57 protein-coding genes, 4 pseudogenes and 1 other annotated feature (2 of these 62 cut by a window edge) are annotated in these 57,671 nt (G+C 45.8%); of the genes and pseudogenes, 18 read left to right on the top strand and 43 right to left on the bottom strand.

Features of this window, described 5'->3' with window-relative positions; all coding sequences use genetic code 11:
* A protein-coding gene (gene natA / locus AU387_RS00595; protein WP_059334429.1) for a sodium ABC transporter ATP-binding protein NatA crosses the window boundary here: on the bottom strand, positions 1 to 539 show its 5' portion. It extends 202 nt beyond the left edge of the window; only the first 539 of its 741 coding nucleotides appear in the window; the start codon lies at positions 537 to 539; its stop codon lies beyond the left edge, outside the window.
* Positions 540 to 682: 143 nt separating this feature from the next.
* On the opposite strand from natA, the gene natR reads away from it, so the two are divergent.
* Positions 683 to 1,384, top strand: coding sequence for a two-component system response regulator NatR (gene natR / locus AU387_RS00590; RefSeq protein WP_059334428.1), 702 nt, complete (start codon positions 683 to 685; stop codon positions 1,382 to 1,384).
* 12 nt (positions 1,385 to 1,396) lie between these two features.
* Positions 1,397 to 2,353 carry a two-component system sensor histidine kinase NatK gene (gene natK / locus AU387_RS00585; protein ID WP_059334427.1) on the top strand — a complete coding sequence of 319 codons (957 nt, stop codon included), beginning with the start codon at positions 1,397 to 1,399 and terminating at the stop codon, positions 2,351 to 2,353.
* Between the two features lie 44 nt (positions 2,354 to 2,397).
* On the opposite strand, the gene AU387_RS00580 is transcribed toward natK, so the two are convergent.
* Positions 2,398 to 3,477: a helix-turn-helix domain-containing protein gene (locus tag AU387_RS00580; protein ID WP_044162061.1), complete on the bottom strand. Its 1,080-nt coding sequence runs from the start codon at positions 3,475 to 3,477 to the stop codon at positions 2,398 to 2,400.
* 236 nt (positions 3,478 to 3,713) lie between these two features.
* On the opposite strand from AU387_RS00580, the gene AU387_RS00575 reads away from it, so the two are divergent.
* Entirely contained in the window at positions 3,714 to 4,097 is a 384-nt protein-coding gene (locus AU387_RS00575; protein ID WP_059334631.1) for an RDD family protein, read from the top strand.
* A gap of 37 nt (positions 4,098 to 4,134) precedes the next feature.
* On the opposite strand, the gene estA is transcribed toward AU387_RS00575, so the two are convergent.
* Both estA and AU387_RS00565 read right to left on the bottom strand, forming a co-directional pair.
* Positions 4,135 to 4,773, bottom strand: a complete 639-nt coding sequence (estA, locus tag AU387_RS00570) for a lipase EstA (RefSeq protein WP_044162064.1) — start codon at positions 4,771 to 4,773, stop codon at positions 4,135 to 4,137.
* 170 nt (positions 4,774 to 4,943) lie between these two features.
* On the bottom strand, positions 4,944 to 6,077 hold the full coding sequence (locus tag AU387_RS00565; protein ID WP_044162065.1) for a type II asparaginase: 1,134 nt from the start codon (positions 6,075 to 6,077) through the stop codon (positions 4,944 to 4,946).
* Positions 6,078 to 6,293: 216 nt separating this feature from the next.
* Between AU387_RS00565 and lmrA the strand changes: the two genes are divergently transcribed.
* On the top strand, positions 6,294 to 6,860 hold the full coding sequence (gene lmrA, locus AU387_RS00560; RefSeq protein WP_059292028.1) for a transcriptional regulator LmrA: 567 nt from the start codon (positions 6,294 to 6,296) through the stop codon (positions 6,858 to 6,860).
* A 57-nt stretch (positions 6,861 to 6,917) separates the two neighbouring features.
* Positions 6,918 to 8,360: a lincomycin efflux MFS transporter Lmr(B) gene (lmr(B), locus tag AU387_RS00555; RefSeq protein ID WP_063623076.1), complete on the top strand. Its 1,443-nt coding sequence runs from the start codon at positions 6,918 to 6,920 to the stop codon at positions 8,358 to 8,360.
* Positions 8,361 to 8,475: 115 nt separating this feature from the next.
* On the opposite strand, the gene AU387_RS00550 is transcribed toward lmr(B), so the two are convergent.
* Entirely contained in the window at positions 8,476 to 9,591 is a 1,116-nt protein-coding gene (locus AU387_RS00550) for an aminotransferase class V-fold PLP-dependent enzyme (protein ID WP_059334426.1), read from the bottom strand.
* A gap of 80 nt (positions 9,592 to 9,671) precedes the next feature.
* Here AU387_RS00550 and pcp point away from each other — a divergent pair, with 80 nt between their 5' ends.
* Positions 9,672 to 10,319, top strand: coding sequence for a pyroglutamyl-peptidase I (gene pcp, locus AU387_RS00545; RefSeq protein ID WP_059334425.1), 648 nt, complete (start codon positions 9,672 to 9,674; stop codon positions 10,317 to 10,319).
* On the opposite strand, the gene tatC is transcribed toward pcp, so the two are convergent.
* The 6 genes from tatC to AU387_RS00520 form a co-directional block, all read right to left on the bottom strand.
* Complete coding sequence (tatC, locus tag AU387_RS00540; RefSeq protein WP_024120100.1) at positions 10,316 to 11,041, bottom strand: twin-arginine translocase subunit TatC; 726 nt, start codon at positions 11,039 to 11,041, stop codon at positions 10,316 to 10,318. The genes pcp and tatC overlap by 4 nt on opposite strands.
* Before the next feature lie 61 nt (positions 11,042 to 11,102).
* Positions 11,103 to 11,315 (bottom strand): sec-independent protein translocase protein TatAD, encoded by a 213-nt coding sequence (tatAD, locus tag AU387_RS00535; RefSeq protein WP_010332899.1) that lies wholly within the window; start codon positions 11,313 to 11,315, stop codon positions 11,103 to 11,105.
* 13 nt (positions 11,316 to 11,328) lie between these two features.
* The gene (gene phoD, locus AU387_RS00530) at positions 11,329 to 13,080 is read right to left on the bottom strand and encodes an alkaline phosphatase PhoD (RefSeq protein ID WP_059334424.1); all 1,752 of its coding nucleotides are present in this window, start codon (positions 13,078 to 13,080) and stop codon (positions 11,329 to 11,331) included.
* Between the two features lie 54 nt (positions 13,081 to 13,134).
* The gene (locus AU387_RS21740; protein ID WP_063623077.1) at positions 13,135 to 13,284 is read right to left on the bottom strand and encodes a hypothetical protein; all 150 of its coding nucleotides are present in this window, start codon (positions 13,282 to 13,284) and stop codon (positions 13,135 to 13,137) included.
* Between the two features lie 78 nt (positions 13,285 to 13,362).
* Positions 13,363 to 14,100: a vWA domain-containing protein gene (locus AU387_RS00525; RefSeq protein WP_059334423.1), complete on the bottom strand. Its 738-nt coding sequence runs from the start codon at positions 14,098 to 14,100 to the stop codon at positions 13,363 to 13,365.
* A 96-nt stretch (positions 14,101 to 14,196) separates the two neighbouring features.
* Positions 14,197 to 14,625, bottom strand: a complete 429-nt coding sequence (locus AU387_RS00520) for a cell wall hydrolase (RefSeq protein WP_044162074.1) — start codon at positions 14,623 to 14,625, stop codon at positions 14,197 to 14,199.
* Between the two features lie 345 nt (positions 14,626 to 14,970).
* On the opposite strand from AU387_RS00520, the gene AU387_RS00515 reads away from it, so the two are divergent.
* Both AU387_RS00515 and AU387_RS21845 read left to right on the top strand, forming a co-directional pair.
* Entirely contained in the window at positions 14,971 to 15,357 is a 387-nt protein-coding gene (locus AU387_RS00515) for a YndM family protein (RefSeq protein ID WP_010332895.1), read from the top strand.
* Positions 15,329 to 15,391: pseudogene (locus AU387_RS21845) on the top strand (hypothetical protein); the annotation flags it as partial. The gene AU387_RS00515 and the pseudogene AU387_RS21845, both read left to right, overlap by 29 nt.
* Here the strand turns inward: AU387_RS21845 and AU387_RS00510 are convergent.
* The 17 genes and pseudogenes from AU387_RS00510 to glnK form a co-directional block, all read right to left on the bottom strand.
* Positions 15,392 to 16,086, bottom strand: a pseudogene (locus AU387_RS00510) (ABC transporter permease).
* 18 nt (positions 16,087 to 16,104) lie between these two features.
* The gene (locus tag AU387_RS00505; RefSeq protein ID WP_082687816.1) at positions 16,105 to 16,791 is read right to left on the bottom strand and encodes an ABC transporter permease; all 687 of its coding nucleotides are present in this window, start codon (positions 16,789 to 16,791) and stop codon (positions 16,105 to 16,107) included.
* Between the two features lie 17 nt (positions 16,792 to 16,808).
* Positions 16,809 to 17,732: an ABC transporter ATP-binding protein gene (locus AU387_RS00500; RefSeq protein WP_044162079.1), complete on the bottom strand. Its 924-nt coding sequence runs from the start codon at positions 17,730 to 17,732 to the stop codon at positions 16,809 to 16,811.
* 93 nt (positions 17,733 to 17,825) lie between these two features.
* Entirely contained in the window at positions 17,826 to 18,761 is a 936-nt protein-coding gene (locus AU387_RS00495) for a HAMP domain-containing histidine kinase (protein ID WP_044162082.1), read from the bottom strand.
* 1 nt (position 18,762) lies between these two features.
* Complete coding sequence (locus AU387_RS00490; RefSeq protein ID WP_082687815.1) at positions 18,763 to 19,443, bottom strand: response regulator transcription factor; 681 nt, start codon at positions 19,441 to 19,443, stop codon at positions 18,763 to 18,765.
* Positions 19,444 to 19,541: 98 nt separating this feature from the next.
* Positions 19,542 to 20,480: a DMT family transporter gene (locus AU387_RS00485; protein WP_059334421.1), complete on the bottom strand. Its 939-nt coding sequence runs from the start codon at positions 20,478 to 20,480 to the stop codon at positions 19,542 to 19,544.
* 20 nt (positions 20,481 to 20,500) lie between these two features.
* Entirely contained in the window at positions 20,501 to 20,662 is a 162-nt protein-coding gene (locus AU387_RS00480) for a tryptophan RNA-binding attenuator protein inhibitory protein (RefSeq protein ID WP_024120093.1), read from the bottom strand.
* Between the two features lie 94 nt (positions 20,663 to 20,756).
* Positions 20,757 to 21,006: a binding site (T-box leader), on the bottom strand.
* A gap of 56 nt (positions 21,007 to 21,062) precedes the next feature.
* Positions 21,063 to 21,986 carry a macrolide 2'-phosphotransferase MphK gene (gene mphK / locus AU387_RS00475; protein WP_059334420.1) on the bottom strand — a complete coding sequence of 308 codons (924 nt, stop codon included), beginning with the start codon at positions 21,984 to 21,986 and terminating at the stop codon, positions 21,063 to 21,065.
* Between the two features lie 278 nt (positions 21,987 to 22,264).
* Entirely contained in the window at positions 22,265 to 23,797 is a 1,533-nt protein-coding gene (gene garD, locus AU387_RS00470) for a galactarate dehydratase (RefSeq protein WP_059334419.1), read from the bottom strand.
* A 90-nt stretch (positions 23,798 to 23,887) separates the two neighbouring features.
* Entirely contained in the window at positions 23,888 to 24,589 is a 702-nt protein-coding gene (locus tag AU387_RS00465; protein WP_059334418.1) for a FadR/GntR family transcriptional regulator, read from the bottom strand.
* Between the two features lie 69 nt (positions 24,590 to 24,658).
* Entirely contained in the window at positions 24,659 to 26,026 is a 1,368-nt protein-coding gene (gudD, locus tag AU387_RS00460; RefSeq protein ID WP_059334417.1) for a glucarate dehydratase, read from the bottom strand.
* Between the two features lie 36 nt (positions 26,027 to 26,062).
* Complete coding sequence (gene gudP, locus AU387_RS00455; RefSeq protein WP_044162095.1) at positions 26,063 to 27,430, bottom strand: glucarate transporter GudP; 1,368 nt, start codon at positions 27,428 to 27,430, stop codon at positions 26,063 to 26,065.
* An 86-nt stretch (positions 27,431 to 27,516) separates the two neighbouring features.
* Positions 27,517 to 28,983, bottom strand: coding sequence for an alpha-ketoglutaric semialdehyde dehydrogenase GucD (gucD, locus tag AU387_RS00450; protein WP_059334629.1), 1,467 nt, complete (start codon positions 28,981 to 28,983; stop codon positions 27,517 to 27,519).
* 32 nt (positions 28,984 to 29,015) lie between these two features.
* Positions 29,016 to 29,942, bottom strand: coding sequence for a 5-dehydro-4-deoxyglucarate dehydratase (gene kdgD, locus AU387_RS00445; RefSeq protein ID WP_059334416.1), 927 nt, complete (start codon positions 29,940 to 29,942; stop codon positions 29,016 to 29,018).
* Positions 29,917 to 30,123: a hypothetical protein gene (locus AU387_RS00440; RefSeq protein WP_059334415.1), complete on the bottom strand. Its 207-nt coding sequence runs from the start codon at positions 30,121 to 30,123 to the stop codon at positions 29,917 to 29,919. The genes kdgD and AU387_RS00440 overlap by 26 nt, the downstream gene beginning before the upstream one ends.
* Positions 30,124 to 30,156: 33 nt before the next feature.
* Complete coding sequence (gene glnL / locus AU387_RS00435; protein WP_044162101.1) at positions 30,157 to 31,101, bottom strand: glutamine utilization two-component system response regulator GlnL; 945 nt, start codon at positions 31,099 to 31,101, stop codon at positions 30,157 to 30,159.
* 9 nt (positions 31,102 to 31,110) lie between these two features.
* A complete protein-coding gene (glnK, locus tag AU387_RS00430) occupies positions 31,111 to 32,343 on the bottom strand; it encodes a two-component system sensor histidine kinase GlnK (RefSeq protein ID WP_059334627.1) in 1,233 nt (410 codons plus the stop codon).
* 301 nt (positions 32,344 to 32,644) lie between these two features.
* On the opposite strand from glnK, the gene AU387_RS00425 reads away from it, so the two are divergent.
* The 4 genes from AU387_RS00425 (at position 32,645) to mmuP (ending at position 37,696) form a co-directional block, all read left to right on the top strand.
* Positions 32,645 to 33,628, top strand: a complete 984-nt coding sequence (locus tag AU387_RS00425) for a glutaminase (RefSeq protein ID WP_059334414.1) — start codon at positions 32,645 to 32,647, stop codon at positions 33,626 to 33,628.
* 21 nt (positions 33,629 to 33,649) lie between these two features.
* On the top strand, positions 33,650 to 35,086 hold the full coding sequence (locus tag AU387_RS00420; protein ID WP_044162103.1) for an alanine/glycine:cation symporter family protein: 1,437 nt from the start codon (positions 33,650 to 33,652) through the stop codon (positions 35,084 to 35,086).
* Positions 35,087 to 35,213: 127 nt separating this feature from the next.
* Complete coding sequence (mmuM, locus tag AU387_RS00415; protein WP_059334624.1) at positions 35,214 to 36,161, top strand: homocysteine S-methyltransferase; 948 nt, start codon at positions 35,214 to 35,216, stop codon at positions 36,159 to 36,161.
* Between the two features lie 122 nt (positions 36,162 to 36,283).
* Entirely contained in the window at positions 36,284 to 37,696 is a 1,413-nt protein-coding gene (gene mmuP, locus AU387_RS00410; RefSeq protein WP_059334413.1) for an S-methylmethionine permease, read from the top strand.
* Positions 37,697 to 37,731: 35 nt separating this feature from the next.
* On the opposite strand, the gene AU387_RS00405 is transcribed toward mmuP, so the two are convergent.
* The 3 genes from AU387_RS00405 to gamR form a co-directional block, all read right to left on the bottom strand.
* On the bottom strand, positions 37,732 to 38,799 hold the full coding sequence (locus tag AU387_RS00405) for a branched-chain amino acid aminotransferase (RefSeq protein WP_059334412.1): 1,068 nt from the start codon (positions 38,797 to 38,799) through the stop codon (positions 37,732 to 37,734).
* Between the two features lie 235 nt (positions 38,800 to 39,034).
* Positions 39,035 to 39,310 (bottom strand): DUF1648 domain-containing protein, encoded by a 276-nt coding sequence (locus tag AU387_RS00400; RefSeq protein WP_059334411.1) that lies wholly within the window; start codon positions 39,308 to 39,310, stop codon positions 39,035 to 39,037.
* 61 nt (positions 39,311 to 39,371) lie between these two features.
* Positions 39,372 to 40,079: a transcriptional regulator GamR gene (gamR, locus tag AU387_RS00395; protein ID WP_044162108.1), complete on the bottom strand. Its 708-nt coding sequence runs from the start codon at positions 40,077 to 40,079 to the stop codon at positions 39,372 to 39,374.
* Between the two features lie 217 nt (positions 40,080 to 40,296).
* Between gamR and nagB the strand changes: the two genes are divergently transcribed.
* From nagB to gltP, 3 genes are all read left to right on the top strand, one after another.
* Complete coding sequence (nagB, locus tag AU387_RS00390) at positions 40,297 to 41,046, top strand: glucosamine-6-phosphate deaminase (RefSeq protein WP_059334410.1); 750 nt, start codon at positions 40,297 to 40,299, stop codon at positions 41,044 to 41,046.
* A 21-nt stretch (positions 41,047 to 41,067) separates the two neighbouring features.
* Positions 41,068 to 42,963 carry a glucose-specific PTS transporter subunit IIBC gene (ptsG, locus tag AU387_RS00385; RefSeq protein ID WP_059334409.1) on the top strand — a complete coding sequence of 632 codons (1,896 nt, stop codon included), beginning with the start codon at positions 41,068 to 41,070 and terminating at the stop codon, positions 42,961 to 42,963.
* Positions 42,964 to 43,102: 139 nt separating this feature from the next.
* A complete protein-coding gene (gene gltP, locus AU387_RS00380; protein ID WP_024120072.1) occupies positions 43,103 to 44,347 on the top strand; it encodes a glutamate-aspartate/proton symporter GltP in 1,245 nt (414 codons plus the stop codon).
* Between the two features lie 40 nt (positions 44,348 to 44,387).
* Here gltP and trhO read toward each other — a convergent pair whose 3' ends face one another.
* From trhO to AU387_RS00325, 11 genes and pseudogenes are all read right to left on the bottom strand, one after another.
* On the bottom strand, positions 44,388 to 45,356 hold the full coding sequence (gene trhO / locus AU387_RS00375) for an oxygen-dependent tRNA uridine(34) hydroxylase TrhO (RefSeq protein WP_044162111.1): 969 nt from the start codon (positions 45,354 to 45,356) through the stop codon (positions 44,388 to 44,390).
* A 276-nt stretch (positions 45,357 to 45,632) separates the two neighbouring features.
* Positions 45,633 to 46,951 (bottom strand): annotated as a pseudogene (locus AU387_RS00370) (erythromycin esterase family protein).
* 128 nt (positions 46,952 to 47,079) lie between these two features.
* A complete protein-coding gene (locus AU387_RS00365) occupies positions 47,080 to 47,355 on the bottom strand; it encodes a hypothetical protein (RefSeq protein ID WP_059334408.1) in 276 nt (91 codons plus the stop codon).
* A 57-nt stretch (positions 47,356 to 47,412) separates the two neighbouring features.
* The gene (locus tag AU387_RS00360) at positions 47,413 to 48,204 is read right to left on the bottom strand and encodes a phosphatidylserine decarboxylase (RefSeq protein ID WP_059334407.1); all 792 of its coding nucleotides are present in this window, start codon (positions 48,202 to 48,204) and stop codon (positions 47,413 to 47,415) included.
* The gene (locus AU387_RS00355; protein WP_059334406.1) at positions 48,197 to 48,685 is read right to left on the bottom strand and encodes a DedA family protein; all 489 of its coding nucleotides are present in this window, start codon (positions 48,683 to 48,685) and stop codon (positions 48,197 to 48,199) included. The genes AU387_RS00360 and AU387_RS00355 overlap by 8 nt, the downstream gene beginning before the upstream one ends.
* The gene (pssA, locus tag AU387_RS00350) at positions 48,676 to 49,209 is read right to left on the bottom strand and encodes a CDP-diacylglycerol--serine O-phosphatidyltransferase (RefSeq protein ID WP_044162117.1); all 534 of its coding nucleotides are present in this window, start codon (positions 49,207 to 49,209) and stop codon (positions 48,676 to 48,678) included. Before pssA ends, AU387_RS00355 begins: the two co-directional genes overlap by 10 nt.
* Positions 49,210 to 49,396: 187 nt before the next feature.
* On the bottom strand, positions 49,397 to 50,293 hold the full coding sequence (cesB, locus tag AU387_RS00345) for an enantioselective carboxylesterase CesB (protein ID WP_059334405.1): 897 nt from the start codon (positions 50,291 to 50,293) through the stop codon (positions 49,397 to 49,399).
* A gap of 173 nt (positions 50,294 to 50,466) precedes the next feature.
* Complete coding sequence (locus tag AU387_RS00340; RefSeq protein WP_044162119.1) at positions 50,467 to 50,871, bottom strand: DUF2606 family protein; 405 nt, start codon at positions 50,869 to 50,871, stop codon at positions 50,467 to 50,469.
* Positions 50,834 to 51,772, bottom strand: coding sequence for a trypsin-like serine peptidase (locus tag AU387_RS00335; protein WP_059292057.1), 939 nt, complete (start codon positions 51,770 to 51,772; stop codon positions 50,834 to 50,836). The genes AU387_RS00340 and AU387_RS00335 overlap by 38 nt, the downstream gene beginning before the upstream one ends.
* 149 nt (positions 51,773 to 51,921) lie before the next feature.
* The gene (gene purT / locus AU387_RS00330) at positions 51,922 to 53,076 is read right to left on the bottom strand and encodes a phosphoribosylglycinamide formyltransferase 2 (protein ID WP_059334404.1); all 1,155 of its coding nucleotides are present in this window, start codon (positions 53,074 to 53,076) and stop codon (positions 51,922 to 51,924) included.
* Positions 53,077 to 53,175: 99 nt separating this feature from the next.
* Entirely contained in the window at positions 53,176 to 54,234 is a 1,059-nt protein-coding gene (locus AU387_RS00325; RefSeq protein WP_059334403.1) for an iron-containing alcohol dehydrogenase family protein, read from the bottom strand.
* Positions 54,235 to 54,450: 216 nt separating this feature from the next.
* Between AU387_RS00325 and AU387_RS21840 the strand changes: the two are divergent.
* The 3 genes and pseudogenes from AU387_RS21840 to AU387_RS00315 all read left to right on the top strand — a co-directional run.
* A pseudogene (locus AU387_RS21840) lies at positions 54,451 to 54,635 on the top strand (EamA family transporter); the annotation flags it as partial.
* 59 nt (positions 54,636 to 54,694) lie between these two features.
* The gene (locus AU387_RS00320) at positions 54,695 to 56,881 is read left to right on the top strand and encodes a glycoside hydrolase domain-containing protein (RefSeq protein ID WP_059334402.1); all 2,187 of its coding nucleotides are present in this window, start codon (positions 54,695 to 54,697) and stop codon (positions 56,879 to 56,881) included.
* Positions 56,882 to 56,947: 66 nt separating this feature from the next.
* Positions 56,948 to 57,373 carry a hypothetical protein gene (locus AU387_RS00315; RefSeq protein ID WP_059334401.1) on the top strand — a complete coding sequence of 142 codons (426 nt, stop codon included), beginning with the start codon at positions 56,948 to 56,950 and terminating at the stop codon, positions 57,371 to 57,373.
* A 26-nt stretch (positions 57,374 to 57,399) separates the two neighbouring features.
* On the opposite strand, the gene AU387_RS00310 is transcribed toward AU387_RS00315, so the two are convergent.
* Positions 57,400 to 57,671: the end of an MFS transporter gene (locus tag AU387_RS00310; protein ID WP_063623088.1), read on the bottom strand. The gene runs 982 nt beyond the window's last position; 272 of the gene's 1,254 nt are visible here — the last part of the coding sequence; the start codon falls outside the window, past its right edge; its stop codon occupies positions 57,400 to 57,402.

Raw genomic sequence — 57,671 nt, 5'->3', positions numbered from 1 at the left:
ATAAATTCACGGAAGATATTGCTTGACGTAATATCTAGTCCTGTCGTCGGCTCGTCAAATAAAATGATATCCGGATCGTGAATCAGCGCCCTGGCAATGGCGACTTTCTGCCTCATTCCTTTTGAAAACCCGCCCACTTTCCGGTCCATATAATCACGCATGCCGAACCGTTTTGATAAATCTTCAATTCTCGCTTTGATTTCGTGGCGGTTCAGCCCATACAGCCGGCCAAAGTACTGTAAATTTTCTTTTGCAGTCATCCGGTCATAGAGTCCTGTTTCTCCCCCGAATAAGACGCCGATTCGTTTCTTGACCTCCGCCGGCTGCTTGGCCGTGTCAAAGCCGTCTACTGTGATCGTGCCCTGTGTCGGTTCAAGCAGGGTCGCGATCATTCTCAGCATCGTTGTTTTGCCGGCTCCGTTTTCTCCGAGAATGCCAACGACTTCTCCTTTTTGGATCGTTAAGCTTACATCACGCACAGCTTTGACTACTTTTTTCTTATCTGTAAACCTGCGGCTGCAATCCGTCAGTGTAATCATGTCACAATCTCCCTTTTCGTTATTTCTAGTATTGACTATATACGAAAAGCTGGATTTGTTGGATAAAGTTGTCGCGAAGAGTTCTTTTTATGTCGCGAAATGGGATAAAATAAAGATGATTCTATTTAACTAGGGGAATGATAATGGTAAAAGTCGGACTAGTCGATGATTATCGAGTAGATTTAGAGAAGCTGGAAGCAATCGTGTCCAGAATGCAGGATGTCGAAATTGTCTTTGCAACCGATTCGGCGGAGGAAGCTTACAGCCGGGTGAAGAACGGGGACATTGATCTTCTGCTTGCCGATATTGAGATGCCTCACATGTCAGGCTACGAGCTGGCGGATTTAATCAGATCTCATTCGCTGGATGTGGATGTGATTTTCGTCACCGGCAACAGCGGCTATGCGGTTCACGCATTTGATCTGAACGTCCACGACTATATTATGAAGCCGTACCACGCCAATCGTCTCAGCTCTTCCTTCGAACGTTATTTCAAAAAGAAAACGGAAACGAGCTTGAACGGGCGGATTTTGATTAAACAAAAATCTAAAATGCATGTGCTGCAAAAGAAGGATATCATTTTCGCCGAACGCACAGGACGGTCGACAACGATTGTGACAACATCTGAAGAAGTGCAAACGTATCAAACATTAAACGATATTAAAGGCGATCTGCCGGAGAAGGATTTTCTTCGTTCGCACCGCTCCTTTATTATCAACATTCATTACATTAAGCATTTTTCCGCTTATACGAAGCATTCGTTTACGGTTTCGTTTGAGGGAACATCTAAAAAAGCGATGATTACCAAGCAGCAGCTTGATTATTTTCAAAACTATTATTTTTGAGGAGCGCAGGTTGTGATAACTCTGTTTCAATGTCTTTATTTGTTTTTATTCAGTTTCCTATTTTATCAGTCGGCTGCCATTCTATCGAACAGCACAGCCGTTTCTTGGCTCGCCGCTGCTTTAGGCGCGGCGGCAGCGGTTTTATACATATGGAAAACGAAGCATATGCGGGATCGCTGTCCGCTTCAGCTCTATTCATGCATCGCCGTGATTCACATTCTGTCGGCGGCGTTTTTGCTGATCGCCCCCTCTGGATTGGCGGTGCTGCTTGTGATTGTGATATTCGCAACGTGTGAATGGCTCCGCATCGGGCTGTGCCGCTCGCTGACAAAGCTTTTTAAACAAATCGATCGGCTGACTCAGGCTGAACAGCACGCCAATCGAATGCTGATGGATGTGAGGAGCCGGAATCACGATACAATGAAGCATATCACAGCGCTCAGCTCGGCGCAGTCAGAGCCGGACACACAAACATACATAAAACATTGGGCGGGCCAGTACAGTCAATATGACCGGTTTTTGAAAGGAGAGAGTGCGTACATTGCAGGGGTGCTGTATGACTTTCTGGAAAAAGCAAACGCTTCGAATGTGAACGTTTCACTGCATTTGCATACACCGCTTTCTTCCCTCCCTTTCTCGCCCGCTGATCAGGTCAGCCTGGCCGGCAACATATTAGAAAATGCGCTCGACAGCGCTGCAGAGGCCCCTGAGAAAGCGGAGATCAAGCTGGAGACATCATTGCGAAGCGGGCTTTATGTGCTGATTTGTGAAAATACGACACCCGGCATGGAACCGAAAGTGCTCGATACACTGTATCAGTCATTCGGCTATACGACGAAAAGCGGCACTCATGAAGGAATCGGCACTTATGTGATCCAAAAGCTGGTGAACCAAGCTTTTGGAAAGCTTGATTTCACATATCGCCATCCTGTCTTCCGATTAGAAATCAAAATTCCGTTCCAAAAATAAAAAACCTTGAAAAGCTTGGCTTTTCAAGGTTTTTTTGTTCGTCATTAAGATGTTAATGATTGTGCAAAGCGATCCGCTTCATCTTGAAGCGTGCTTTCAATTTCTTTGTAGCGGCTTGAAATCGTTGATGCGCTTACGCCGTATTTTTTCGCCAGCTTGGCTTGGGAAACGGTTGCGCCGTTAAGAGAGATTGCATTCACATAATATTCAACTGCCGCCGCAAAAGCTTCCGGCTTTCTGATGACAGGTGATTTTTTCTCGCAGAACGATTTCCAAATGTCAATGACTGCCGGAATCAGCTCATTCGGATATTCATCTCCGCTCATGCCTTTTTCGATCGCCGCCGCTGTTTCTTTCTCCATGTCATTTGCCCACTCAACGCTGCTTTCTTGAACAGGCTCCGCTTGCTGCGGCTGTTCATCTTTTTCAGCTAACAGCGCGAAAAGTACGTTGTTGAACTCCTGCTTCATGAAGTCCTCCGGCGTTTTGCCGTTTTTCACTGCAGCATCCGCATATGTCTTCACCTTGCTGATCAGCTCTTCCGTTCTCTTCACTGGGAAAATTGTGAACTGCATGAAGAATTCCGCTTTTTCCGCTTCGTGAATCGGATAGCCGAGAATCAAGCTTCCCACTGGAGGGAGGTCTTGACTTGTGACGTCCATTTCCACGTCGAATTGTTTTTTCGTAATGACATCTTCAAAATGAATAACTGCTTCTTTCATATCCTTCAGCAGCAATAAAGCAGGCGTCATGCTCTTCCAAGATTCAACGATCTCACGTGTTTTCGGGCGGGTGATCGAATCGCCTTTTTTCTGAAGGTACTCTTCAAAGATCGTTTTGCCACCAGCGAGCGGGTGGAAGAAGATTCCCCAGATTCCTAAATTAAATACACTGATGTCCTTTGTCTGCCTGTCCATAGTAGAAAGAAAATCATGCTGGTTGATAAAACCTGAAATGCTTTCTCTATGTACTGTGAAGGCATACTCCACTAAGTCTTCCTGAATTTGTTTTGCTTCTTTTGCCGCTAATTCTGTCGGGAAGTCGACAACTTTATTTCCGCAGCATTTTTTATATTTCTTACCGCTGCCGCATGGGCAAGGGGCATTTCTTTTCACTTTTCCCACAATAAACCCTCCGAATTCTGTTGTAACTTTTCTATTTTAACAAAAATAACTTCTGAGGGCTTGGTTTCGGGCTAAAAAAGAATTTGGTAATGTGACAGCCTGGTTCATTATGTAAATTCACCTATGACTTTTTCATCAACTTTTGTAATGTAAGACTTATAACCTATTCCCACTTTAGGCCCTTCTTTTTTACAATTGTTAGGTGTTTATCTAAAATTTTTAAGGAAGTGTTTATGTTGGAACTAGCTGGTTTTATGCTGCGCGCCTGCGCTCTTGTGCTTGACGTGATCATTGCGGCCGCAGTGATTGCAGCATCCGGATTTATGTTTGGCGACGGGTCCGCTGGCGTCATTGCTGTCGCCATATTGATGCTGCTTGTGTATCCTTTGCTGATGCCGCTGACAAATTGGAAGGGTACGCTGGGCAAAAAAATCATCGGGCTGCAAATCGTGAGAGATGAAACACACGAGAAAATCTCCCTCCCTCAGGCTATTGTCCGTTACATGATAGCGTGGGTCCATGTGTTTTCCCGCCTGATCTATTTAACAGCCGCATTTACGAAGAAAAAACAAACCGTTCATGATATGGCTGCGAAAACAATTGTGCTGAAAGCAGAATAACCTTGAAGAATAGGATTCTTCAAGGTTATGTTTCTCATTAGTTCGTATTTTGTCCGCCGCCGTTCAGCCCTTCTTTAATCAGGCTGTTGACTTGGCTGCTGTACAGAAGGCCGATATGTCCGACACCGTGGATACGAACATTTTTTGCCCCTTCTAAGTTAGACAGATAGTTCATAACAATCATGTCCGCCGAGCTGTAAATGGACGTATATAAAATCTTTTGATTTGGGTCCGTTCCCGGAAGCGCCTTGTTTGAAACAAGACGGTTCGCGCCGCCAAGCGTTACGACGTTTTCAATTTTATTACCGCCGTCCAGTTTTTTTATGTAATAAAGCGTGTTGGCGCCCCCCATGCTGTGAGCGACAATGTCCACTTTTTTCGCACCGGTTTCATCTAATACCTTTTGCACAAAACGTGATAATACTGGGCCGTTGTTTAAGTTATTGCCTGTCTTGTCCCAAAAATCTACAGCATACAGCTTGTCCCGTGACCAGCCTTGTGATGCCAAATAAGTTTTAATACCGGCAAAGTTAAAAGAAGCTCCGCCAATTCCGTGAACCATTACCACCGGATTATGTTCAGCGGCTTTCGCTGACGGCTGCATCGCAAACATGGATGTAACTGACAGCGCAACAATTGTTACAAGTGCAATGATCTTACCTCTTAAAAGTTTCATAGTTTCCTCCTTTTTTTGTAACAAATTCATAAATTATATTACTTTGCCAAAATAATTAAGTAAAGGGTAAATTTTACTTATTTTTAAAGAAATTTTAAGGTTGAGAGAACATTTGAGCTGTTTATGATCCCGAAAATGCAAAAAAAGAAGGCTTTTTCGCCTTCTTCTCTTTAATATTCATTAAAATAGTCTTGGATTTTTTTAGGATCATCTGTTTTGGTGAGCGCGAGCATTAACAATATCCGGGCTTTTTGCGGATTTAAGGAGTTTGATGCCAAAAGGCCGTTTTTCACATAGTCGCCGTTCGGTGTGACGACCCCATTCCCCGTACGGGTTGAGCGAACCACTGTGACGCCTTTTTTGACCGCACTGACTGCTCCTTTTTCGGCTGCGTCAGATAAAGATCCGTTGCCTGATCCTGCGAACACTATGCCTTTTGCTCCGGCTTTCACAGCTGCATCAAACAGATAGCTTCCGTCATTTTGGTAGCCGTACAGAATGTCTACTTGCGGCAGTTTATCAAGGCTGGAAATCGAGAACTCGGTATCCTTTGTATGCTTGCGTGTCATTTCATTATGAAAATAAATGTCATCGGCAATCGTTCCGACGTATCCCATTTCTTCTGATTTAAAGGTGTCTGTTGCGGTTGTGTTGGTTTTTGTAACGTATCGTGCTGCAGCAATGCGGTCATTGAGAACGACGAGCGTCCCTTTCCCTTTTGCGTCAGGTGCGCCCGCCACTTTAACTGCGTTGTACAAGTTGGACGGGCCGTCAGCACTGATGGCTGTAGACGGCCTCATCGAACCGGCAACAACAACCGGTTTATCACTTTTCACAATGAGGTTCAGAAAATAAGCCGTTTCTTCTAATGTATCTGTTCCGTGAGTCACGACAATACCGTCAACATCTTCTGAAGAAAGCAGTTTGTTGACTCGTTTTCCGAGCTTCAGCAATGTTTTATTATCAATGTTTGTGCTTCCGACGTTAACCACTTGCTCGCCGCTGACATTCGCAATGGCCTTCATCTCTGGCACCGCTTCGATCAGAGACTCAACGCCGACGACACCTGCTTTGTATTCAGTTGTAGAGGTTTTTGATTTATCGGCTCCGGCAATCGTACCTCCTGTCGCCAGTATTTTGATATTTGGAAGGTCATTTTTTTTGGAAGCAGAAGCTGAAGAAACTTTTTGTGTCTGCGGTTTTTCTTTTGGGGATTCTTTTGCTTCAGGAGATTGTGAGCATCCGGTAAAAGCAAGCAATAGTGCGGTAAAAAGGGTCAGTAAGAGGAATCGTTGTGTTTTCATGTTTTTCTCTCCTTTTGTATGGTAACGTCTTTACGCTTTTTAATAATTGAATATTTTATTTATTCAGTCAAAATGTGCGTCAGGTTATCTCTCAGTTTTTTATATGCTTACTTTATTTTCTTATACAAGTTTCTTTATCTTGACAATCGATGGGGGAATCAAGATAATAGACCAGTCACTATATTTTATGATCGCAATCAGTAAGGTGGGAATGTTATGAGCTATGGAGATTCTCGTGAGAAAATCCTTTCTGCAGCTACCCGGCTTTTTCAGCTGCAGGGGTATTACGGCACGGGACTGAACCAGATTATTAAAGAAAGCGGTGCACCTAAAGGCTCTCTTTACTACCACTTTCCCGGCGGTAAAGAACAGCTGGCAATTGAAGCCGTGAATGAAATGAAGGAATACATCCGCCAGAAAATCACAGACTGCATGGACGTGAGCACTGATCCCGCAGAAAGCATTCAAGCCTTTTTGAAGGAGCTCTCCTGTCAATTCTCATGCACAGAGGACATCGAAGGCTTGCCCGTCGGCTTGCTTGCGGCAGAGACATCATTAAAAAGCGAGCCTTTGCGAAAAGCCTGTGATGAAGCCTACAAAGCGTGGTCCCTTGTGTTTGAGGAAAAATTGCAGCTGTCGGGTTACAGCGAGAGCCATGCCAAGGAATCAAGCATCGTCATTAACGCGATGATTGAAGGCGGCATTCTTTTATCATTAACGGCAAAAGACAGCACACCGCTTCTTCATATCTCCAGCCGCATTCCCGCTCTGTTGAAGAAATAAAAAAAGAGACATACTACTACAAGCTGAGTGAATACATTCAGATGAACGAGAGGAGAAATAGATTTGGAAACAGCAGCTAAAGCATCTCAGCAATATAAAGTGATGCCCATTATGATATCTTTGCTGACGGCCGGTTTTATCGGCATGTTCAGTGAAACAGCGCTGAATATCGCGTTAACCGATCTTATGAAGGAATTGAACATTACAGCAGCAACCGTTCAATGGTTAACAACAGGCTATTTGCTTGTGCTCGGTATTCTTGTTCCTGTTTCAGGTCTGCTATTGCAGTGGTTTACAACTAGACAGCTTTTTACTGTGTCACTGATTTTTTCAATCATAGGCACCCTGATTGCGGCGCTTGCGCCTAGCTTCTCATTTTTATTAGCGGCGAGAATCGTTCAGGCACTGGGAACGGGACTCTTATTACCGCTCATGTTTAATACGATTTTGGTGATTTTCCCGCCCCATAAACGGGGAGCGGCCATGGGAACAATCGGGCTTGTCATTATGTTTGCGCCGGCAATCGGCCCTACATTTTCCGGGTTGGTTCTTGAGCACCTTAACTGGCACTGGATTTTCTGGATCTCTCTTCCGTTCCTTGTGCTTGCGCTCATTTTCGGTATCCTGTACATGCAAAATGTGTCTGACATCACAAAACCTAAAATTGATGTCCTGTCTATTATTCTGTCGACGATCGGTTTCGGCGGCATTGTGTTTGGATTCAGCAACGCGGGGGAAGGCTCTGGCGGATGGTCCAGCCCGACTGTGATCGTTTCACTTATTGTCGGGGTTATCGCCCTTATTCTATTTTCAATCCGTCAGCTGACGATGAAGCAGCCGATGATGAACCTGCGTGCATTCAGATACCCGATGTTTATTTTGGGCGTCATTATGGTCTTTATTTGCATGATGGTCATCCTGTCATCCATGCTGCTTCTGCCGATGTATCTGCAAGGCGGCTTAGTCTTAACAGCATTTGCCTCAGGACTTATTCTCTTGCCGGGCGGTATTTTAAACGGATTTATGTCACCTGTCACAGGCCGTCTGTTTGATAAATACGGACCGAAATGGCTTGTTATTCCGGGATTTTTGATTGTGACTATTGTTCTGTGGCTCTTCTCAAATCTCACGACAGCTTCAACAGCAGTGCTGATTATCGTGCTGCATACCTGCTTGATGATTGGGATCTCCATGATTATGATGCCTGCTCAGACAAACGGTTTAAACCAGCTTCCGCGTGAGTTTTATCCGGACGGCACTGCCATTATGAACACACTTCAGCAAATGGCGGGCGCGATCGGGACAGCTGTTGCGGTCAGCATCATGGCTGCCGGTCAGCATGACTACATGAGCAGCGTAAAAAATCCAGCCGATCCGGCAGTCATTCCGCAAGCATTGACAGCTGGCGTTCAGCATGCATTTGTCTTTGCGATGATTGTTGCGATTATCGGTTTAATTGCCGCTTTCTTTTTAAAGCGAGTAAAGGTTGATCATCAATAAGAAAACCCCCTGATCTTGAGGTCAGGGGGTTTTTTATACCTATATCGGACAACATACTCAAGCAAGACGCGAGCGGCGCCGAAGGAGGTGAACATCTACTTTTAGGTGATCGCTTTTAACGCGCGGATAAAATCGCAGCCATTTCATCAATCGCATAACGCAGTTCGCCCTTCGTATTATAAAAGTGGGGAGCGAGACGGATGACATTGTCCCGCGGAGCACAAATCACGTTTTTCTTCTTTAGTAACGCCGCCGTTTCCGATGCCCGTTCATCCCGAATGGAAATCATGCCCGGCTGCTGTCCTGATGGCGCCCCCGCAAGCTTCAGACCTTTTTCAGCTGCATATTGAAACGCATCGGCACTCACTGCTTTTATATGATCGCGGATACGGGACATTCCGATATGATTCAGCAGCGATAAAGCCGCAGCCGCTGCATACACGCTAATAAAAGCAGGGGTTCCTGTTTGAAAACGCCTCGCGCCTTCTGCATAAGACGACGCCCCAAACCCGTTTTCCCGCCCGAACCAAGCAGATGCTTTGGGCTTCAGCTCGTTCGCCAGCTCTTTTCTCACATAAAGAAACGCCATGCCCGGTATGCCGAGCATATACTTTCTGGTGCCTGCCGCCAGCATATCTATGCCCCATTCTTTCATATCAATAGGAATATGCCCGGCAGATTGATAAGCATCCACAAAGACCATCGATCCCTTTCTCTTGGCGATGGCAGCGATGGCTTTTATATCCTGAATGCAGCCGTCACGATAATGAACGTGCGGAACACAGGTCAGCACCGTCTCTTCCGTGATATACCTTTCATATTGTTCGAGCGGCAGCTCACTGTCTATTGAAGGGATCACAGATACATTATAATCAGATTGTGCCTGCCAAATATGAGACACCGCCGGGAAATCCATCTCCGTGTATACAACCTGTTTCTTTTTAACAGCAGACAAGGATGATGCCACGGAAATCAGCGCATCAGAAACTGACGGCACAATCGCAATCTCTTCTGGCTCAGCCCCTACCAGCCTCGCAAACTCGTTTCTGGCACTCTCTGTCTTTTCAATCGCTTCATTCCAGTTCGTCCCCCTATGCAGCAAGCTGTCATGATAATCTTGTATCGCCTTTGACACCGGCTCTGCCAACGCGCTCTGTGAGCAGCTGGCAAGCATGATGCGGCTCTGCACGGTTGGGAACAGATGTCGGTACTGCTGCGGCAAATGTTCCATTCTGATTCACTCCTTTTTATTATTTTGATGAAAAATCCAGAAATAAACAATAGAATAATAGAAAAAAGGAGATGGCTTCCATGAGAAAAAAAGTGCTCTTCACAGGTTTTGACCCTTTTGATCAGGAAACTGTCAATCCATCGTGGGAAGCGGTGAAACGGCTGAATGGCTTTGAAACGGATCAGGTGGTCATCGCTTCGGCACAAATTCCGACTGTGTTCAGAACCGCTCTCGACACTTTGCGGCAAGCGATTCATAAACATCAGCCGGACATCGTGATCTGCGTCGGGCAAGCCGGCGGCCGGATGCAGGTGACACCGGAACGGGTCGCGATCAATCTTGCAGACGCGCGTATCCCGGATAATGAAGGAAACCAGCCGATTGATGAGGAGATTTCTCCCGGCGGGCCTGCCGCTTACTGGACAGGGCTTCCGATTAAACGCATCACATCTCAAATGAAGGAAAACGGCATTCCGGCGGCTGTTTCCTTTACGGCCGGCACATTTGTATGCAACTATCTGTTCTACGGGTTAATGGATCACATTCACCGTACGTCTCCGCACATTCACGGCGGGTTTATCCACATTCCGTACATTCCGGAACAAACAATCGACAAAACAGCGCCGAGCCTCAGCCTCGACATGATCGTCAAAGCATTGAGGATCGCCGCTGTTACGGCCGCACAATATGATCAGGATACGAAGTCACCCGGCGGCGCGCTGCACTAAGCGGCGGCCGCTTCACTGGTCAGTCTCTTTTTGTATACAAACGCTGATAGTGTGACGCTCACTTCGAACAGGACAAGCAGCGGAATCATCACGAGAAAATCAGAAATAAAGTCTGGCGGGGTAATCAATATGGACACCACGATCAGCAGAAAATAGGACAGCTTTCTCGCTTTGGCCAGCCGGTATGGATTTAAGATGCCTAACCTTGTCAAAAACATCACCACAAGGGGCATTTCAAACAGAAAACCGAACGGCAGGCTCAAATTCACCATAAACCTGAAATAGCGGTCAGCGGTAAACATCGTTTCAAAATGGCCGGCAGACAAATGTGTCAAAAAGCCGAGAACGATCGGAAACAACACAAAATATCCGAACGAGATGCCGGCCAGAAACAGGGCGAATAATCCCGGTATGTACATCAGTGTCACGTTGCGCTCCGTTTTTGTCAGCGCCGGCGCTACAAAACGCCAAAGCTGATAGGCGGCAACGGGGATGGAGGCGGCAATCGCACAAATGCCGGCAAGCATCATATATACCCAGAGAATTTCACTCGGTCCGAGAACAGCTAATTTCCCGTCAAAATCTCTGATCAGCCAATCATAAATGTCCTCCACAAACAAAAAAGCCGTAATTAAAAACAGAAGAAAAGCCGCAAGTGTGAAGATGATCCGACGGCGAAGCTCTTCTAAATGTCCGATCAGATGAGTTTCTTTTTTATCCATTCAAAAAAGCCCTCCCTTTCATGAGAAAAAGAGGCAGACCATGCGTCTGCCTCATCAGCACTCAGCCTGCGTTTTTGTCCTGCTTGACCGCTGACAGCTCAGCTGATTTTTCTTCTTTTTCATCACCAGACACAAGTGATTTTGTGGCGCTTTTGAATTCCAGCAGAGTCCGACCGGCGGCTCGTCCGATTTCCGGAAGCTTTGAAGGGCCAAAAATAATGAGGGCGATGACAAAGATCAGAATCAAACCTGGTATTCCAATGTTTGAAAACATAATGTTTCACTCCTTAATGCGTAATTTTTGCCCGTTTTTTGATCATTTGTTTTTCATGGGCTTTGTTGTGCTCAAAGAAACGATCCTCTTCGACTTCATTGGATTGTTTCACTCCGCCTTGAACCATTGTCGAGGATACCTTTCTCAATCCGGTTTGGTCTTTTTGATAAACGAATGAAGCCCGTGTGGAAATGGCTGCTCCCGGCTCTGTCACAAATGGCATTACCCGATAATCAGCTTTCCACTGGTGAGGCGTTACTGTACAGCGGACATATCCGCGGTAATCGTTAAAGAACTTGATATGTGGATTTTCCTTTAAAATTTGATCGGTATCCGCCCGCTTATCCGCTCCGTTTCCTCCGGATGTGATGGAAGTGCCGACAAATTCAGCCCCGAAAATTTTTGAGCTTGTTTTATTAAAATCGACATGCAGATTCGATGCCCAGCTTGCGTGTACATCTCCTGTCAGCACGACAACATTGTTTAAATTTTTGCTGTTAATGTAATTGACGACCCGTTCGCGCTGAGCCGGATAACCGTCCCATGAATCCATGCTGTAAATCGGGCTTGAGCTTGTCCCGAAATTCCACTTCGCAAAGAAGATTTGCTGTGCCAGCACATTCCAATATGCTGTCGAGCTGCTCAAATTATTAAAAAGCCATTGCTCCTGTTCTTTTCCTAACAAGGTCCGATTCGGATTGAGCGATTCATCAGAAGGCGGCTTATTGCCGTCGTTATTGGCTTGGTCATCTCTGTACTGACGTGTATCCAGCACATTAAATGATGCCAGATTTCCATACGTAAAGTGGCGGTACAGCTGCATATCCGGGCCATTCGGCAGAGAGGAGATGCGGAGCGGCATATGCTCATAATAAGCCTGATACGCCGCCGCACGGCGCAATACAAACGCGTCAACCGACTGCCCTTTTTCCGGGATTTTATTGGCATAGTTATTTTCAACTTCATGGTCATCCCACGTGACAACCCAAGGAAACGCCGCATGCGCCGCTTTTAAATTAGCGTCTGAACGGTATTGGGCATGGCGGTTTCGATAGTCCTGCAGCGTGATGATTTCCGCGCTGCTATGCGTGCGGACATTGCCTGTTTTTGATACATATTCATTTGGGCCGTATTCATATATGTAATCACCGAGATGGAAGACAAGATCAAGCTTTTCCTTCGCCATATGCTTGTAGGCTGTATAATAGCCATGCTCATATTGCTGGCAGGAAGCGAAGGCAAAGGTCATTTTCGGCACATTGGCACCTGGGGCCGGCAGTGTTTTTGTTTTTCCGACAGGACTTAGCTCATGTCCAGTTTTGAATCGGTAGTAGTACACTTTGTTCGGTTCAAGCCCGTCCGCTTCCACGTGGACAGAATGGGCGAGACTCGGTTTGGCCATTTCTGTGCCCTTTCTCACGATCTTACGGAAATGCTCATCCTTTGCGACTTCCCATTTGACTGGAACCGCCTTGTTCGGCATTCCTCCACCGTTCAGTGGATCTGGCGCCAGACGTGTCCAGAGTACGACACTGTCAGAAAGCGGATCACCTGACGCTACCCCTAATGTAAACGGATAGCTTGAGAATTTAGGCGCAGCATTTACTTCAAAGGCCCCAACCGACTGGGCAATCGTTAATCCAAGAGAAAGTCCTGCAATCTTACCCGCTCCTTGAATAAATTTGCGGCGGTCAAACGTATTGTTTTGAAAGCTTTCCTCTTTCAGTTTCTGTACCCATTCATCAAAACGACTGTCATATGCCATTCCAGATCCCCTCTCTTCTCATTGATCGCTTTCATTATAGGAAACGATTGTTAATTAGCTGTGAAGAAGTGTGAAGGGATTGTAAGCACTGAACATCGGAAACAGGACTTCATTCACAGCCCCTTCGCCGAAACATGCCGACAGCTGGCAAAACGGCGTGTTTTCTGTATATCCTGTCGTTTGCAAGCCGCCCTTTTTACCCATTTTTCTTCACATGATCTTAAAAAAACAAAAACACCGAGCGATTTTGCAGAATCACTCAGTGTTTGGAAAAGCTGTCTGTTATTTAGAAAACAATCTGCTGAAAAAGCCCTTCTTTTCCGGTTTTGCAGCTTCAGGCTCTTGTTCTATTAAAATTCCTTTTTCCTTCACTTCTTGCAGCCAAAATGGAAATTCAGTAAGCAATGCATCATAAAGCTCATCATCAGAGATGCGTTCAATGTCTTCGATATGCAGGAAGTTTGCGTTATCAACAACACGCCCTTCTAGCGTATCCAGTTTATGAAGAAAATCGAAATTGCCGTTTCCGATGCCGACAAACTGCCAAAACACCGGTTTATCAGAGGCAGCTTCAATAATGGGTTTGATGGATTTTTTACACCCTCCATCATTAATAAAAACGATAAAGGCGGGATATGAACTCGGTTCTTCCACAACATATTTATGTAATACATCTTTCATGACCGGCGGCTCATCATTTCTCCCGAATTTATGCAAGAGTTCATTATTCAAAATTTCGCGATCAACATAGCCTGAAAAAGAAAAATCGATTTCAGAGACTGGCTTTAACCGGGAGAATTCATTATCATAAACCCATACATCAAGCAGGCCGTTATCATCAAACTGATCAGCCACAGCCAAAATCCGCTCCACCACTTTTTGAACCGTTCCGTTTTTATACAGCGTTCTCATTGAACCGGTAATATCCAGCACCAGCCCAACACGAGCCGTCACCTTGGTTAACTGTTTTTTCTCCAGTACGATTTTTACGCTCTTCTTTTGCAGGTCAATTGTCGCCATCTTTGTCATCTCCTGTAGTTCTTTTCTACGATTATCTCACAGAAATATTTTCCAATAAAGAAAAAACACCGTTCAAATGCGAACGGCGTCCTGCCCCTAAAAAGTGTTATATACGTTTTCACATGTTTCGGCCGTCGGCTGATAAAAACAATGTGATTTGAATCTGGCCACAAACGGCTGGTTATACCAGGTCGGCGGGCAGTTTCCTTCCGGCTTGAAATACCACAAGCTGAATTTTGCCGGCCAGAACCTCTCCCCGTTTATCGTCCGGCGCGCCAAGGCCCGCTCGCTTTCCCGCGGTCTTTGATAAAAGTATCCATGGGTCACCGCTTCAAACGCATGCGGCTGAAAAATCATCTGCCTGATGGTGCGGAGGCCTTTAAAATCAGAGCAATTGGCCCTCAGCCGATTAATCCCAACATTTCCGACAAGCAGCATCCCCTGCTTTCCTTCACCTTCCGCTTCCGCTCTGAGCAGCCGTGCCATCAAGTTGACATCAGCGCTTGTTGCTCTCACAACCGCCATCACGTCACCTCCCCTTTTTCTCCTTTCATCATATTGCAATACCCAAAGAGTGATGACGGAGGGACAGGAGAAGTTTTAAAATTTATTCTCCCGCTACTGTCACAAACCATAAAGATCGGTAATTGCAGAAGAAAAGTGGACATCTGGCCGTCAAGGAAATCTAATGTAAAATCCCGGATTCCACGAGCATGGCAGCTGCCGCTTCATCCCCCGATCCATAACAGTTCTTCAGCCTTTTTCCTCCTGTAGCCGAAAACGCTTTTAAAGAACACTAAGTAATGTTTAACTTTCCGTATTTGAGGAATCATACATAACAAATCAGATAAAAGAAGGAGGAACCTTATCATGACACATGTGAAAGCGCTCGCGATTAAAGGTATTATGACGATTATTGTTTTGTATTTGGTGCTGGGTCTTGGCTTTGGTTTCACGTTTGGTGATACGCTGCTGATGACGGTTGTGTTAGGGGTCATTTCTTATTTGCTTGGAGACCTTTATGTATTGCCCCGATGGAACAATATGATCGCCACTTTAGCTGATTTCGGTTTGGCATTTCTCGTGATTTGGCTGATGGGCATGCCGCTTTCTATGGGGATGACTGGCGGAGAAATTGCGCTGGCGGCTCTATTTGGAGCAATCGCCATGGCCATCGGTGAATATTGCTTCCATTTCTATATGATGAGCAAAGAAATTGGCAAAAAGCATTATCTTGAAACAAGAACAGATTCATAAACAAAAGGCCGGTGCTGACAGCATCGGCCTTCTATCATAAAGCATCTTCCCGGTCTATGTTTCGGACAGACCAAATCGCTATCAAGATGCCGATCGCACCTAAAGAAAGCGGAATGTAGATAATCGTTGCCAGCGATAACTCGGGGCTTTGCTGGCTGATCAGTATCGTCAATATAACCGATGAAATGATAGCAGCCGGAACAGAGCGTTTCCTCATTCCAAAATATAAAGGAATAAAACTCAAGCAAGCAGCCGAAGCGGCATATATCGCCATACTGCCGACCTCTTGCCCGATAGTCTGGACTGATAACATCGCAGGTGTAAGTTGATAATATTGATTGATTTGCGCAAAGATGAATGCAAGCGCAAGTTCAGACACCATAATGGTGATAAACGTCAGTCCGCCTGTAATCAGCAGCTTGGCAGCAATCAGTTTTTTCCGGCTGATGGGATATGTAAACATGACGGTAATCGTTTTATTTTTGTACTCGCTAATAATCAATTTGGCAATCAGCACACTGGCGAAAACAACAAATACAGATCTTACAAACGTTCCAAGCAAAAATAGCGTGGATGCCGCATCAGTCATCATCTCCGGCTGCGGGAGTTTTTTTCTTCTGATGCGATCAAGCACATAAATCCGAGAATACATAAATTCGCAATAACGGCGCCTCTGTAATACCAGCCTACTTTCATTTTTTTCAATTCAAGTTTCATTAAATTCAACATGTTGTTTCAACTCCGTATTTAAGCATCTTGCCAGTCTGCTTTCCTGACTGCCATGTATGAAAAAAACAAACCGACAGCAGCTAGAGATAATGGAATATATACAATGGAAGAAATGGACAGGCCCGGGCTTGTTGAACTCATCAGCATGACGATCACGACAGATGAAATGATGGTTGCCGAGACAGAGTGCTTACGCATCCCAAAAAAGATGGGAACTAAACTGGTGCCAGCGGCGCCAAAAGCGAAAACCGCGATTTTTATCGAATGCTGAGAAATGACATCGGCGCTCAATTCTCCCGGAATGACATGGTAGATCGAGTTCAGCATATAGAAAGCAGCTGCTACGAACGCATTTGAGACCAAAATGGTGATAAACGTCAGCCCGCCTGAGATGCTAAGCTTAGCAGCGAGCAGTTTTTTCCGGCTGATCGGGTACGTGAACATCACTTGAATCGTTTTGTTTTTATATTCCGATATGACTAATTTGGCGATCAGTACTGCGCCAAAAACGATAAACACCGCTCTGACAAAAGTGCCAATGACAAGAAATGCTTCATCCATGCTTTGGAGCGATTCAGTGCCCTCCGCTTTTTCTGTGTAACTGACCAACCACATAAAGCCAAGGATAATCAGGTTAGCAATGATGACTCCTCTCACATACCATCCCATCTTCATTTTCCTTAATTCGATTCTGATCAAATTCAGCAACGGTCTCGCCTCCTTTACGCACTGATGTGATTGCCGTTGATCAAGCTGATGAAGTAGTCCTCCAGTGACGTATACTTTTTATTTATTGATTCAATGTCTACATCATTTAAAATCAGCGCTTTTGATATGGCACCCTGTGATTGTTGAGCATCATAGATCCGAATGGTTTTATCACTTAAGATTTTAAAGTTGGCAATGTGAAGTTCTTTCTCAAGCACAAAGCAGGCTTTTGTCTGATTCGATGTAACGAGTTCGATGTATTCTGTGTTTTGTCCCCTGACATCTTCCATCGACACCTCTTCCAGCAGCCTGCCGTCACGAATGACGCCGATTGTGTCCGCAATTTGTTCGATCTCACTCAGCATATGGCTGGAGATCAGCAGTGTCATTCCATACTCCTTGCTTAATACTTGAAATAAGTTTCTGATCTTTTTAATGCCGACAGGATCAAGACCGTTTACCGGCTCATCCAATATAAGCAGATCAGGTTTGGTGAGGATGGCGCGCGCTATGCCGAGGCGCTGCTTCATTCCAAGCGAAAATGTTTTGACGGGTTTCTTGTCGATCTGTTTTAAATTCACCATATCGAGTACTTCTTGAATGGCTTTTTTATTGTGATATCCCATGTATGCACAATGCAGCTCTAAATTTTCGATAGCCGTCAGATTCTCATAGAAAATCGGATATTCAATCATGCTGCCGATCCTGCCGAGCACCTCATATGATGTATGGTTGAAGTTGTTTCCGAGGATATTGATTTCACCGCTTGTCGGTTTTACAAGACTTGTCAGCATTTTCATGATGGTTGTTTTCCCCGCTCCGTTTGGGCCGAGAAAGCCGTAAATTTCACCTTTTTTGATATGCATGCTGACATCTGAAACGACTTCTTTGCCTTGAAACGTTTTGGTCAGTCCGTTTGTTTGTACGATGTAAGTCAACGTTGTTGCTCCTTTCCTCTTTTTCCTGTTTTCTATTGTAGCGGCGGGCCCTGTCATTTTTATTTCTTCATTCTTAAGAAATTCTTACGATTGTTAATAGGTCATTCGTTTTAATGTAATCGTAAACGCTGTCCGTTCATACGGCTTGCTTTGAAGAGAGATGGAGCCCCCCATTTTTTCCACAAGCCTTTTCGTGATCGTCAAACCGAGACCGCTCCCTTGGAATGCTTTGTTTCTTGATTCTTCAAGTGTGTACAGCCTCTCAAATACCCGCTGCTGGTCTGTTTCACTGATTCCTTTTCCGCGGTCCCATACGGAGATGGCAATGCTTGTCTCGTCATAAGAAAGTGATAATCCGATAAACTTTCCAACCGCGCCATATTGAATCGCGTTGGATAATAAATTTTGCAGGATACGGTCCAGCGCCTCTTCATTTGCATGCGCGTATACCGGCGTATCCGGAATATCAATCTCCGCGTTAAAACCTTTTGCCTGAACGGCATCATAGTAATGCAGGATATTTCGTTTGCATACTTCGTTGATATGTATTTTTGTGATCGGGATTTGTTTGTCTTCAGATTCCAATTTGGCTAAATCAAAAAAAGAGTGGATCATTTGGATGAGTTCATTTGTTTTTTGGTGCAGTTTCTCAAGCAGTCTTTCCCGCTCGCTGTCCGGCATATCCCGGTCACTTTGGATGGCTTCGATATAACCGAGAATAACCGTCAGAGGTGTTTTGAGATCGTGTGACATATTGGTCAGCATCCGTCTCATGGATTGCTCTGTTTTTGCAAACCGGGCGTTGATATGCTGATGATCCTCAGCGAGCAGATTGATGTTGACGAGCAGGTCCCTGAGCGCACGGTCATCTGTATGAAGTAAAACCTGATCAGCCGATTCGTTGTCAAGCATGGCGCTAAGCTTTTCTGCCGTATACGTCAAATTCCTGTCCCGGTTCTTTTTCATCATATATTGAATGACATTCAGACACGCCAAAGCAATGATAGCAGCAATCGTTAATACTGCCATTCTAAAACTCTCCCCATTTATAGCCGATGCCCCATAATGTTTTGATATATTGAGGAGACGATGGATCATCTTCAATCTTTTCTCTCAGCCGCCTCATATGTACATTAATGATGTTTTGGTCGCCAAAGTACTCCTCATTCCATACGGAACGATAGATTTGTTCTTTCGTAAACACCTTTTTAGGATTTGCTGCAAATAGTGTCAGCAGCTGCCATTCGGTTGACGTCAGCTGAAGCGGTTCGCCGTTTTTCAGAACGGATACATTGTCTATATCGATCGTAAGCTGGTGAACACGAATCACCTGATGTTCAGCCGATTCACTCGACGAATATTGCGTCGCCCTCCGTATCGCTGCTTTGACTCTGGCTGTCAGTTCAATCATCGAAAACGGTTTGGCGATATAATCATCCGCCCCGAATCCCAGCCCCAGTGCTTTATCAACATCTCCGTCTTTTGCTGAAATCATTAAAACAGGAATCTTGCTTTTTTCCCGAATGATTTTTAAAACATCCATTCCATTCAGCTCTGGAAGCATAATATCAAGCAGAATGAGGTCGTACGCCTGCTCTTGAAACCTCCGAATGCCCTCTTCACCGTCGAAAGCATGCACGATTTCAAAGCCTTCTTTTGTTAAATAATGATCCACCATTTCACTGATGGAATAGTCATCCTCCACAAGCAATATGCGCTGCATCCTCTCACCTAACCTTTTTCATAGTCAAAAAAACACACATGTCATTACGCTTATTGTAATTGAAAAACATGTGTGTTTTACAAAATTTATTCTTTTTTTCCTGTTTTCAGCTTTCTATATTCCATGCCCGTTATGACAATAAATACGGCTGCGCATCCAATGGTTTGAGTAAACTGGAGCCGCTCACCGAGAAATAAGGCCCCAAAGAAAATTGTCAGGACAGGTCCTGCCATTGAAATAGTGGCAGCTCGCAGTGCCCCGATTCGTTTTATGCCCTCAAGCATCAGCACAAATGGAATCACAGTGGAGACGACTGCGATGAACACAAACAAACCGTACACAGCAAGCGGATATGCTGTCATTGGCGGATTCATGCCGATCGCCGCCTTGATACCTGTGTAAAGCATCATGGCCGCTCCGGCTGCTGTCATCCCGTAAGCATTGAGTCGGATGCCGCCGATTTGATGGACGAGACGCCCGGAAAGGACAAGATAACCAGCATAAACGGCCGAGGATAACAAAATGAATACAGACCCAATCATATTCGCCTGAAAAAGCTCAGCATTCCAGCCGCCGAGCGCAAAGAAAAAGCCGATCATGAGCATCAGCACTGCGAAAAGGTCTTGGATGGAAACCATTTTCCGGTCACGACACGCGTTGAATCCCATCATAAACACCGGATAGCTCATCAGCAAAATACGCTCAACCATTGCGGATACATGGTTCAGCCCGATAAAATCAAACAAGGGAGACAGAAAAAAACAAAACACTCCCGCGACACACGCCCTCCATAGATCCCCTTTTTTCATACCGTCTGGGATTGGCGGTCGGTATAACAAATAAATCAGCCAAAACAGCGGAACAGCAAACAGCTGCCTGTATAACAATACTGCGTCTGGCTCAGCACCCATTTCATATGCGCATTTAATCCAAATCGACTTAGATGCAAAACAAACCGTTCCGATCAGCAAAAAAACCGTCCCTGCCGATGCCTTGCGAATCTCACTCTGCTCTTCTAATCTCATCTCAGCTCAGCTTTTCTCCTTTACTTGTTCATATGTTTTTGGATAAAATCCAAAAGCGTATTTCCTTGTGCGGTAAGAATGACGCCCTTCCCGCTGCATGCCGGACAAGGTTTGCCTTCTATTTCTCCGGCTCTTTCACAATGCGGACAAGCAACCTCCAGATCATCAGTTGCGATCACCATTTGAATTCCTCCTTTCCCATTGATTAAACATGGACCACCAGCCTTCTTCCATTGGCCGTCACCTCCTTTAAGAAACACAAAAACCCCCGTCCTATCAAAGGACGAGGGTCTCGCGGTACCACCTTTATTAACAGCTAAAAAGCCATTCGCTCATCAGTACAGAAAACGTCAGTTTCGATACTCCTCTCTTGGTAACGGGGAGAGCATCCCGGCATTGCCTACTATCTATTCAGCAAAGCAATTCAGAAGCCCATTCGGCATCAGGGGAGGATCGGTTCACACCTGCCACCGACTCTCTGAACCCCGCTCACTGATGCTTACTTGCTCTTCCTCACAATTGTTAATCCGTTCTTTTGTTTGTAAAATTTATAATACTCTGTTAATTTACAGAAGTCAATTCTTAATCCAATTTAGATTCGCCAAGTGCTTCCAGAGCCATATTTACGTGCTCCTCCTGCTGTGTCTGAAGAGCGAACTTGGCAATTTCCAGCGGATACGCCGCCTGCATCTCTGAGATGTGATCCTGCATTTTTGACCATACACGGCCGCCTGCTTGATCATAGCATTCAAGCAAACGGGCTGTTTCTTTTTCTCCGAAAATCATGTGGTAAAAGACAAAATCCTTGGCTGGATCGGCGACTTTCGCTTCTGTCCAATCCAGGAGGCCTGTGACGTGTTCGTTTTGATCAATAAGGATATGCGGCGGATGGAGATCGCCGTGTATCAGCGCGGAGAAACCGGGCCAGTATGCATCATCATTGATCCACGTTTGCCATCTTTCCCAAAGCTGCTTAGATACGCCAAACTTATTCTTCACATCAGCCATAGATTCAGCTGTCATTTTCCTGAAATCTTCCGGCATCACCACTTCTATTCCGGATTGGCCGGCAGATGTTTGATTCATGCCATGCAATTCTGCCAGTATTTCGGCAAGTGTATGAACAAAATCGTCTGACGGCGGCTGATGATTCATATTCCATACATACTGTTTCTGTTCCAAATCAATCCCAGCAGCAGGCGTTCCGCTAAGCTTCGGGTAAGCGGTCAATTCCGGCGTATGAATTTTCCAATCCGGCACATCAGCTGTGAGGTTCGCGCGGAGAAAGGCAAGCGTTCTGCCTTCTGAAGCTGCTCTTTCAACTACATCGCTTCTCCGCGGTTTTCGCAGCACCCATGGCATACCTGTATCGTCCTCGGCGAATACAACTTGAAAATCCATTCCCGTTTCATTCAATTGAGCGTTATCAGAGTGAACCGTCAAACCTTGATTGCGTGCAAGCGCGACAATCTCAGTGATTAGCTGCCTTTCGTTCGGGTTTGTCATCTCTTTTCCCCTTTCTTATATTCCGCCTGTCGTTAGAGAGAAGGGATGTTTTTAAGGAACAAAAAAAGAGGGCAGCATCGCCACCCTCTTTTCATGACAATATAAGGGTACATACATAGGCAGATTCATCCCGATTCCCCGCATCCAGGCGAGTGTCGTTCACTATTGAATTCGTGTCAATCGGAATCTAATGAATGCCATGTCGGAACCCCTCCGTTCATTGTAGTTGATCTCCATTTTACATCATATTCCAGTTTTGATCTACTATAAAAAATGAATCAAGTCACAGGCGCGGGGTTAAACAAACACAAATCATTATGAAGGCCCCAATGGTCCGCCCATGTTTGTTTCCTGCCGCTCGCTACATCTAAGACCATGCGAAAAATCTCCCAGCCGACTTCTTCGATACTGGCCTCTCCGGTAGCAATTCGCCCGGCATTGATATCGATTAAATCCGCCCAATGCTCTGTTAATGAATGGCGTGTAGATACTTTCAGCACCGGCGCAGCAGCCAATCCATACGGTGTTCCTCTGCCTGTCGTAAAGACCTGCAGATTCATGCCTGCCGCCAGCTGAAGGGTTCCGCACACAAAGTCGCTTGCCGGCGTCGCTGCAAACAGCAAACCCTTTTTCTCCGCCTTCTCCCCAGGCCCGAGTACACCGGAAATGGGGCTTGTGCCTGACTTTGCTACCGATCCTAACGCTTTTTCCACCACATTGGATAAACCGCCTTTTTTATTGCCAGGTGACGGATTGGCGCTTCTGTCTGCTTCCCCCCGCCTCAGATAGCTGTCATACCACTTCATCTCATCGATCAGCGAACGTCCGACCTCTTCGCTGACAGCCCGGGGCGTTAATAAGTGAATCGCATCCCGCACCTCAGTCACTTCAGAAAACAAGACCGTTGCGCCTGCCCGAACCAATAAATCAGCCGCATATCCCACTGCCGGATTCGCCGTCACGCCGGAAAAGGCATCACTGCCGCCGCATTGAAGGCCAATGACCAGATCAGAAACAGGGCAGGTTACACGGACTCTGCTATTGAGTCTGATTAACCGCTCCTCCGCCATTTCCATCATCGATTGAATCATATTCGCAAAGCCTTGATGATCTTGAAGTGAAATGATGTGATCTTTTTTCTCAGGTGCAATCCGTGCCGGGAGGAGCTTTTCACATCCTAATCCGACCACCATCACTTCTCCGCCGAAGTTCGGATGCTTTGCCAGATTTTGAATCGTGCGGATGGGAATCGCAGCGTCTGGGGCATTGATGGCCACGCCGCATCCATATTGATGATGAAGCGGCACGACATCATCGACATTTGGATATTTCGGAAGAAGCTCTTCTTTTATCCGTTTTACCGCATAATCCAGCACGCCGACGACACATTGAACACTTGTGGTGATACCGAGAATATTTTTTGTTCCCGCACTGCCGTCAGCATTTCGATATCCTTCAAACGTATAGCCTTCAAGGGGCGGCAGCGGTTCGGGCACTTTGTTTGCGATAGGGAGGTCATGGAGTTCCGGAGGGGCGGGCATTCTCACCAAAGCTTCCCGCACCCAGCTTCCGCGTTTGATCGGCTGATCTGCAAATCCGATCACTTCTCCATAACGCACGATGGCATCCCCCTGATTCAAATCGGTTAGGGCCACTTTATGGCCTTGAGGAACATCTTCTTCAAGCATCAGCCCGCATGGAAAAACAGTGCCCTTTTTCAGTCCGCCGTCATTTACAATAATCGCCGTGTTATCTTTTACATTCACTTTAATGTAAAGAGGCGCTTGATTCTGTCTGAGGTTCATCACCATAGGAACATCACTCCTCAATATTGTAAACGCTTTCCGATTTGGTTAAAAAAAGCCGCAAATCCCGATTTCAAACTGCGGCTGTCATAACAATTATGTTTCATCTATTCCATTCAAAATTTTGTCACGGACGAATTTCAAATGCTCATACATGTGGTAATGAGCCTGGTAAGGGTCTCTTTTGGCAAGAGCGTCATAGATTTTTTTGTGGTATTCGACCGTTACATCCCTTTCCCTGTACGGAATCTGGCTGTCGATTTTCGCATGTGTGATCAGCAGGGATTGAATCATGCCTTCGACAACGGGATTATTAGCGCTTAATGCAATAACTCGGTGAAATTCTTTATCTGCTTCTCCATAATTGTTGTCAGTGCTGCTGGCGATGTCGTCGATTGTTTTCTGTAAACGCTTAAGCTCATCTTCATTTATCTTTTCCGCGGCAATCGTCACCAGCCCGAGTTCTAACGCCATCCGCGCTTCAATAATGGCCGGAAGATTATCAGTCGCCAAAGCAAGCATAACGGAAAAAGGCTGCATCCCGATTTTGTCATTGAAATATGTGCCGCCGCGGGTTTTTCTCGTGATAACGCCCAGCGTCTCTAGTGAGCTAAGCGCTTCGCGAAGCACCGGTCTGCTGACATGTAAGATATCCATTAGCTCCATTTCTGTCGGCAATTTGTCTCCGGCCTTTAATTGTCCGCTTGACAGTAAATGGACAATCCGTTCAATGACCTGCTTGGCTAATGTTTTCCGATTGACTGTATCCACCTTCAGATCTTCTAAACCTTCGTACACGAACAACTCTCCCTTCAGTTGTTCAATTGTAAGACAAAATATTCATTATGACAATATTTAGAATAAAACTTATCGCACCAGACACGGGCGCTTGCGGTCAAACTCCCAATTGCTGATCAGAAACTGCATAGGGATTGCATCGTTCCGTGCGCCTACATTCATTTTTCGATAGAGATCATGCGCTTTTTCCACTTGTTCCATATCAATTTCGATGCCAAGCCCAGGCTTATCAGGCACCTTCACACAGCCATCAGCAATTTCTAAAGGCTGTTTGGTTAAACGCTGTCCGTCCTGCCAGATCCAATGGGTATCAATCGCCGTGATGCGTCCCGGAGCTGCGGCCGCCACATGGGTAAACATGGCAAGGGAGATGTCAAAATGATTATTGGAGTGCGAGCCCCACGTCAGCCCCCAATCATGGCACATCTGTGCAACCCGCACCGAACCCTGCATCGTCCAGAAATGGGGATCAGCCAGCGGAATATCGACCGCATGAAGCTGAATCGCGTGCCCCATTTCCCGCCAGTCAGTCGCAATCATATTTGTCGCGGTCGGCAGGCCTGTCGCGCGGCGGAACTCAGCCATCACTTCACGTGCGGAATAACCGTTTTCCGCCCCGCACGGATCTTCGGCATAAGCAAGTACATCCTGCTTTCCTCTGCATAATGTAACAGCTTCTTCTAGCGGCCAAGCCCCGTTCGGATCAAGGGTAATTCTCGCCTCAGGAAAACGTTTTGATAACGCGGTGACGGCTTCCATTTCTTCCTCGCCCCGCAATACGCCGCCTTTTAGCTTGAAATCTTGGAAGCCGTAGCGCTCTTGCGCCGCTTCTGCCAGACGTACAACGGCCTCAGGAGTCAGCGCTTCCTCATGGCGGAGGCGGAACCAGTCGCAATCTGACTGCTGATTGCTTTGATACGGCAATGTCGTCCGCTTTCGGTCACCAATGTAAAATAGATAACCGAGCATCTTGACTTCATCCCGCTGCTGTCCTTCTCCAAGCAAAGCCGCAACCGGTTCATTGAGAAATTTGCCGAGCACATCCAACAAAGCGGCTTCCAAGGCTGTGACCACATGCACCGCAGTACGCAAATCAAATGTCTGGATACCGCGGCCTCCCCTATCCTGGTCCGCAAACTGCTTTCTGACTGTTTGCAAAATCGACTGGAACGCGCCGATCGATTTTCCGACAACAAGCGGCTCTGCAAGCTCCAGTGTGCGGCGGATCGCTTCCCCGCCCGGCACCTCGCCGACACCCTGATTCCCGCTGCTGTCCGTTAAGACAACAAGATTTCGGGTAAAAAACGGGCTGTGGGCACCGCTTAAATTCAGCAGCATACTGTCATGCCCCGCGACTGGAATGACTCTCATTTCAACAATTGATGGAATATTCGATCTTTTTTCTTTTTGAACCTGTTCCTGTATTGGTGAACTCATCTGTCATCCTCCTTTGATAAAGCGCTTTCATAAATATTAGACAGGCAGTGATTGATCGGGGTCTTTCTCTTGTTTCTTTAATACGACCCGTTTGATCGGTCCGACCAGCAGCAAATAGCTGAGGACTGCTGCAATCGCATTAGCGCCGACAAAAACGAGCGCGCCATTAAAAGATCCTGTGGCATTCACGATGTAGCCGATCATAATCGGAGTCGTAATCGAGGCGATGTTTCCGAATGTGTTGAACAAACCGCCGCTTAATCCCGCACACTCTTTTGGCGACGTGTCCGACACGACAGCCCAGCCCAAGGCGCCAAATCCTTTTCCGAAGAACGCGAGTGACATGATTACAACGACGAGCCACGCTGAATCTGTATAGTTGCAGATAATCATGCTGCAAGACAGCAGCATGCCGACAATGATCGGTCCTTTTCTCGCAAAGGTGAGAGAACGGCCTTTTTTCAGTAAAAAATCAGATACGATGCCTCCAAGCACGCCGCCCGCAAATCCGCACAGCGCCGGGAGGGAAGCCACAAATCCCGCTTCAAGAATGGACATTCCGCGGGCCTGAACCAAATATACCGGAAACCATGTGAGAAAGAAATAGGTGAGAGTCGTAATGCAGTATTGCGCGATGTACACGCCAATCAGCATGCGGTTGGTTAATAACTGTTTGATATACGGCCATTTTGATTCTTTTTCCTGCTTGCTTTGACTGTCATCCATTGAAATCAGCCCGCCGCCTTCTTCAATGTACGCAAGCTCGGCTTTGTTGACCTTCGGATGTTTTTTCGGTTCATATACCGTTTTTAACCAGATAAAAGCCAGTAGGATTCCCGCGGCCCCCATCACCACGAAGACGGAATGCCAGCCAAAAGAGTGGGTGAGCCAGCCCATTAAAGGAGAAAAAATGACGATTGCGAAGTATTGAGCTGAGTTAAAAAAGGCTGAAGCTGTACCGCGTTCGGAGCTCGGGAACCAGGAAGCAACCACTCTGCCGTTTCCGGGAAATGAAGGCGCCTCAGAAAGCCCGACTAAAAAGCGCAGCGTAAACAGCAGGATAATCGCTGTGCCAGCGGTAAAAAATCCAATCGCCCCTTGCAGCAGCGTAAAAAATGACCAGAAAAAGATGCTTAACGCAATAACCGTTTTTGAGCCAAATCGATCCAGCAGCCAGCCTCCGGGAAGCTGTCCGATGACATAAGCCCAGCCAAATGCAGAAAACACATACCCCATGGCAACCGAATCCAGTCCAAGGTCATGCTGGACGGAATCACCCGTAATCGAAAGCGTTGCGCGATCTGCGTAGTTAATAGACGTCACAAGAAACAGCATAAATACGATGAACCAGCGTACAGAGGTTTTTTTGCCCGCCGGCGAAACATTCGCATGGTCTTTTTTCATAATATCTTCTCCTTTGTCAAAGTAGAGAATCATATGCTGGCTGGTGATAAGGCTTGGAAAGAGACAAACGCCTCTTTCCAGCACCTTTACTGCTTCACAAATACGGTTTTGATCGCCGTGAAGAAGTCCTTCGCGGCCTCACCCTGTTCGCGGGAGTGGGAGCTTGATTGCTTCATGCCGCCAAATGGCGCCTGAAGCTCAACCCCTGCGCTTTCCGCGTTGACCCTGACAAGCCCGGCTTCAATCTCATCAACGAATGAAAGCATACGGCCGATGTTTTGCGTAAAAATAGATGCACTTAATCCGAACTTCACATCATTGGCGATGTCTAAAGCCTCCTCCATCGTGTCCACCTTTAACAGAGCGATGACCGGTCCGAAAATTTCCTCCTGGGCAATCGTCATGTCAGATGTCACGTTGTCAAAAATGGCAGGCTGCACATAATATCCGTTTTGATACTTTCCATCCTCCAGCTTTTCTCCTCCGATCAAAAGAGAAGCGCCTTCCTGCTTGCCTTTTTCAATATACGATAGACAGTTATCAAGCTGATTTTTGCTTGCGATCGGTCCCATCCAAACGTTTTCGTTCAAGCTGTCTCCGATCGTGATCTCCTTTGTGCGCTGCAGCAGTTTTTCTTTAAAGCGGTCGTAAATTCCGCCTTGGACAATGACACGGCTTGTTGCGGTGCACTTCTGGCCCGTTGAACGGAAAGCGCCTGTCACCACAGCTTCAGCTGCCGCTTCAAGATCAGCATCGTCCGCTACGATCACCGGGTTTTTCCCGCCCATTTCAAGCTGATATTTGGCGCCTCTCGCTAAAGCGGCCTGCCCGATGATTTTCCCGACCTGATTCGAACCCGTGAACGTAATGGCATTGACCCCGTCATGTTCGGCAATACCTTGGCCGACAACTGACCCTTGGCCAGTCACCAAATTGATGACTCCCGCCGGAAGTCCCGCTTCTTCAAAACAAGCGATGATCTTCGCACATGTAACGGCAGTTTCTGTTGCGGGTTTGATGACAACAGTATTGCCGTACACCAGTGCCGGCGCCATTTTCCAAATCGGGATCGCTACCGGGAAGTTCCACGGCGAAATCACACCGACGACGCCGAGCGGGACACGGGTGGTAAACATCAGTGCGTCTTTGTCAGTAGACGGGATAACATCGCCTGTTTTGCGCATGCCCTCACCGGCGTAATAGCGAAGAATCGCAATGCCGCGAGCGGTTTCTCCTTTTGCTTCCGGCAGGGTTTTTCCCATTTCACGCGTCGCACATGCGGCGATGTCCTCTAAGCGCTGTTCCATGATATCAGCTGTTTTGTACAGCAATTGGCCCCGTTCTGCACCCGTCAGCTTTCTCCATCCCGTTTTTGCCTCATGAGCGGCGGCGACGGCCCGGTCCACATCATCAGCCGTTGAACTCTGCACATAGCCGACGATGTCGTTCACATCCGCAGGATTTTCCGACTTGATCATATCGCCTGATTGAGCTTTGACCCACTCTCCATTAATAAAATTGAGATATGTGTTTTTTTCCGTGATTACAGACATGCCCATTGCCCCTTTCATGCTTTTTATGTTTGTCAAACCGTCGCGGCCTTCTTCGGGAATCGATCCGCCGCTTGCTTCAAAATGGCTTCCAATTGCTGATAGTGTTCTTTTTCAACCGGTCCGACAGGCGGTCTGGCTGTATTTCTCACATTCATCCCCATAATCTCCATGCCGGCTTTGATCAAGGACACCGCATACCCTTTCCGCTGCTTCCGGATATCGTTGATCGGCAGAATGACATGCTGATAGAGTTCCTTCACCGCATCGTTGTTTCCGTTTTTCAAAGCTTCATAGAACATCCGGGAAATATGCGGAATATAATTCGAAATGGCTGAAGAATAAGAGTGAAAACCGATTGGCAGGTAGGACGGCATCGTCACTTCAGCCATCGGCATTCCGTTAAGCCATCCCAAGCGGTCACCGATTGTATAGGCGAGGTTGATATTCAAATCCATGTTCCCCACCCCGTCTTTCACACCAACAAGCTGTTCAAGCTCCGTCAGCCGTTTGATCTGTTCAAGAGAAAATACGGCGTTGTCGCGCTGATATAAAATGGCATTCAAGTCTGTGCTTTCAATAATCGTTTTGGCGTACTGATACAGCCCCTCCTGTTCGCCATGCACCAAATACGGAGGAAGGATCAAATAGCCGTCAGCGCCTTTTTTCTCCGATATACGCGCCCAATCAAGCGCGGTGCTGAGGTTGCCGCCCACTCCCGTATAGACCGGGACCTTTCCTCCCGCAGCCGAAACTGCGACTTCGACCATGTTTTCGTATTCTTTCTGGCTAAGGGACTGAAATTCCCCTGACCCGCAGGCGATGAAAATCGCTTCCAAGCCTTCTTCGAGCAAAAACTCGATATTTTGAAACAGAGCTTCTTCCTCCAGCTTTCCTTGTGTATTAAAAGGCGCAACCGGAAAACCTAAAATCCCTTCAGGTGCTTTTCTTATATGGCTCATGTACAAAACCTCCTGTCATTTGTGTAAACAGCTCATTTGAAAGCGCTTTAAAATAATGTGGTTGCATATCCTCTCCTTTCAACTTATCTTTTTGTTTAATTGTAAGACAAATAAACAATAAGTCAATAACTTTATTTTCAGACTTTTCATAAAAACGCTGATAGCCTCCGTTTTTCCGCATAAAAAAAACAGCCGCTGCTAGCCGGCTGTTTTTTCACATACTTCTTTCTTTCATCGTTTCGTTCAAAAGCTTTGCTTCCAAAAAAAATACGTGGATAAATTTTTTCATATTCACTCTGGCAGGTGCGAGGGGTTTTGCCTCTTTGGATTGAATTTCTTTCATTTTTTGGCTGACGACCGGAAAATCAAAGAATTTTGATGCGTAGGTTTCGAATTTAGGATTCGAAAAATCAGTTGTGCCCAATGAGGCAAAATGGTCAAGCGAATGAATAATGGCTCTGCGGATTCGCTGTTCCGAGGCTTTCATTTCGCGGTTGATTTCAGTTTGTGATGCCGCAGCTCCAAGCTTTCGTTCCGCTACTTGTGTGAAGATTTGTTTTAAAGAAGGGATATTTTTTTCGTAAGGCTCAGATTGTTCATGCTCAGTTAAATACTGAAGGACCGCCATCATATCATGAGCGCCGCCTTCCCCCATCATGCCGAGCTCGGATAGCAAAAATGTTCCCGCTTCTTTTAAGCTGTTGGCATTTTTATACTGAGACCGTGCTTTCCGTTCGGTTCGGCTGACCAGCCGGCTTAAAGAGTTTTGGATATCTCCGATCGAGTTTTCAAGCTCGATTCGTTCCTTCACCTTTTGCAGAACAGTCACAATTTCAATACGGTTAATTGGTTTATGAATAAAATATTCAATGCCGAGAGAATACGCTTCTCCGACCATTTCTTTAGCTTCCACTTGTGAAATCATAACGATTTTCCCGGAATAAGAGTCCTTGATCCGGCGTATGGTCTCAATTCCGTCCCGCCCGGGCATTAATAAATCGATTAACAAAATATCAATCTGCTTAAATTGCAAAATATGCCCCTCCACTTGGCTTCCGTCTTCCGCTTCACCCGCAGCCTCTCCAAGGTCCTCATCTTCTATGATCTGCCTTAAAATCGACCGCACCGCGCGGTCATCATCAGCGATAAAAAAACGCATATTATCCGTTCATCCTTTCTGAATCAAATGTCTGGCAGGCAGCCCGATGGTAAAGACCACTCCTTGCTGCTGGTTGTGAAACTTGATGTCTCCCTCAAGCTCTGTCACGATTTCCTTGACGTAGGAAAGACCAATTCCGGTTGAGGGCGTGCCAAACTCGTCATACGTTGAGGTAAAGCCCGGATCAAACACAATATCTCCGATTTTCTCCGAAATGCCGGGGCCATTGTCTTCCACCTGAAATTCTATCATACTCTCATCTGGCTTACGGAGCCTCAGGCTGACCGTTCCCTCATCCCCCATCGCCTCCACCGCGTTTGCCGTCAAATTATTAATGATAGAAAGAACAATAAATACATGATAATCGTCATGCTCGCCCTCTATTGAACAATGAAAATTGATCTGTTTGCCCAATGATTCAGCGTACTTTTCATTCATTCGAATGACAAGCCGGAAAAGGTCCGAGGCATTCATATAATCTTTAAAACTTTCATTGGAAATCAGTTTCGAAAGCCCGGCATATATCCTCTGGTTGTCCTTTTTCACTTCATGAATTTCCCCTGCCAGCCTTAGAATCCTGCCTCCGAGCTGATCGTCCTTGCCCTTCACTTCCCGGTAGAGCTGATAGGATTCGTTTGTCACGTGCTCTGTTGTTTTCAGCGTCTTTTTTAAATGCACTGTTTCTTCATATAAATTCGACACAATCATCAGCATGTGCTCATTTTGCCGCCTTGTCTGCTTTTCTCTGGACTGTGTTTCATACAGCTTGAGCACGTTAAAAAAGCTGATGACAATAAATGTATGAGAAATCGCAACAACCGCGATATCCGTTATTTTCTCAGGCGTCACCACCGTATGAAAAAGAAGAAACTGAACGGCCAGCTCGACGCTATCGGAAGCAATTTCAATCATAAATCCATAAAAACCGAGCATTACCGGCCGATCACGATAGCGGTTCGCCCGCAACACATAAAACAGACATGCAAACGTCATGTAAAAGAAAAAACCGGACGCTTGATCATACAGGATTGGAATCAGCCCTGCGTGTCTTCCGTCCCTTAATTCCAATAAAACACGAAATACGAAAACCGATGTTCCAGTCAAAAACCCCGGCAATACAGCGGACACATGCCGCAGCAGCACTAAGAAAAAGAAAAAAGCCGGCGCGCCGAAGCTGATTCGGAACTCTTCATTGAGGGGATAAAATTTCAGTTCGCCTGCAAGCGGCACAGTAACGAGCATGAGCGCCATTATATATGCGTCTTTCTCAAAAAAACGTTCCAGTTTGATTATGATCACATCCTCATTTTTATTTTGAGGAAAGGACAAAAAACCTGCAAATTTCTTTCGACCCAGTATGTAAGCTTTTTATAAAACCAACGGCTTATTTTCAAAAAATTTTTGTCGTATTTTGTATGATTCTGTAGTCTCAATTATACAGTTATGATACCTTTCCGCATTCATGAAAGCGTTTAACGCCTCACCTGTCTTCGATTCTACTCCGCCTCAGTCCCAAATAGCAAAAACAGATAGGAGGAATTTGATGAAAGAACTGATAAAAGAACGCCCGGAAGAGAAGAATCTGGCGTCACAGCTGTATGAATGGGTAGAACATTACCGCCCCTTTGCCGCCAATGGACAAAGCGCAAATTATATCCCCGCGTTAGGAAAAGTCAATGACTCACAGCTCGGCATTTGTATATTGGAGCCTAATGGAGCAATGATACATGCCGGCGATTGGAACGTCCCTTTTACCCTGCAAAGCATTTCAAAAGTCATCAGCTTTATCGCTGCGTGCATGAGCCGCGGCATTCCCTATGTGCTTGACCGCGTCGATGTCGAGCCGACAGGTGACGCCTTTAATTCAATCATCCGTCTTGAAATGCACAAGCCCGGAAAACCGTTTAACCCTATGATTAACGCGGGCGCCATTACAATCGCCTCGCTTCTTCCGGGAGAAACAGCCCGCGATAGGCTGGAGTATCTGTACTCTGTCATTGAAACCTTAATAGGGAAACGTCCCAGAATACATGAGGAAGTTTTCCGGTCTGAATGGGAAACCGCCCACCGCAACAGAGCATTGGCCTACTACTTAAAAGAGACAAACTTTTTAGAAGCCGATGTGGAAGAAACGCTGGAGGTTTACCTGAAGCAATGCGCCATGGAAGGCACGACAGAAGACATTGCATTGATCGGCCTGATCCTTGCTCATGACGGTTATCACCCGATTCACCGCCAGCAGGTGATTCCAAAGGATGTGGCAAAGCTCGCCAAGGCTTTAATGCTGACATGCGGCATGTATAACGCCTCCGGAAAATATGCGGCGTTTGTCGGGGTACCGGCCAAAAGCGGTGTCTCCGGCGGCATCATGGCGCCGGTTCCCCCAAGCGCCAGAAGAGAGCAGCCTTTCCAAAACGGATGCGGCATCGGCATTTACGGGCCTGCCATTGATGAATACGGCAACAGCCTGACTGGCGGCATGCTGCTGAAGCACATCGCACAGGAGTGGGAACTCAGCATTTTTTAAAATAAAAAACGAGGTGATTGTATGCAGCAATTCCTGGAACATATCGTCGGTTTCGCTAATGATTTTTTGTGGTCAAAGCTATTAATTGTATTGCTTCTTTCTTTGGGAATCTATTTTACGTTCAGGCTTAAATTTTTGCAGGTTCGCATGCTGAAGGAAATGGTCAGGGTGTTAAAGGAAGGCGCTGCATCCCGCTCGAAAAACAGCATCTCTCCGTTTCAAGCGTTTTGTATCAGCATGGCAGCCCGTGTCGGCACCGGAAACATTACGGGTATTGCCATTGCTATTGCGCTGGGCGGGCCCGGTGCGATTTTCTGGATGTGGATTATTGCCATTATCGGGTCAGCGTCAAGCTTTGTCGAAAGTACACTGGCTCAAATTTATAAGGTGAAAGATGCAAACGGCTTCCGCGGCGGTCCTGCTTATTATATGGAAAAAGGGCTGAACAAAAGATGGATGGGCGCCTTGTTCGCCGTTTTAATCACGCTGTCGTTCGGTATCGTCTTTAACTCGGTTCAATCAAATACGGTCAGTCTCGCGTTTGAAAACGCGTTCGGCACAAACCGCCTGACACTTGGACTCATTTTAATTGCTGTGTTTGGAACGATTATCTTTGGCGGAGTCAAACGCATCGCAAAACTGGCTGAATATATTGTTGTTGTTTTGGCTGTCCTGTATATTGGAGTCGCTTTTTTCGTGATTCTCACAAACATCACCCAGCTGCCTGCCGTTTTTGCGCTTATTGTCAAAAACGCGTTTGGATTTGACCAGGCGGCCGGCGGCGCTTTGGGAGCAGCTTTAATGCAGGGTGTCAGACGGGGGATTTTTTCAAACGAAGCGGGAATGGGAAGCGCACCGAATGCCGCTGCCACCGCGACGACAAGCCATCCTGTAAAACAAGGGCTGATCCAGGCATTTGGTGTGCTTACTGATACGCTGGTCATTTGTACAAGCACGGCCTTTATCATCCTGTTTTCAGACGCCTATCATACACCGGGACTGAGCGGAATCGCATTAACTCAAGCCTCTCTCAGCTCCCATATCGGACCATGGGCATCAGGCTTTCTCGCCATCCTGATCCTCTTATTCGGATTCTGTGCCTTGATCGGCAACTATTATTACGGCGAAACCAATATCGGCTTTTTGAACAAAAGCAAAAAACTGATCTTCGTTTACCGCATCGGCGTGCTTGCAATGATCGTGTTTGGCTGTGTAGCCAAGGTGCAGCTTGTATGGGATTTGGCCGATTTGTTTATGGGCTTGATGGTCGTCGTCAACTTAATCGCCATTTTCTTATTGTCGAAGGTGGTTTTTGCGGCTCTCAAGGACTATACCCGGCAGAAAAAAGCGGGCAAAGATCCCGTTTTTTATAAAAATGTCATAAAAGATCATGAGCGGATTGAATGCTGGGAGCTTTCAGAAACGCCTGCTGATCCTCATAACAAACAAATATCATAACGCAGAAGGTGTTCAGATCAATGGAATCTGAACACCTTTTATCTTTCGGTTGATTGACAAACATCAAGACGTCCTTTACCATTTTCATATCTTTTCAAAAAATCAGAAAGAAGGATCGGAACAGCCTATGAATCCAATTCAGCATCTATTAGATACATACCCGCTTATCGTGTTAGACGGCGCGATGGCAACCGAGCTTGAGCGCAAAGGCTGCGACTTGAATGACAGTCTCTGGTCGGCAAAAATTCTGATGGAGCAGCCAGACCTGATTAAACAAGTTCATACTGATTATTTTGCGGCAGGCGCCGACTGTGCGATCACCGCCAGCTATCAGTCTACGTTTGAAGGCTTTGCCGCACGCGGGCTCAGCGAAGCGGAAGCCCGCCGGATTATCCAGATGTCCGTCAGGATCGCGGCCGAAGCCCGTGATGAATTTTGGGCACAGAAAGGTAACCGCTTGAATCGGCCAAAACCGATCGTTGCGGCCTCTGTCGGCCCGTATGGCGCCTATCTTGCGGATGGCTCAGAGTATCGCGGAAACTACGGAATCTCTGAGGATGAGCTGGCTGAATTTCACCGCCCCCGTATGAAAGCCCTGATTGATGCCGGTGCGGATGTTTTGGCATGTGAAACGATTCCATGTCTTACTGAGGCAAAAGCAATTGTCCGTCTGCTGAAGGAATTTCCTGAAACATATGCGTGGTTCAGCTTCAGCGCGAAAGACGGTCTGCGTATCAGTGACGGAACCTCTGCCGCTGAATGCGCGTCATGGCTTGATCAGCACAGCCAAGCGGCGGCGGTCGGGATCAACTGCACTCCGCTTCAGCATATCCCTTCATTGATTGCTGAGCTAAAGAAGAACACTTCTAAACCGATTATCGTCTATCCGAATTCAGGCGAACAATATGATCCGGACACCAAAACGTGGAACGGCGCAGCATGCGGCGAGCCTTACGGACAAAGCGCCCGCATCTGGTATGAAAACGGAGCAAAGCTGATTGGCGGCTGCTGCCGGACAAAACCGGAGGATATTAAAGAAATCGCCGGCTGGGCCCGGACTTTAAAAACTACTTGACTTATCGGAATAGTTTGTATATTCTAACCTAAATGCCGGCTTGCCGGAATCTCGTGTCACCCGCTGACATGAGATTTTTTATTAGGAAGACATAAAATCGCCGTATAGAAAGTTGGAAAAAGATGAAATCCGCTCACAACAAGAATGAGACAAACTTTCAGAGAAGTATGAAAAGCAGACACCTCTTTATGCTTTCATTAGGAGGCGTCATCGGAACCGGTCTGTTCTTAAGCTCAGGCTATACCATACAGCAAGCAGGACCTGCCGGAACCATCCTTGCGTACTTAGTCGGCGCGGGAATTGTCTATTTGGTCATGCTGTGCCTTGGCGAATTGTCTGTAGCCATGCCAGTGACAGGCGCGTTTCATACCTATGCAGCAACATACGTAGGGCCGGGCACAGGTTTTACGGTCGCCTGGCTGTACTGGCTCACATGGGCCGTTGCATTGGGATCTGAATTCACAGCGGCAGGCCTGCTAATGCAGCGCTGGTTCCCCGATACGTCTGTTTGGATGTGGAGCGCCGTTTTTGCTTTGTTGATTTTCTTGCTCAACGCGTTTTCAGTCAAGTTTTTCGCTGAATCAGAGTTTTGGTTTTCCAGCATTAAAGTATTAGCCATTGTATTATTTATTCTTTTAGGCGGCGCCGCTATGTTCGGCATCATCCCGATCAAAGACGGAGGCGCCGCTCCGATGCTGTCAAACTTCACAGCGGAAGGCGGGCTCTTTCCGAATGGATTTGTCCCCATTTTCATGACCATGCTGTCTGTCAACTTTGCCTTCTCAGGAACTGAGCTGATCGGAATTGCCGCGGGAGAAAGTGTTGATCCCGACAAGACCATACCAAAAGCGATTAAAACAACGGTCTGGCGCCTCTCACTCTTTTTTATCGGAACCATTTTTGTACTCTCAGGGCTGATTCCGATTCAAGAAGCGGGCGTTATCAAAAGCCCATTCGTTGCAGTCTTTGACAGAGTCGGTATACCCTACGCAGCTGACATCATGAACTTTGTCATTCTGACAGCCATCCTATCAGCCGCTAATTCCGGACTTTACGCTTCGTCCCGTATGCTTTGGTCACTGTCAAAAGAACAGACGCTTCACCCAACATTTGCAAAGCTGACATCAAAGGGAATCCCGCTAAACGCGCTGGTGTTCAGCATGATTGGCGGCATCCTGTCATTACTGTCCAGCGTATTTGCGCCAGACACGGTGTACGTTATACTCGTGTCAATTTCCGGCTTTGCCGTCGTTGTCGTTTGGATGGGCATCGCCGCTTCTCAATTCATGTTCAGAAAACGTTATCTGGAAGCGGGAAACAAGGTCACGGATTTGAAATACCGAACGCCTTGGTACCCATTTGTGCCGATTGCCGCATTTCTTTTATGTCTGGCATCCGTGATTGGCATTGCCTTTGACCCGAATCAAAGAATCGCTTTATATTGCGGTGTGCCGTTTATGGCCATCTGCTATGCAGTGTATTATGCAAAAGCCCGCAAAAGCCGTCCGGCCGCTGATATGACCCATTCAAAATAAAAGAACCTGCCCCAAGGCAGGTTCTTTTTCTATTCTCATACTTCCACTGTCCAACGAAACGGATCTTTCACTTTTCCAAGCTGAATATCGGTTATCGTTTGATACAGCTTTTTTGAGATTTCTCCAATTTCCCTGTCGTTCACAATCACCGTTCTTCCATGAATATTGAGTTCGCCGACAGGCGTAACAACTGCAGCCGTACCTGTGCCGAATACCTCTGTCAATTCCCCTCGTGCGGAGGCTGCATAAATATCATCGATCGATATCCTTTCTTCCCGGACCGGGATGCCCCAGCTTCGGATCAGCTCAATAGCAGAAGCTCGTGTAATCCCGCTCAAAATGCTTCCGCTTAATGCAGGAGTAACAACTTCTCCATTTATGACAAAAAAGATATTCATGCTCCCTACTTCTTCCGCGTATTTCTTTTCAATGGCATCCAGCCATAGCACCTGATCATAGCCTAATTCATTCGCCTTCTGCTGCGCCTGAAGACTCGCCGCGTAATTTCCTGACGTCTTGGCATTTCCGACTCCGCCATTAACTGCCCGCACAAACTCATCTTCCACATAGATGTTAATCGGCTGCAGCTGATCGCCATAGTAAGAGCCAACAGGCGAAAGCACAATCATAAATGTATAGTTTTTTGACGCCTTCACACCAAGACTCGGTTCAGTGGCAATAACAAACGGACGAATATACAGCGACGTTCCCTTTTCCCTCGGGACCCACTCTTTTTCCAGCTCGACCAATTGCGTCAGTGCCTCCAGCACCAGCTCTTCGTCTAAAGGAGGCATACTCATTCGCTGACATGATCTGTTCAGCCTTTTGATATTTTGCTCCGGCCTGAACAGCAGCACCCTGCCATCTTCAGTTCTGTATGCCTTCAAGCCTTCAAAGACAGCCTGGCCGTAATGAAAAACAGAAGAAGACGGATCGAGCATAATCGGTGCATAAGGAGTAAGCCTAGGGTGATGCCAGCCCTTTTCCTCCTCATAATCCATCACAAACATATAATCTGTAAAATATTTGCCGAACCCTAAGGATGATGGGTCTGGTTTTTCCTTCTTTGATGTGATTTTCTCTCGTTCAATAAGCTTGTTCACTGATAAGCACACCTTTCTAGATGAATTTGTTTAAATTTTCTGTCAATTTTGAGCTGCAAATCGGTAATGCCTTTCTTTTTTTACAGGCGGTTTTCCAATCTCATTTGATATAAGAGGGCTCAAATACAAATGTCAGAATATTCTTTATCGTCTTCGGCTATTATACACTACATTTCGTGTAAGATGAAGGTGAAGTTAAAGAAAAAACAGCCAGAGATTTTTCCGGCTGTTTTCGTTAAACTGCTAAAATCAAAATGACAGCATGACAAATCAGCAGAATATAAACCGCGATCCCTAACTGCCAGTTGACCTTCTGCGCCAATGCAAAAACAATCATCAAGGCCGGCAAAATAGCTGTTCCAGCCAGCTTATTGACCGTCAAATCCGGGCTGTTCGTTACATCATAATGAATCGGCATATCTGCCGGAAGAAAAGGATAAAACACCATAGAGAGTATGACAGCCGTAATAACAGACCCCCACACCGCTTTCTCATTCATCAATAGAAACATAGAACCAGTCCTCCTCATTACATCCTAAAACAATAAAGCGTTTTCTTTCTCTTCCATTGCTTTACGATTGATATGACTGTTCTACGGTGAATTTCGTTCGGTCTCCTCGTGTAATAATTTGTGCATATTCTACTACTTCTTCATTTTTGTCATAGGTGAGGGATTCCGATAAAAACGCAGGCGCTCCAACATTGGTTAACAGGTGCCCGCTGATCGTTTCATCCGTTAAAATCGGTTCAATCGATTCCGTCCCCCTGCTGATTTCGATATTGTATTTTGTTCTTAATAATTCAAACAGAGATCCGGTGCACTCTTCCTGCGCCAATCCCGGTGCCGCTTTCCAAGGTATATATGAGGTATGGTATTGCAAAGGTTCACCCTCGGCGTATCTGACTCTGACAAGCTTGTTGACAGGCTCATTCTCTTTCATTTTCAGCAGCTCGGCTATGGAATGATCGGCAGGGATCACCACAAGTTCAAGCACTTTTGACTCAGAACGCAGCCCTCTCATTTGTTCTGCAAAACTCGTAATCTTATGCGGAATCGGCGTTTGGATTTTAGCTGCCGATACAAATGTTCCTTTTCCCTGGATTCTCTGAATATATCCTTCAAGTTCAAGCTGCTGCAAAGCCAGCCTTACAGTTGTTCTGCTGACATCATATTGCTCGCAAAACTCGCTCTCTGTCGGCAGCTGATCATTCGCCTGATATTTGCCCGACTTGATTAATTCAATGATTTTAAATTTGATAACAGAATATAAAGCTGCCATTTCATCCTCCCCATTATGTATGTAAACCGATCTTTTTGAATGAAACCATAATACCATCTGTATTTCTATTTTGAAAGATTTGTACTTCCTTTTGTAACAAATTTTCAGAAAATAACGTTGACAATTTTATGGGGATGGTGCTAAATTCGTAATGACAAATATCATAAATTGATCATAACAAATATGATGCTTGTCTATTTCATTGAGGGGGTGTCAGATGAAGATTATCGTTGCTGATCATTATGAAGATCTCTGTAAGTTAAGCGCTAACATGATTAAGGAATATGTACAGGCAAAGAAAGATACCGTTCTTGGCCTGGCTACCGGCAGCACGCCGATCGGCTTGTACAAACAGCTCATTTCAGACTATCAGGCAGGCGAAATTGATTTTTCAAAGGTTATAACGTTTAATTTGGATGAATACGCAGGCCTGTCTCCATCTCATCCACAAAGTTATAACAAATTTATGCACGAGCATCTTTTTCAGCATATCAATGTTCAGCCTGACCATATTCATATCCCGCAAGGAGACAATCCCCAGCTTGGGGCTGAGTGCAAAGTGTATGAGGAACTTATCCGCCAGGCGGGAGGCATCGATGTGCAAATCCTTGGCATCGGCTCGAATGGCCATATTGGCTTTAATGAACCCGGCTCTGATTTTGAGGACCGGACACGAATCGTCAGGCTGTCTGAAAGCACGATACAGGCAAATGCCAGATTTTTCGGCGGCGACCCTGTACTTGTGCCGAGGCTTGCCGTTTCAATGGGCATCAAAACGATCATGGAATTCAGTAAACACATTGTGTTATTAGCAAATGGCGAGGAAAAAGCGGACGCGATCCAAAAAATGGCTGAAGGCCCTGTGACGCCGGACGTACCGGCCTCAATTCTTCAAAAACACAATCATGTAACCGTTATCGCCGATCAAAAAGCGGCTCAAAAACTGAAAAACTTATCATACTTATAAAACAAATAGAAGGAGACTGTTATGTTTAAAAAGGCGTTTCAAATTCTGCAGCAGCTCGGCCGCGCTTTGATGACTCCGGTTGCCGTCCTGCCCGCAGCCGGTCTGCTGCTCCGTTTCGGTGACAAGGATTTACTGAACATTCCTATTATAAAGGATGCGGGCGGCGTTGTATTTGATAACCTGCCGCTGATTTTTGCCGTAGGTGTCGCGATTGGTTTAGCTGGCGGCGAAGGAGTGGCCGGACTTGCCGCTGTCATCGGATACTTGATTTTAACCGTCACTCTGGATAACATGGGAAAATTACTCGGCCTTCAGCCTCCTTATGAAGGGGCCGAGCATCTGATTGATATGGGGGTATTCGGCGGCATTATCATCGGGCTGCTTGCCGCATATTTGTACAAGCGTTTTTCATCAATAGAGCTGCATCCCGTCCTTGGATTTTTCTCAGGAAAACGATTTGTCCCGATTATTACTTCGGTCAGCTCATTGGTCATCGGCGTTATTTTCTCATTTGTTTGGCCGCTAATTCAAAGCGGAATAAACGCCGCCAGCAGCTTAATTGCCGATTCAACGGTCGGCCTGTTCTTTTATGCGACAATCTATCGCTTACTGATTCCTTTTGGACTGCATCATATTTTTTATACACCTTTCTATTTTATGATGGGCGAATACACAGATCCATCAACAGGCAATACCGTAACCGGCGATCTGACAAGGTTTTTCGCCGGAGACCCGACTGCGGGACGTTTTATGATGGGCGATTTCCCTTACATGATTTTCTGTCTGCCGGCAATCGCGCTTGCCATCATCCATACCGCGCGGCCTGAAAAAAAGAAAATGATTTCCGGCGTCATGATTTCAGCAGCGCTTACGTCTATGCTCACTGGAATTACAGAGCCAGTTGAATTTGCTTTCTTGTTCGTCGCGCCTGTACTTTATTTAATAAACTCTATTCTTGCCGGCGTTATCTTTGTCGTGTGTGATCTGTTCCATGTCCGTCACGGCTACACCTTCTCCGGCGGCGGAATTGACTATGTGCTGAATTACGGGCTTTCGACAAACGGCTGGGTCGTCATTCCTGTCGGGATCGTCTTCGCCTTTATTTATTACTATTTGTTCCGTTATGCGATTTTGAAATGGAATCTGAAAACACCCGGCCGTGAAGCAGATGAAGGTGATCAAAGTGAAGCCAAATCCCCTGTTTCAAAAGACCAGCTCGCCTTCCACGTATTGCAGGCGCTGGGCGGCCAGCAAAATATCGCCAACCTCGACGCATGTATTACAAGGCTGCGTGTCACCGTTCATCAGCCAAACCAAGTAAACAAAGACGAACTAAAGCAGCTTGGGGCGGTAGGTGTGTTAGAAGTCAACAACAACTTCCAAGCGATTTTCGGCACAAAGTCAGATGCTTTAAAAGATGATATCAAAACGATTATAGCTGGAGGTGTCCCGGCTGCCGCCGCGACGCTTGATGCTGAAGCCGAGACACAGAAGGAGCCTCCTGCCGAAGAGTCTTTTATCTATCCGGTACAAGGAGAAAAACTCTCCCTATCCGACGTGCCTGACCAAGTATTTTCTGAAAAAATGATGGGTGAGGGTTTTGCGATTGATCCAACAGAAGGAAAAGTCGTTGCCCCCGCTGACGGCGAGATTGTATCGATATTTCCGACAAAGCACGCCATTGGCTTTACAAGCGCTGGCGGCACGGAAATGTTGATTCATGTCGGCATTGATACGGTGAAGCTGAACGGAGAAGGCTTTGAAGCTCATGTCACGAGCGGCCAAACCGTCAAACAAGGCGAACTGCTTCTAACCTTTGATCTGAATTACATTAAGCAGCATGCCGCTTCCGCCATAACGCCTATTATTTTCATAAATGTATCTGAGGAAGAAATGAACCGTATGAACATGAAGTAAAAAAGTCCCCCTGACGCGGGGGACTTTTTATCCAACATAATGAAAGCGCTATCAAAATAAATTTTTTAAAAAGGGGTTTGCATTTGATTCACGAATGGTATGAATAAGCCTCATCATATCATTCTAAAGGGGGATTCATTTGAAAAAATTTATCGCGTTTCAAATTTTAATCGCATTGGCTATCGGCGCAGTAATCGGCCACTTTTTTCCTGATTTCGGAATGGCGCTCAGGCCTGTCGGTGACGGATTTATCCGCTTGATTAAAATGATTGTCGTGCCGATTGTATTTTCTACCATTGTCATCGGAGCTGCTGGAAGCGGAAGTATGAAAAAGATGGGCAGCCTCGGCGTAAAGACCATTATCTGGTTTGAAGTGATCACCACTTTGGTGCTGGGCCTGGGACTTTTATTGGCAAATGTCTTAAAACCGGGCGTCGGGCTGGATCTTTCTCACTTAGCGAAAAAAGATATTCATGAACTTTCCGGCTATACAGAGAAAGTCGTGGATATCAAACAAATGATCCTCGATATTATCCCGACAAACATCATTGATGTCATGGCCAGAAACGATTTACTCGCTGTCATTTTCTTTGCGATTTTATTCGGTGTTGCCGCCGCCGGCATCGGCAAAGCCTCTGAACCAGTGATGAATTTTTTTGAATCGGTCGCTCAGATTATGTTTAAACTGACGCAAATCGTCATGGTGACCGCTCCTATCGGCGTGCTTGCCCTGATGGCCGCCTCTGTAGGCCAATATGGCATCGAACTCCTCCTCCCCATGTTTAAATTGGTCGGTACTGTTTTTCTTGGTCTGTTTCTGATCCTCTTTGTCCTCTTTCCGCTTGTTGGTCTCATCTTTCACATTAAGTATTTTGAAGTGCTGAAAATGATATGGGATCTGTTTCTGATTGCGTTTTCCACAACCAGCACCGAAACCGTTCTTCCTCAGCTGATGGATCGAATGGAGAAATACGGCTGTCCGAAGCGGGTGGTATCATTTGTCGTTCCTTCTGGCTTATCGCTGAATTGTGACGGATCAAGCTTATACTTATCGGTTTCCTGTATTTTCTTGGCACAGGCCTTCAATGTAGACATGACGCTGTCACAGCAGCTTCTCATGATGCTTGTGCTTGTCATGACCAGCAAAGGCATCGCCGCTGTTCCGTCGGGCTCCCTTGTCGTTCTTTTGGCGACTGCAAACGCTGTGGGGCTGCCTGCCGAAGGCGTCGCCATTATCGCAGGCGTGGACCGCATCATGGATATGGCCCGAACAGGTGTGAATGTACCGGGACACGCGGTCGCCTGCATCGTGGTTTCTAAATGGGAAAAGGCCTTCCGCCAAAAAGAATGGGCCGCCGCAAACGGACAAACGGAAAGCATGTAAAAAAAGAACACCTCTCTGCATGAGAGGTGTTCTTTCCATATTATTCAGCAGCAGCGTGCTCTTCTTTTTCAATCGCTGCAAGTCTGGCGCTAACTTCTTCCGCCGTCATATTGTGTTCTTGTACATATAAGTTTCTTGGGTTCGTGCGGCATTCGTGGCTGCAGCTGCGCATATATTTGTATTCATTTTCCGGTGTGCATATGATTTTCTTATTGCATGATGGATTTGCACAGTTGACATACCGTTCACACGGTTCACCTGTAAAGTAGTCTTTTCCGACAATGACATGCTCGACACGGTTGACCGGCACGCTGATTCTTTCATCAAATACGTAGCATTGGCCGTCCCAAAGCTTTCCTTGCACCTCAGGATCTTTTCCGTATGTGACGATTCCGCCGTCAAGCTGTGATACGTCTTCAAAGCCTTGCTTCATCAGCCAGCCTGAGAATTTTTCACAGCGCACGCCGCCCGTGCAGTATGTCAAAATCTTTTTGCCTTCAAGCATCTCTTTATTTTCTTCGATCCACTCTGGCAATTCACGGAACGCCTCGATGTCAGGACGGACAGCTCCTCTAAAATGGCCGAGATCATATTCATAATCATTACGCGCATCAAGGACGACTGTATCAGGATCCTGCATCTTTTCAAAGAATTCTTTAGGCTTCAAATGCTTTCCTGTTGTTTCATTCGGATTCACATCATCCTCAAGGCGAAGCGTCACAAGCTCTTTTTTATGACGGACGAACATTTTCTTGAACGCATGATTTTCTTCTTCATCAATCTTGAACACCATATCCGCAAAACGAGGATCAGCTTTCATCGCTTGCATATATTTTTCAGTCTGCTCAAACGTACCGGATACCGTACCGTTAATCCCTTCAGCTGATACAAGAATACGGCCTAACAAACCAAGCTCCTTACAAAAAGCCAGATGCTGCTCTCTAAACACCTCCGGCTCTTCAATCGGAACATATTTATAGTAAAGTAATACTCTGTATTGTTTTTCCATGATATAAACACCCTGTTCAATGATATAGTTAGTTGTTATGCACACTCTTACTATATCATACAGGAAAACACCTCAAAGATGAACACATCCGCCCAGACTGATAAAAATATCCAAACTCTTACAAACCCAGGAGGCGAGCGGGTTCGGGGAAAAACAATAGTATTTTCCATTCATTTACTAATTATTTTATGTATTATTATTTATAGTTGTCAGATAACTACAACAAAATTTATTATTAAAATCATAACCCTGTGTTTAGCACAGGGTTATGCCATTTTACTTTATAATAACAGAAGGCGTTATATGCTCCAGCCAAATCACACCGTCATATTGTTCCTTCAGTATCATTTGCTCCTCTTTGAAACCCCAATACAGCGCTGTACGCGGCGTATACATCCAAGAAGTTCCTTTGCTTTTTTTGGTATGGAGAAAATCAACAAAGACCGATGGATGGTTCGCAGCTTTCAGCAAGTCTTCAAGACTTCCAGCCGGCGGCGGGCTTGTTACCGGATTAACGGTCTTATTATCGGAGCTATCCAGACTGGCTCCAGAGTACGCATAGATTCCAATGGTATAGGTCTGTTTTTTCAGCCGCTCCGGCAAATAATCACCCATGTTAGGTCCGTTTAGCTGTACCCAGTCCTTTATCATTTTGGTATTCTGTTTGCGAAGATGGTAATTGTGGCCCCAGACGATGATTTTCTGTTTCGGATAAAGGTTATCCGCGACCCACTGAAATTGTTCAGCCATCATGCGATCTCTCATAAAGAATGAAAAATCCTCCATATTCTCCGGATAATCCAATAGCTTTTCTTTCATTTCTTCCAGCATGTATGTTTCCATTACGTCAATTCTCAGTTGAAGGGAATGCACAAAGATCTCATAAGCTTTCGGCTCTTTCGGAAGGTGCGCTTTTAGCGTTGAAGAATGTGTGTCAGCGAACTTAATAAGCTCCCGGTAGTTTGTCACAAGCGCTTCTTTCTTTTTCGTAAATTCTTCCACCGTTTTGCTGTTTGACACTAAGCTGAAAAAATCATGTTCTGATTGGGAAAGCAGCTCGGCTTTTTCAGGGTCCACCGCCTTTATCCATTGATTCGCAGCACCGTCGAATGAATTCTTCAGGCTTTGAATATCAAATCCAGTGAGAATAAGCGGATCACCTTTCTCTTTTTGCTCTTTCATATAATCAAACAGCTCAACGACATCTTCTGTGTGCCATACGGGGTAAATGGATTGTTTCATCATGCTCTTCGGGGTTAATTGATCCATGTGAAGGTAGGATGCATTTGCTTCGGGGAATCCAGACTCAAAGGCCAACACATCATATCCCAGTTCTTCATGAAGGTATTTGATCATGCGGACCTTGGTGGCGTTGATTTCGCCAGCACCATGTGTGGTTTCTCCTAACTGGACGATTCGTTTTCCTTTCAGCACTTTCTTCAGAAATCGAAGATCTTTGTTTGAAGCATCGGAAGAATCCAGCGGATGGGCATTCCGTTCAATCCAGCGATCCCAATGTTTTTTTCTGAAGCAGCACGGGCGGGCTCCGCAAAAGAAGAAAACGCCAGACATACGATCAGCAGCGGCAAAGTCATTTTTACTAACTTATGTTTCAATTCTATCTCTCCTTTTCTGCTAGGTTCTCTAGTAGTTACGAGATAGTTATAGAAAAAGTTTCCTTTTCAGTTATAAAAAAAAAGCTTCTGCTGATAGAAGCCGTTTTTTAAGAGCCTTTCATTGCCTGATGAAAATAAAACCGATACGTATTTCTCAAAAACGTTTCAATCGGGAGCTGCACATCCGATTGGTATTTGCTGATGATGAATGGAAACCGCTCCAATCCTTTTTGGCGCAAATCGTTCACTTGCTCTGCATCAGTTGCCGCCTCTTGCAGAACTGTTTCCACAATCGGCCAGCACGCTTCCTGCACCTTGTGAAGAGCCGCTCCATCTCCGGTTTGCTGGTAATGTGTGATCCAGCTGACGATTCGTTTTTCCATCACGCTCACCTTTCTTCAAAAAAAGAGGCGCCGCTTCCATTTGCGAGCTCCTCTTCTTTACTCTCCATAACCTATCAGTTGCCCGACTTGGACTTCTTGGCCTTCTGTTACATCAGCAGACGGCCGGAACGCGTCTTTTTCAAAGATCAAAATGACGGTTGAACCAAATGAAAAGTACCCCAGCTCCTCGCCGATCTTCAATTGATCACCTGTGCTGGTCTGCACGATTGAGTTAATATTCATCGCGCCGACAGGAATCATCAGCACGTTTCGATTGCTGCTATTCAACTCATAAACAACTCGATAATTTTTCGACAGTACATCTTTTCCGTATTTTAATCCTAACTGATTCACCGGGTATGAACGGTTTCCGAGTTCAGCCAGCTTTTGATATGTGCAGCTGATCGGGGAATGAAAACGGTGGTAATGCCGCGGGCTTAAGTACAGCACGACGAAATATCCACCGTTGTATTGATGATCAGCGCTTTTACAGCCGGTCAATTCAGCAAATGAGTAGTCTTTGCCCTTTACCGTAAAGGTTTGATTCGGGTTGATCGTCCCTATCGTCTGAACGACACCGTCAACGGGGCTGACCACAGCATGCGCCTCTTTTGAAACAGGGCGCCGCTCCAAATTAATATTCCGAATAAACAATTCCGAAAGCGAACCGTAATCAGAGGCTGTTCCGTCTACATCATTCCAGTTAATTTGAAAGTGTTTAGAGAAGAGCGGAATGACTGGCTTACTGAATTTCGATTCGCAAAATCCTTTGATCAGGCAGGATGATAATCGATGGTTCGTCAGTTCTATCAATGATCGGTACAGAATCTTTACAGCTGTATTAAACATGAATAACCCCTATAACCCTTCCGATTGTAATAAAAATAAAGCACCACAAAAAGGCGCCGATCGCTGCATACGCAATATACGTTTTCAGCTCCATTTTGCCGATTCCCGAAAAATAACACGTCACATGCCGGACGCCTGGAATAAAATAACCTAATATAAGAGAATACGGTCCGTATTTCTTCATCCATTTTTCTACTTTCAGCATTCTCTTTTCTTTCAAACCGACCCATTTGCCATACTTATCGATAAACGGACGCCCGGCCTTTCTGCCGATCATGTAGCTGATCATCATCCCTAACAGGGATCCGACAAAGCTGATAAAAATGGCAAGTTCATAATTCAGCACATCAATATGCGTAAAATAACCGACGATTGTCATCATGACTTCGTCGGGTATCGGCAATCCAATAATTCCAAGAACAAGCATCAAAAAAATAGCGAGATAACCATAATCCGCTATCAGCTGCTGCACTAATTCCATCTTTCGGACTCCAGATTTTCTGCTGCGTGTTTTTTAAAATGAGGAAATTTCACTTTGCTCACCATTAAATAAGACAGCGCGCATGTGCCGAGCGCCAGCAAAATCGGGTTATTCACAAAGCATAAAATGACGAGACACATTGCCGCAAATGGAATCGGCATTCCGATAAACGTCGGAAGCTTGCTTTGTTCAACATTAAATTTAGAGAGCCGAAGCATTCCGCAAATACTGTAAGCCAGCGCGCATAGTATCCCGATAAACGGCAGGGCATATAAAGCGACACTGTAGGCGAGCATGGATGGCGCCACGCCAAATGTAACCAGATCGGCAAATGAATCCAGTTCTTTCCCCATATCAGATACAGCATTCAGCTTCCGCGCAGCCATTCCATCGAAGAAATCGAGAAACATGCCGGTAAAAATGAAAATCACTGCTGAATGGATGTTGTGAAATATTAAGGAATGAACCGCCAAAAGCCCGCAAATAAAGTTTCCTATCGTAATCATACTGGGTATATAATTCACAGTGTAAACAAACCTCCAATTGAAAAAACCTTATATCAACACGACGTTGTATATCGAATCAGCGTTACAGGAAAAATCTCTCTATTAAGCATGATATCATAGACTGCCAGAAAAAAAAGCAGCACTCAAATTCTATTATTATACAACATTTGTTACCTTTTGAACAATGAATGCCAGTCTTTTCAATTTATGTGCAAATTTCATTTTCGCCTAAAAATGACAAAACACGTTCATTGACATAATCCGGCTGCTCCAGAGGTAACAGGTGTCCCGCGTTCTTAACCATTTCCGTCTGAATCCCCGTAACCAATACAGAAGCTCTTTCTAAAGCCATTTGCTGATGGTACATCACCTCATGCTCACCGAACATCACCAGCATCGGAACCGTGATCGACTTTAACTCCGCGTCTGTGAACACGTACGGGAAGCCATTTTCTCTCGGTGTCAGGCTTCTTTTCTCATCCCGCCACTTGACTCCAGCCTTGATCTGCTTTTGCAGCATGGGATGAAGCTGATAGCGGTCAGCTGTCAGCCACTTGATGTAAGCATCAGCCCCGCTCGGCTCACTAAGGCCTGCGGCATATTTATAGACATCCGGATGAAATGATATAAACGCTTCAGCAGGACTCATGACAACCGCCCGTTCCACTCTTTCAGGCATATCAAGCAGAAAGTTCACTGTATGAAGCCCTCCAAGGGAAAATCCGGCCAGATGTGCTGTCTCCAGTCCAAGCGAATCAAAAACATCTTTCAGCCAGTGAGCGCAATCAGCTCTCGTATCCAGAGAGGCTGATGGTATACTTTTATTTTTGTCTCCTATTATATCGACTGCATATGTACGATATTGACCGCTCCACTCGGCGATATTCGGATACCACATGACAGAGCTGAAGAGCCCCCCGTGAAGCAGTACGAGCGAAGGTGCGTCCTTTGGCCCACTTGCCATGATATGTGTTTTTCCGAAACGAGTAGAAACATAGAAAGCTTCCGAATCAATCGGCCACAAAGAAAGGCTTTCATCATAAGCCTGGTAAAAGCATGTACCGCCTTCAGCCGCGGCAAGCTGCATCGAATCCTGTTTCATCTTTTTCTTTTTCCTCCGACTTTCATTTATATATAGAGAAAGGAGACTGCCCTTTCTTGTAAGAAAAAATACCCATTCTTATTATCTCATATAACAATTTTCCAGTATATAGTTTGATCATTTACGAAGATCAATAAAAAAAGACGTTCTTCCTAAACTTGAAGGAAAACCGTCTACTCTTTAAAGACTAATGGAATAACCTTATCTTTTTTGTCCTTTGTTAATGACACTTGATGTGTCACAGACGTTTCATTCTTCGTTAAGGCAATGGAGTATTCGCCCTTTTTCCCGGTATCCCATGTGATGTCTCCGTTTTTGTCTGTCAAACCGAGAATCTCACCGATCTCTGTATTCGGCTCCTGATCTGATGCCGGCGCTTTGACAATCGTCACTTGAACGCCTTCCATCGGTAACCCGGCATCGTCTTCCACATGAAGGGTCACAGGGATCGTTGTTTCTTTCTGAGCAGAATCTGAATGCGCCTGAGAGCTGCATCCGCATAAAAACAAAATAGAAATGAAAACGGCCAGTTTGCCGTATTTATTGATTTGCCCAATATTGAATATTGTTGAATACATCATTCGTCACCCTTGTTCCCAAGTTATATGACGATCCTCCGTTGGTATGGATTGCAATGGCCGTCTGCCCCGTATCACTATAATTGCGGTAAACAGGCGAGCCGCTTTGGCAGCCGTACGTATCAGTTGTATAGGTCAGCTTATACGTTTCCGCAGAGCGAATCGGCTTTGTATCAGACCACATGGTGCCGAAAGTCTTGTCACACGGATATCCTGTAACTGATGTAGAGAGGCCGACGGGGCTGCTGCTGTTTGTTGTTCTATAGCCATACCAGCCAACCGTGTTGCCAGGAGAACCATTTAGTTTAATTGCACCGTAATCATAATTGGTATCTTTGCTTTCCGTCCATCCTTTAACGGAGTAAAACATCGTGCCGGAATAAGTGCCGTATGGATACGATGAACCATTGCGGCCCGGCGCAGCAGTTATCGAAGAAGCCCACCCGTGATCCTGGCTGTACACACAATGTCCGGCCGTTACCACAGTATTCGGGTTCACTAAAAAGCCTGTGCACCCATAAGTGCTTGAGGTATTGGGATATTTGATTGAGAGCTGAACCGTTGCTCTGTAAGGAAATGACGTAGTGCCTGAAATTCTGACGCGTTCATCAGATCCAATTACACTTGAAGGCTTTAAGGATTTAATGTTTTTTTCTGATTCTATAAGCTCGTGTAATGTTTTGCTTGTTTTTCCGGTTCCTTCATAAGGATCAGAAACCAATTCCGCTTTCGACGTCTGGTTATTGCTGACTTCAGCTTCCTTTCCCGTATTGGAGACAGAGGTTTGCGGGTTCTCCGCCGCTTCTGCCGGCGTTCCGAAAGATACCGCCGCTGCCGTTGCCAAACACAAAATCGTAAACCCTGCAAAGCATTTTTTTCTGAATCTTGAGACTACTCTCATTTTAGTCATCCCCCTCCTTTTGTGTCAACCAACCTTTTTGTTGGAAGACTTTTACATTATAATCAAGAATTTGATTCTTATGATACAATTTTTGGCGGTGATGAAAAAAAACGGGCCATGTATCAAGACAAGGCCCGTCTGTTTCATGTTTATTGAATCGATAGTTGATCCAGCGCTTTCTTCGCGTTCTCTCGCGCTTTTCCAATAGTGTCAGCCGCAGAAAGCGCAACCGCCATACGGCGTCCGACCTTCGTTATCGGCTTTCCAAACACGCGCACTTGTGTCTTTGGCACTGCCAGCGCGTTTTCCAAACCTTCAACAGTGTAATCCGCTGACTCTTCCGGTGCTTTGAGGGGCCGGCTGGCGCCTGGAGAAAGCTGTGTGATTTCTGTAATCGGAAAGCCGAGTATCGCCCGGACATGCAGCGCGAATTCCGACAAATTTTGCGTCACCAGCGTCACAAGACCTGTATCATGCGGTCGAGGAGACACCTCACTGAAATACACCTTGTCTTTCGCAAGGAAAAGCTCAACACCAAACAGACCGTACCCGCCAAGCTCATCCGTAATGGCTTTCGCAATATGCTTCGCCTCTTCAATTTGCTGCTCTGTCATATGATGAGGCTGCCATGATTCGATATAGTCTCCATCCTTTTGCTCATGGCCGATCGGCGCACAAAATACCGTACCGTTCACTGCACGCACAGTTAAGAGTGTAATCTCTGATTCAAACGGGATAAATTCCTCGACGATCACGCGTCCGTTCTTCACTCGTCCGCCTTCCATCGCCGTCTCCCAGCAGCTCTCCAAATCCGCTTCAGAGCGGCATACGCTTTGGCCTTTTCCCGAGGAACTCATCAACGGTTTGACGACACAAGGAAAGCCGATATGAGCTGCCGCCTGTACAAATTCTTCATATGTATTCGCAAATTCATAGCCTGCCGTCGCAAGCCCGAGCGTTTCTGCCGCAAGCCGCCTGATGCCTTCCCGATCCATCGTCAGCTTTGCTGCACGCGCATTTGGGATAACGTGAAATCCTTCCTCTTCAAGCTTCAGCAATTCATCCGTCGCGATTGCCTCAACCTCAGGCACAATCAAATCAGGTTTTTCTTTCTCAATAATGTGTCTGATCTGCTCACGATCCAGCATGTCAGTGACATAGCTTTTATGCGCCACCTGCATCGCCGGAGCATGCTCGTAGCTGTCTACCGCCACCGTCTCTACCCCGAGACGCTGGGCTTCAATCACAACCTCTTTCCCCAGTTCACCTGAGCCTAACAATAAAACCTTCTTTGATTGATACATCTTTGCCCCTCCTATCTGTTCAAAAACCATTATAACTGAAATATTCAAAAAATAAATTTCGTAATAAAAAAGCTAAAATAAGAAAACCCTTATTTTAGCTTATGATTCCAATACATTAATTGCCGCCACAACATCCGCTTCACAAAAAGAACCCATCAAACATAACGATTCTTCCGGCTTGCACGCATGAGCCGCAATGACTTTCTTCGCTTGCTCTTGATCCTTATGGATGCCTAAATCACTCAGTTTCACCGGGAAGCCAAGCTGCTGATAAAACGGAATCAGCTCTTCAATTTCCTGATTTCTCTTCTCAAGCGCAAGCTGAATCAGTATGCCGTACGCCACCTTTTGTCCATGCAGTACATGATGGGTTTCCGGGATAAAACTCAGACCGTTGTGAACCGCATGGGCACCCGCCATCCTGCCGAAGCGTCCAGCATAACCGCCTACAGTTCCTGCCAATGTAATAATGGTTTCTGCTACAGCTGTGAAAGAAGCCGAGGCTTCCCCTCTCTCAAGGCTTTCAACAGCCTTAAGGCTTTCCTGCAGCAAAAGATCACGAATATAGACAGACTGCCTAAGCCCTGCTTCGACCATTAATGAAACAGGCTCCTTCGTATTTCTGATAATGGCTTCCGCTTCATACCACTTCGCAAGCGTGTCGCCAATTCCGCTTTTGACATATTCAATCGGCGAAGAAAGCAGCAATAGCGGATCAACGAGTGTCAAATAGCTGGCACGTTTATGATAATCGACTCGGATAAAGTTGCCTTCTTGATCATAGATCACGCTCAGCGGCGTGCTTGCCGCGCAAGTTCCAGGGATTGTCGGAACAGTTATGACTTCAATATCCATATGATCTGCAACAGCTTTTGCCGTGTCTAACACTGTTCCGCCGCCAATCCCGATAATGAGATCAGCAGATGCCGCTTGTTCCGCAATCTCCCTTATTGCTTCAGGCGAGCTGTACCCTTTATGCTGAATCACTCTCCACTCTGGCGGAATCGCAGCATACGTTTGAAACGCCTCATACGACTTGATGCCCGTTACAACAACAGGATGCTTCCATTCCTTCACAAATGCCGGCAGCTCTTTTACAATTCCTTGTTTGCATATGTATTGATTCGGACCGCTTCGGACCATATCTTCTGGCTGCATCTCTCATCTCTCCTCCATTTTTTCATCAATCATCTCACTCTCTTTAAAATGGTGTCAATCCGCTTTCCCCGCAAACCACCCGTCAATGGCATAAGCGCCGAAAAATGGAGTAACCCCTGTAATCCTGCCTCATAAAGCGTTCCTTTGCTATGCGGGAACCGAATGAGTACTGACGCCTATGGAATCCACAAATGTCTCCGACCTGTTCTCTCTTTTAGCGCTTATATTTACAGATGCCTATTATCACAATCATCTCTTCTATCTTGATTCTGCAGAAAAAAATGACATGGATTGCTCTTCTGGGAGGGGCGCTTACACTGTTAGGACTCTATTTTTCAGAGCTGAAAGAGCGAAATGGAAAGAGGAACGGGTTTAAAAGATGCCGTATCGGCTTTTTTTAAAACTCGTCCTACGTTTGCCACCTATAGATGAACGCGATCAAAAGAATGGAGGAATCGAAATGGATGAAATGGTTTTAATCACACAGCAGTGGCTGAACCAGACGTACAGGGGCAAACATGGGTATAACCCAGTAGAAGAAAGCGGGAAAACTGGGTGGGATACGATCTACGGTCTGACTCGGGCGCTTCAAATTGAACTAGGTATCTCAGAGCCAGCTAATAACTTCGGGCCGACAACACAGCGCTTATTTAAGCCTCTTAAACGCCAAGCTCCAGATTCAAAACCCAGCAACATGAATTTTATTTTACAGGGGGCTTTATGGTGCAAAGGCTTTAATCCCGGCGGTTTTACAGGCGTCTTTTACGAAAAAACAGAAAATGCGGTGAAGGAGTTTCAGAAAGCTGCAGGACTGACAACTCAGGACGGAATTGTCACCACCTTGATTATGAAAGCCTTATTGGACATGAGCGCTTTTAAGCTAGTGTCTGGGGGCGATTCAAGGATCCGTCAGATTCAACAAAACTTAAACCGGGACTACAATGACTATATCGGTTTAATGCCTTGTGACGGACTGTATGCCCGCGATACCAACAAGGCCCTTATTTATGCTTTGCAAAAAGAAGAAGGTATGAGCACAAGTGTCGCCAATGGATTTTTCGGAAACGGCACAACAAGCTTATGCCCTACTTTAACTCCCGGTGATTCAAGAACAGGCTTTATTTTAATTGTTCAGTACGCCCTTTATTGCAACGGAAAATCATTCGACCCTGGTGAGTTTGACGGCAAATATGGCGTCGGTGTTGTTTCAGCCGTTAAAGCATTTCAAAAGTTCATGTGCCTGCCGCAAACAGGTTATGCAGATATGCCGACCATTAAAGCTTTATTATCAAGCTCAGGAGACACAACACGCGCCGCTTCAGCTTGTGATACCGCTACGATTATATCTGCAGAAAAAGCTCAAACACTGCGGAATAACGGTTATAAAACAGTTGGCAGATATTTGACCGGAAATGTGCGGACAAGCAATGGGCTCACATCAAAAGCCCTGACGTCTGAAGAACTTGCAGTTATTTTTGATGCCGGATTAAAGGTCTTTCCGATTTATCAAGACGGCGGCTATCAATCTTCTTATTTTGTAAAAGACCAAGGCACAAGAGATGCGTACAGTGCTGCTTCAGCGGCTCGAAGATTAGGTTTCCCGTCAGGCACGACCATTTATTTTGCTGTCGATTTTGATGCCTACGATTATGAAGTAACAGATAAGATTATTCCTTATTTCCAGGAAATCAAGTCAGCTTTTGCGAAAATGCAGACATTTTCTACTGCGCCTAAATACGAAATAGGCGTATACGGACCAAGAAATATTTGTATCCGAACCCAAGAAGCAGGACTCACAAAGTATAGTTTTGTGGCAAATATGTCAACTGGCTTCAGCGGCAATCTCGGCTATCCGATGCCAAATAACTGGGCCTTTGATCAATTTTATGAAGGAACAATCGGAAGCGGTTCTGGAAGCATCGGGATTGATAAAGACGGCTTTTCAGGAAAAGACTCTGGAGTAAGCCATGTAAATCCACCGTCTGATCCGGTATATGATGCAAGACTGCGTACACTGACAGACATTTTATCTACCATTCCAGCTTTAGAAAATCTATCAGGTCTCGCAAACGCGATGTTTGAATTTGATACGACAGAAACCATTTTCACATCACCAGAGTTGGATATTATTCTATCCACATCACTTCTGGCAACCATACCAAGTGAAGGCTCACCAAACACAATTACCATTACAAATGGTAAACCAGGTGCCTATATCACGGGTTTATTGGGCGATACCCAAACGTCTCTCACTGCGTCACAAATTGATTCTTATCAAAACCTTTTAAACAGTCTCAGCTTGTCAGTACGTAATGGATTTTTAGAAATTTATGTGAACCCGACAGCTCAATCATTAAATATTCAATTTAAAATCTATACGCCTGATATTCCAGTAGGTGACAGTGCTACAACTGGACTTACGACTACGATTACGTTTAAAATAAAACAGAAGCACTTTAGATTACCAGATACTGAGGAAGTATACTCACCAGATTGGGAATCTATTCTTTCTCATATAACATTTGGAGCAGCTGCTGTATTAGGAGTTGCTGTCTTGATAACAGCTATACCTGAAACCTTAGCAGTAGGAGGAGCCGTAGCTTTTATAAGTGCGTTTTTAGCTTTATTCCCTTCTGCAAATAAATAATATATCAGCACTACATGGGTCTGTATCATTTCTCATGTAGTGCTTTACTTTTAAGGAGGATACTGGATGACACTAAATCAACAAACATTTAAAGAAACCGTAAAAACAGCCGAAACAATTACACAGTACAAGGAAAATGATAAAGAAATCTTGGCTTTTCTAAACAAACAGGATTCTATCATGCTGAATCAGCTAAAAGTATTCTTTAGCGAGCCCCAGCTGACTCTTATACATAGTATAAAAACAGTAATCTACGGCACATTAGTAACTCTATTTTTATATTTTACAACGAATGAATTACCACGTGAATGGAGTTTATTTGCCAGACTATTTTTTGTTATTGTCGGTTTTATTTGGCTAGCCTCTTGTTTTAAAAACGCAAAAGCCATTCAAATCTCCCAAAACTTCAAACAAAAATCCGAAAACACCCGCATTGTCGGTATGATCGACTTCGTATTAGAACAAAAATACAAAAAAAGCATCTCTGAATAATCCTCGCCAGAGATGCTTTTTCTCACTTACACCTTCTCCGTCACAGCCTGACTGTCACGATTCATCGCCGCAGGCTCCCTCAGCATCACGTTCATCACGCTTGCAAGCACAAGCATTCCAATCGATAAATAAAAAGCCAGCGTATACTCACCTGTTACGGTATAAATGACGCCGGGCACATATGCTCCGAGGGCAGAGCCGATCTGATGGGCAAGTGACAGCCAGCCGATCATGAGACCGATCGAGTAATTTTGAAAGTACTGGGTGGCAAGCATTTGCGTCGGCGCTACCGTTGCAA

The organism is Bacillus halotolerans (assembly GCF_001517105.1).
In the GTDB taxonomy this organism is placed as follows: domain Bacteria; phylum Bacillota; class Bacilli; order Bacillales; family Bacillaceae; genus Bacillus; species Bacillus halotolerans.
The sequence above is the reverse complement of the archived record's forward strand: the minus strand, read 5'-3'. Positions and strand labels throughout refer to the sequence as shown.

Bases quoted from the DNA above. Each gene is read 5' to 3' on its own strand.
- AU387_RS00520 (WP_044162074.1), bottom strand. From the start codon at position 14,625: ATGGCGGTTGTGAGAGCAACAAGCGCTGATGTCAACTTGATGGCACGG.
- mmuM (WP_059334624.1), top strand. From the start codon at position 35,214: ATGAATCCAATTCAGCATCTATTAGATACATACCCGCTTATCGTGTTA.
- AU387_RS00360 (WP_059334407.1), bottom strand. From the start codon at position 48,204: ATGTTTAATACAGCTGTAAAGATTCTGTACCGATCATTGATAGAACTG.
- gamR (WP_044162108.1), bottom strand. From the start codon at position 40,079: ATGGCAGCTTTATATTCTGTTATCAAATTTAAAATCATTGAATTAATC.
- tatAD (WP_010332899.1), bottom strand. From the start codon at position 11,315: ATGTTTTCAAACATTGGAATACCAGGTTTGATTCTGATCTTTGTCATC.
- phoD (WP_059334424.1), bottom strand. From the start codon at position 13,080: ATGGCATATGACAGTCGTTTTGATGAATGGGTACAGAAACTGAAAGAG.
- AU387_RS00515 (WP_010332895.1), top strand. From the start codon at position 14,971: ATGACACATGTGAAAGCGCTCGCGATTAAAGGTATTATGACGATTATT.
- AU387_RS00420 (WP_044162103.1), top strand. From the start codon at position 33,650: ATGCAGCAATTCCTGGAACATATCGTCGGTTTCGCTAATGATTTTTTG.
- AU387_RS00440 (WP_059334415.1), bottom strand. From the start codon at position 30,123: ATGCGGAAAAACGGAGGCTATCAGCGTTTTTATGAAAAGTCTGAAAAT.
- trhO (WP_044162111.1), bottom strand. From the start codon at position 45,356: ATGGAAAAACAATACAGAGTATTACTTTACTATAAATATGTTCCGATT.
- AU387_RS00365 (WP_059334408.1), bottom strand. From the start codon at position 47,355: ATGGAAAAACGAATCGTCAGCTGGATCACACATTACCAGCAAACCGGA.
- AU387_RS00480 (WP_024120093.1), bottom strand. From the start codon at position 20,662: ATGGTGATCGCAACTGATGATCTGGAGGTTGCTTGTCCGCATTGTGAA.
- glnK (WP_059334627.1), bottom strand. From the start codon at position 32,343: ATGCTCGTTACTGTGCCGCTTGCAGGCGAACTGAAATTTTATCCCCTC.
- glnL (WP_044162101.1), bottom strand. From the start codon at position 31,101: ATGCGTTTTTTTATCGCTGATGATGACCGCGCGGTGCGGTCGATTTTA.
- gudD (WP_059334417.1), bottom strand. From the start codon at position 26,026: ATGAGTTCACCAATACAGGAACAGGTTCAAAAAGAAAAAAGATCGAAT.
- AU387_RS00340 (WP_044162119.1), bottom strand. From the start codon at position 50,871: ATGTATTCAACAATATTCAATATTGGGCAAATCAATAAATACGGCAAA.
- AU387_RS00495 (WP_044162082.1), bottom strand. From the start codon at position 18,761: ATGGCAGTATTAACGATTGCTGCTATCATTGCTTTGGCGTGTCTGAAT.
- nagB (WP_059334410.1), top strand. From the start codon at position 40,297: ATGAAGATTATCGTTGCTGATCATTATGAAGATCTCTGTAAGTTAAGC.
- tatC (WP_024120100.1), bottom strand. From the start codon at position 11,041: ATGGATAAAAAAGAAACTCATCTGATCGGACATTTAGAAGAGCTTCGC.
- AU387_RS00325 (WP_059334403.1), bottom strand. From the start codon at position 54,234: ATGCAGCCAGAAGATATGGTCCGAAGCGGTCCGAATCAATACATATGC.
- gudP (WP_044162095.1), bottom strand. From the start codon at position 27,430: ATGAAAAAAGACCATGCGAATGTTTCGCCGGCGGGCAAAAAAACCTCT.
- AU387_RS00355 (WP_059334406.1), bottom strand. From the start codon at position 48,685: ATGGAATTAGTGCAGCAGCTGATAGCGGATTATGGTTATCTCGCTATT.
- natR (WP_059334428.1), top strand. From the start codon at position 683: ATGGTAAAAGTCGGACTAGTCGATGATTATCGAGTAGATTTAGAGAAG.
- purT (WP_059334404.1), bottom strand. From the start codon at position 53,076: ATGTATCAATCAAAGAAGGTTTTATTGTTAGGCTCAGGTGAACTGGGG.
- AU387_RS21740 (WP_063623077.1), bottom strand. From the start codon at position 13,284: ATGGGTAAAAAGGGCGGCTTGCAAACGACAGGATATACAGAAAACACG.
- AU387_RS00335 (WP_059292057.1), bottom strand. From the start codon at position 51,772: ATGAGAGTAGTCTCAAGATTCAGAAAAAAATGCTTTGCAGGGTTTACG.
- gucD (WP_059334629.1), bottom strand. From the start codon at position 28,983: ATGTCTGTAATCACGGAAAAAAACACATATCTCAATTTTATTAATGGA.
- cesB (WP_059334405.1), bottom strand. From the start codon at position 50,293: ATGAAACAGGATTCGATGCAGCTTGCCGCGGCTGAAGGCGGTACATGC.
- pcp (WP_059334425.1), top strand. From the start codon at position 9,672: ATGAGAAAAAAAGTGCTCTTCACAGGTTTTGACCCTTTTGATCAGGAA.
- AU387_RS00315 (WP_059334401.1), top strand. From the start codon at position 56,948: ATGACACTAAATCAACAAACATTTAAAGAAACCGTAAAAACAGCCGAA.
- lmrA (WP_059292028.1), top strand. From the start codon at position 6,294: ATGAGCTATGGAGATTCTCGTGAGAAAATCCTTTCTGCAGCTACCCGG.
- kdgD (WP_059334416.1), bottom strand. From the start codon at position 29,942: ATGAGCCATATAAGAAAAGCACCTGAAGGGATTTTAGGTTTTCCGGTT.
- AU387_RS00565 (WP_044162065.1), bottom strand. From the start codon at position 6,077: ATGAAAACACAACGATTCCTCTTACTGACCCTTTTTACCGCACTATTG.
- mmuP (WP_059334413.1), top strand. From the start codon at position 36,284: ATGAAATCCGCTCACAACAAGAATGAGACAAACTTTCAGAGAAGTATG.
- AU387_RS00550 (WP_059334426.1), bottom strand. From the start codon at position 9,591: ATGGAACATTTGCCGCAGCAGTACCGACATCTGTTCCCAACCGTGCAG.
- garD (WP_059334419.1), bottom strand. From the start codon at position 23,797: ATGGTGATGAACCTCAGACAGAATCAAGCGCCTCTTTACATTAAAGTG.
- AU387_RS00485 (WP_059334421.1), bottom strand. From the start codon at position 20,480: ATGAGATTAGAAGAGCAGAGTGAGATTCGCAAGGCATCGGCAGGGACG.
- AU387_RS00525 (WP_059334423.1), bottom strand. From the start codon at position 14,100: ATGGCGACAATTGACCTGCAAAAGAAGAGCGTAAAAATCGTACTGGAG.
- mphK (WP_059334420.1), bottom strand. From the start codon at position 21,986: ATGACAAACCCGAACGAAAGGCAGCTAATCACTGAGATTGTCGCGCTT.
- AU387_RS00400 (WP_059334411.1), bottom strand. From the start codon at position 39,310: ATGTTTCTATTGATGAATGAGAAAGCGGTGTGGGGGTCTGTTATTACG.
- AU387_RS00425 (WP_059334414.1), top strand. From the start codon at position 32,645: ATGAAAGAACTGATAAAAGAACGCCCGGAAGAGAAGAATCTGGCGTCA.
- ptsG (WP_059334409.1), top strand. From the start codon at position 41,068: ATGTTTAAAAAGGCGTTTCAAATTCTGCAGCAGCTCGGCCGCGCTTTG.
- AU387_RS00320 (WP_059334402.1), top strand. From the start codon at position 54,695: ATGGATGAAATGGTTTTAATCACACAGCAGTGGCTGAACCAGACGTAC.
- estA (WP_044162064.1), bottom strand. From the start codon at position 4,773: ATGAAACTTTTAAGAGGTAAGATCATTGCACTTGTAACAATTGTTGCG.